The following is a 55056-nucleotide window of genomic DNA, read 5'->3' on the forward strand; positions in this document are numbered from 1 at the left end:
GCGCGTGCACAACGACGACCCGAAGCCGTTCGTGTGGACCGCCACCGCCGAATCGATCCTGGCCAAGGTCCGACGTGGACGAGTAGCCCTCCAACAAGCGACTACTCAAAACTGAGACAGAACACTACCGTCACCTCCCGGGGTCAGACTGTCACTGGTTGGCCGTCGAGCGGGGGCCACAATGGAACGTGCGCGTGATTCGTACTGTCGTGCGCGACGAGCTGTCGCGTCCATTCAGGTCGACGATGATCGGAAATTCGACTGCCTGGTCGACGACGATTAACGGTCGTTTTGGTGCCGGCTCGGTGAGCGTCTCCACCGGTGGTCCGCGGTGGTGTGGGACGGGGCCGCCCGAGGTCCGGTTTCCGGCGTCGTCGCCGACCGCCGATTTTTCTGCACCCAGGTCGGGTTACCCACCGTGACCAGCGGTGCAAGTGCGCGGTGCAAGTGGCCCGGCGGGGCCGGAACGGGGTGCCGCATCCGCCGCCGCGCATCGTGCGGTGGCACCCGGACAACGGCATGTGCCAATGCCTTGACTACCGTCGCCGGTGGGCGCATCGTGGGAATCCCAGATGTCCCGGGGATCCGGAGGTCGACACATTCCCGACGGTGAAACCGATACCGACGGAGGGCGTGTCGCCGCGCCACCGCGTGGGCCAGGAGGCGGCCATGGAACTTCGCCCGTTCGCTGGTACGTATCTCACCGATCCGGGCGCCGTCTGGCGCGACCTGCTGCACCGTGACCAGGGTGTGCACTACGCCGACGACCTCGGGATGTGGCTGATCAGCCGGCACGAGCAGGTACGGCACGCGTTCGGGGATCCGGAGAGCTTCGGCAACGCGTTGACCCTGGCGCCGGTGTACGAGATGTGCCCGGAGGCGTTGGCGGTGGTGATGCGGCTGGACGTGCCGCCGACCACGGCCGCCGCCGACTCGCCGGTGCACACCCGGACCCGGGCCGCGCTGCGGGCCACCTTCGCCAACACGGCCGGCCGGGTCTCCGTCCAGTTCGGACCGATCGTGCGCCGTCGGGTCGACGAGCTGGTCGACGGGATCGCCCGGCGACGGGGCGAGGTGGTGGACCTCGTGCCCGAGTTCACCGCCCTGCTGCCGCTGCTGGTGGTGGTGGACATCCTCGGCGTACCGGACCGGGACGTGCCCCGCATCCGTGGCTGGGCGGACGGTCAGATCGCGTTGATCTGGGGCCGGCCCGAGCCGGCCGAGCAGGTCCGGCTGGCCCAGGGGTTGCTGGACTTCTGGCACTACTGCCAGGAGTTGGTGGCCCGGCGGATCGACGAGGGCGCCACCGGTGACGACTTCGTCAGCCGGGTGCTGCGCCACCGCGACGGTGACGACGAGGTGCTCACCGAGCCCGAGGTGGCGAGCATGGCGTTCAACCTGCTCGTCGCAGGGCACGAGACCACCGCCGGCCTGCTCGCCCACGCCCTGGAGCAGGCGCTGACCACGCCGGACCGGTGGCGACGGCTGGCCGAGGAGCCGGCAAGTGTACCGGGGTTCCTCGAGGAGACGTTGCGGTTCGGGCCGGCCATCGACGGCTGGCTGCGGGTGACCCGGCGACCGGTGACGATCGGCGGGGTGACCATTCCGGCCGGCGCCCGGTGCCTCCTGTTGATCGGCGCGGCGAACCGTGATCCGGCGGTCTTCGCCGACCCGCAACGATTCGATCCGGATCGGGTTACGGCCCGCGATCATCTTTCCTTCGGCTACGGTCCACATTTCTGCATCGGCGCGGCGCTGGCCCGGCTGGAGGCACGGATCGCGCTCGGCCGACTCGCCGAGGCAATTCCGGCGCTACGGCTGGCCACCGGGTACGTGACCGCCTACAAACCGAATGTCGCGTTCCGGGCACACCAGATCCTGCCGGCGGTTGTCGATGCCGGTACGCTGCCGTCGGACCGGCCGGGCGACCCGTCCGGCACGTCGGCCCGGGCGGCCTGACCCGGCTCGGCCGGTGTCGGCCGCCTCGGGCTTTGTCGCCACGGGGCGGGGCCGGCCGCCGCGGCGGGCACGTCAGAGATCAATTCAATTCGTCAAGTAGCTTCGCGTACTAGGTTTTTCACTTACCGTCAACGACGGGTGGCCTACGCATCTTCACAGGCCGCCGCCGGAGGGCGAGAATTGGCCCCGGCAATTGCTGGATCATGATCTTCGGCGTGCCTGGCTCATGGTTCCGTCGACTGATCACATCACTGCCGTGATCAAATCGCCGACGCGCGAAGGTGAGTAAATGGATGCTGCGCCCGCCAGAGAGATCGCCGAATTGACGGCCGCTCGACAGTTTCAACGGGAGCTGCGCCGCTGGCGTACCCGCAAGGGGCTCACCCAGCGCGCGCTCGCCGACCGGGTCCGGTTCAGCCGGGAGACCGTCGCGGCGGTGGAGGCGGGGCGCCGGTTCGGTAGCCAGGAGTTGGCGATCCGCTGCGACCAGGTGCTCGGCACCGGTGGTCGGCTCGCCGAGCTGTGGCCGCGGGTGGCGGAGGAGCAGGCCGCCGCGGACGGTCGGCGCGGTCCCCGGGTCGCCGGGTCCGAACGGGCAGAGCCGGCCGGTGTTGATCCGCTCCCGGAGGACCGGGACCGGCGGGCGGTGGTGGAGGCGATCGACGAGCTGCGCGGGCTGATCGACCAGATGCTCCGGGTCCACCTGCCCTCCGACGTGGAACGGTCGTCGGTGGAGCTGGCCCTGGCCCGGGCGGGCCTGGCGACGCCCGGGGCGGCGACGCCCGGGGTTCGGGCGGAGTTGCGGGACCCGGGTGTGGACCGGGCCGACCGGTCGGGGGAGCCGGCTGCCGAGCCGGCCGTCGACCGGCGGAGGCTGACCGGGGAGGGGCGTGGGCGGGCGTCCGAGCCCCGCCGGGGTCGGGCCGGCGCCGCCCGGTGGCGCGGCTGACCGGTGATGCCGTCCGCCAGCACCGTGACAGTGACTGTCGGTCCGCTGTTGGGTACAAGTAGTGGTACGAGCTGTTTGTACCACCGAGAACCCTGGTCATCCGTCCCCGCCGTCCGGCGGAATGGGACTTGCTAATTGCAAGGTGCAGATCTCCTCGATGACGAGCCGTGGGAGTCAGTCTTGGCCACGACCACCGGATCCCACGCGGCCCGGCCCCAGCCCGTACGTCGACGCGGTTGGAAGATCGCCTCACGGATGCGCATCATCGTGGCCGCGCCGTTGGTGGCGGTCGTCGGCTTCGCCGGCCTGGCCCTCGCCGACAGCGTCCGGCAGGCGGAGCGCGCCAGTGACCTCGGCCGGCTCGCCGAACTCGGCGCGGAGGCCGGCCGGCTGGCCTACCAGTTGCAGCGGGAACGCGCCGCCGCGGCCGATCTGTTGACCTCGGCCGGCGCCCGCCAACAGGACACCTACGCGCGGCAGGCCGCCGAGACCGACGACATCGTCGCCCGCTACCACCGACAACGTGCCCGGATCCCGGCGGTGACCGCCGGCCCGGAGGCGGTTCTGCTCCGGGTCGACAAGGCGTTGGCCGCCCTCCCGCCGTTGCGGGCCCAGGTGCGGACCGCCGCACACGCGGCGGTCTCCGCCACCACGTTCAGCTACCGGATCATCGTCGCCGACCTGCTCGCCTACCGGGAGGCGATCGCCCAGGGAGTCGCCTCGGCCGAGGTGGCGGACGGCATCCGGGCCGCCGCCGCGCTGTCGAAGACCGCGGAGTCGCTCGGCCAGCAGCAGGTCGCGGTGCTGCGGGCGATCGCGGCCGGACAGCTCACCCCGGCGATGCAGCAGGACATCACGGCCGCCCGGACCGGATTCACCGAGGCCAGTCTCTCCTTCCTCGGCCTGGCCCGCAGCGAGTGGGACGTCTGGTGGGAGCAGGCCGGCAGCGGCAAGGAGGCGCTGACGTTGCAGCGTCTCCAGGACGAGGTCTCCCGCGCCGAGATCGGTGCTCCGCTCGACGTCGACATCAACGCCTGGATCGGCGCCACCCAGGGCTGGGCCGCCCGGCTCTTCGACGTACAGCAGCGGGTCGACGCGGCGGTGCTGGACGACGTCGACGCCGCCCGGGTCGAACAGCGGTGGCGGGCGATCGCCGAGGCGGCCGCGACGGCCGTCGCCCTGCTGCTCACCGTGCTGGTCACCTGGGCGGTGGCCCGGCAGATCACCCGCCGGCTGCGGCGGCTGCGCGACGCGGCCCACTCCGTCGCCTTCACCGAACTCCCCGCGATGGTCGCCGAACTGCGCCACATCGACAGCGCCGGCATCCACCCCGAGACGTTGGCCCGGCAGTCGACGTCCCACCTGGAGGCGTACAGCGGAGACGAGATCGGCGAGGTCGGCCAGGCGTTCACCGCAGTGCACCAGGCGGCCGTCCGCACCGCCGCCGAGCAGGCCGTCATGCGGGCCAACACCGCGGACATCTTCGTCCACCTCAGCCGGCGTGAGCAGCGACTGGTCGACGCCGTACTGGCCCAGGTGGACCGGGTCGAACGGGACGAGACCGACCCGGAACGGCTGCAGCAGCTCTACAAACTCGACAGCCTGGCCACCCGGATGGGCCGGATCAACGCCAGCCTCCTGGTGCTCGGGGGCGTCGGCGTCGGCCGGGTACGCCACGAGGACGTACCGATGCAGAAGGTCGTCCAGGCGGCACTGTCCCAGATCGAGCACTACACCCGGGTACGGATCGGCGTGGTCGACCCGGACGTGGCGGTCGTCGCCGACAAGGTCGACGAGGTCGTGCACCTGCTCGCCGAGCTGATGGACAACGCCACGTCGTACTCGCCGCCGGAGACCGAGGCGTGGGTGACCGCACGCAGTCTCGGCGACCGGGTCATCCTGCAGGTCAGCGATGAGGGCGTGGGGCTCTCCCCGCAGCGGTTGGGGCAGCTCAACGACCTGCTGGCCCGACCACCGGCGACCGACGTCGCGGCGGTCCGGGCGATGGGTCTGGTGGTGGTCGGGCAGCTCGCCAACCGGCTCGGCGTCACGGTCGAGCTGCGGCCCGGCCCCAAGCTGGGCACCATCGCCGAGATCTCCCTGCCGGCCGCGTTGATCCGACCCGTGCCGCCGGAGAGCCAACTGCTCGCCCCCGGACGGCTCGCGTCCATTCCGGAGTCCCGGGCCCGTGGCCCGGTCACCACCGGGCAGCCGTATCCCGGGCCGCCGGACGGCCGGAGTCCGAACCGGCAACCGCCGGCCGAACGGGCGCTGCCGGCCGGTTCGGTCTTCCAACCGGCTCCCCGGCGCGGCGACCGCAGCGACGACCAGACCCAGGAGCTGGTCATCTTCCAGCAGGTCAACCACTGGTTCCGAACCGACCGTGGAACGTCCCCGGCGGTGCCCGTGGAGCCGCCGCCGAGCTGGCCCGCGCCGGCACCGGCCACGGCGAACGGCACGGTCAGTCAACCGGTGTCGGACTGGCAGACCCGGGCCGACGAGGGATGGCGGGCCGCCACCAGCGTGGTCAACCCCGACATCGTCGCCACCACCCAGTCCGGGCTGCCGAAACGACAGCCGCAGCGGCACCTCGTACCCGGCGGCGTCACGCCGGTTCCACGTCAGCAGGGCGCGGAGCACCGGGACCCGGCCGAGGTGGCCAACGCGATGTCCGCCTACGCCCGCGGTGTGGCCGCCCGCCGTCCCAAGCTGGTCAACGCCTCGGCGACAAGCGACGCGACAGGGAGTACGACGTGAACCAACGAGACCTCGGCTGGATGCTGGACAGTTTTGTCGAACGGGCCCCGGAGGTCAGCCACGCCATCGCGATTTCCGCCGACGGCCTGATGGTGGCCTCCACCCGGAATCTGCCGCCTGACCGGGCCGACCAGTTGGCGGCGACCGGTAGCGGCCTGGTCAGCCTGCTCCGGGGGGCCGCAGGCTTCTTCGAGGCCGGCGCGGTGATCTCGAACGTCACCCAGCTCGAGGGCGGCTTCATGTTCTCGATGGCGTTCAACGACGGCGCCTCGCTGCTGGTCCTCGCCGCACCCCACTGCGACGTCGGCAAGGTCTCCTACGAGATGACCGAGTTGGCGAACCGGATCGGCGACGTGCTGACCCCGACCGCCCGGGCCGCGCTGACCCAGGGGCGGTGACCGAGGCGGTCGCGACAAGCACCGGACGGCTCGGCTCCCGGCTCCCCGGGACATCCCCACCATCCTCTTCCACCCCCTCCTGGAGAAGACCCATGCCATTTCCCACCGGTACCAGCCGGCGTCGTGCCCTGGCCGGGGCGCTGCTCGCCCTCGGGCTGACCGTCGCCGCCAGCGGCTGCAACAGCGGCGCCAACGGCGGCGGCGCACCGGACACGATCAAGATCGGTCTGCTCGCCTCGCTCTCCGGCACGTACGAGGCGGTCGGCACCGAGATCCGCGACGGTTTTGAGCTCTACCTGAAGATGCACGACAACAAGCTCGGCGGGCACAAGGTCGAGTTGGTGGTGGCGGACGAGGGCAACGGCGCGCCGACCGCCGTACCGGCCGCGACAAAACTGATCAAACAGGATCGGGTGCACGTGCTCACCGGCATCGTCGGCGGCGGTTCGGTGGCCGCCGTCTACCCGCTGCTCACCGAGGCGAAGATCCCGTTCGTCGGCTCGAACGGCCGGCCCGAACTCAAGGACGTCGCCCGGATCTGGACCACCTCCTACCTCTCCGACGAGCCGGGTGAGGCCATCGCCGAGTACGTCCGGGACAACGTCAAGGGCGAGGTCTTCGCGATCGGCCCCGACTACCAGGGTGGCTGGGACGAGTTGCGCGGCTTCACCGACACCTTCGCCAAGATCGGTGGCAGGCTGGCCAATCCGGACGGCAAGACACTGTGGACCCCGTTCCCGGCGACCACCAACTTCACCCCGTACTTCGCCCAGATCAAGGCGTCGGGTGCCGAGGCCGTCTACACGTTCTACGCCGGCGGTGCCGCGGTCGACTTCGTCAAGCAGTACGCCCAGTCGGAGATCAGCCACCTGCCGCTCTACGCGGCCGGCTTCCTCACCGAGGGCGGCGTGCTGAACGCCCAGGGCGAGGCGGCGAAGAACATCTACTCGGTACTGAACTACTCGCCCGACCTGGACAACGCGGAGAACCGGTCCTTCGTCGCGGCCTGGAAGGAGGACCACGACGGCTCGCCGACCACGTACGCGATGGCCTCGTACGACGCGGCGGCGGTCCTGGACAAGGCGATCGGCGCGGCGGGGACGAACCCCACCCCGGAGGAGATAAACAACGCGATCGCCGGACTCGGCCAGATCGACAGCCCCCGGGGGACCTGGCAGTTCTCTCCGACGACCCACTCCCCGGTGCAGAAGTGGTATCTGCGGCAGGTTCGCCAGGACGGTCGGGCACTCTCCAACACGGTCGTCGGGGACCTGGCGACCGTGGGCGGATGACCGGGTACGCGGCGCGGGTGACCGACGCGATCGACCCGTACCTGATTCCCGCCCTGGACGGGGTCGCCTACGGGTTGCTGCTCTTCGTCGCGGCGTCCGGACTGGTGCTCTGCTTCGGGGTGGCGAACATCCTCAATCTGGCGCACGGCACCCTGTACGCGGTCGGCGCGTACACCGTGGCGGCGCTGGCCGACGGCGGCTGGGCCAGCCTCCTGCTGGCCCTGGCCGTCGGGGTGGTTGCCGGGGCCGGTGCGGGCGGCCTGCTCGCCGGGCTGCTCGCACCGGTCGCCCGGCGCGACCATCTCACCCAGGCGCTGCTGACCTTCGGGGTCGCCCTGGCCGGCGGCGCGCTGCTGGTCGCCGCCTTCGGGCCGGACAGTCTGCCGGTGCGGATCCCAGCCGCGCTGGAGGGCACCGTGGAGGTGGCCGGCCACCGGTACGCCGCGTACCGGCTGGGGTTCATCGGCGTGGCGATGGTGATCGCGGTGCTGCTCGCGCTGGCGGTGACCCGGACCCGGGCCGGGATGCTGGTCCGGGCTGCGGTCGACGACCCGGAGATGGTCGCCTCCCTCGGGGTGAACCCGGCGCGGATCCGGATCGGTGTGCTCTGCACCGCCGGTGCGCTGGCCGGGGCCGCGGGGGTGCTCGGCGCGCCGATCATCGGCCCGGCCCCGACCACCGCCGACACCGTGCTGCTGCTCTCGCTCGTGGTCGTGGTGCTCGGCGGACTCGGCTCGGTCCGGGGCACTCTGCTGGCCGCGCTCGCGGTCGGGGAGATCCAGACCCTCGGCGTGGCGCTGGCCCCGACCGTGGCCCCGTTCCTGCTCTTCGCGGCGATGGCGGCGGTGCTCGCGGTCCGGGCCCGGGGGTTGCCCGGTCGGGGACTCCGACTCCGCTGGGGAGGTACGACGTGACCGGGACCCTCCGTCGCCGGCTGATCCAGGTCATCGTGGTCGGCGTACTCGCCGTCGCGGTGGCGGTGCCCTGGCTGACCGACCCGTACACCACGTCGCTGCTGGCCCGGACCCTGGTGCTCGGTCTGGTCGGGGTGAGCGTCGCGCTGCTGACCGGGGTGGCCGGGCTGCCGACGCTCGGCCAGACCGGGCCGTACGCCGCCGGCGCCTACGCCGGTGCCCTGGTCGGGTTGCACGTCTCGTCGGTCGGGGTGGTGCAGGTGCTGACCGGCGCGGCCGCGGGTGCGCTGTTCGCGGCGCTGACCGTGCCGTTGGTGGTCTACGCCCGGGGCGTGGTGGTTCTCATGATCACCTTGGCCATCGGTGAACTGACGGTGACCGCCGCCAGTCGGTGGCGTTCGGTGACCGGAGGGACGGACGGCCTCGCCGGGATGCCGGCGATCCGGCCCGTCTGGGGCATGGGCGTGCTGGACAGCGACCAGGCACGCTATCTCTACACCCTCGTTGTGGTCTCGGTGGTGGTGGCGATCGTGCTGATGGTGCTGCGGAGCCCGGCCGGCCTGCTGCTGCGGGCCAGCCGGGACGACGAGGCCCGGATGCGGGCCAGTGGGCATCCGGTCACCGGTTACCTGGCGGCCGCGTTCGTGGCCGGCGGGGCGGTGGCCGGGGTCGCCGGTTCGCTGTTGGTCACCGCGCAGCAGTACCTGTCGCCGGCCGACTTCGGCTTCGACATCTCCGCGCTGCTGCTGCTCGGGGTGGTGATCGGCGGGGCGACGTCGATCGGTGGCGCGATCGCCGGCACCGCCCTGGTGATCGCGGTCCGGGACTGGGTCTCCGGGCAGCTGCCCGGGCACGCGCCGCTGGTGCTCGGCGGTCTGTTCGTGCTGACCGCGTACCTCTTCCCGCGGGGCGTGGCCGGTTCCGCCGCCGACGTGGCCGCCCTGTTCCGGTCCCGCGCCCGGACCCGTTCCCGGCCCGGTGATCCGGGGCCCGACCGGCCGTCGGGGAGCGGGCCGGCCCGCACCGACCCGGCGCGGACCCGCTCGGAGGTGCCCGGATGAGCATCCTGTTGGCCGCCGAGGCGGTGACCCGGCGGTACGGCTCGCTGACCGCCGTGGACCGGGTGACCCTGCGGATCACCGAGGGGGAGCGGCACGCCCTGATCGGTCCGAACGGCGCCGGCAAGACCACCCTGCTGGACCTGATCGGCGGCGCGACCCGGGCCGACGCCGGCCGGATCGGTTTCGCCGGCCGGGACGTGACCCGACTCGGGCCGGCCCGACGGGCCCGGATCGGCATCGGTCGCATCCACCAGCGTCCGGCCGTCTGGCCGTCGCTGACCGCGCGGGAGAACGTCGAGGTGGCCGCCTGGCGGCGGGCCGGCGGGCTGCGTGGCGTCGTCACGCCGGGACGGTTCCGTAGCCGGCTGCGGGAACCCGCGCTCGCACTGCTCGACCGGGTCGGCCTGACCGACGTGGCGACCAGCATCGCTGCCCATCTCTCGCACGGTCAGCGGCGCCAGTTGGAGATCGCCATGGCGCTCGCCGGCCAGCCCCGGCTGCTGCTTCTCGACGAGCCCGCCGCCGGGCTCTCCAGCGTCGAGGTGCAGCGGCTGGTCACCCTGCTGTCGGAGCTGTCCCGGGAGGTGTCGGTGCTGCTGGTCGAACACCGGCTCGACCTGGTGTACGCGTTGGCCGACACGGTCACCGTGCTGCACGACGGACAGCACGTGGCGACCGGCGGGCCGGCCGAGATCCGCGACTCGTCGGCGGTCCGGCGGGCCTACGCCGAGGCGGTGCGCTGATGCTGCGGGTGAGCGGACTCCACGTCGGGTACGACGGCGGCACCGTCCTGCACGACGTGGGGGTGGAGGTGGCGGCCGGTGCCGTGCAGGCGGTGGTCGGCCGCAACGGCGCGGGCAAGAGCACCCTGGTGCACACCGTCGCCGGTCTGCTCCGGCCGTACCGTGGCGAGGTCCGGGTCGACGGGGTCGACCTGGCCGGCCGGCCCGCGCACCGGGTGGCCCGGGCCGGCGTCGGCCTGGTGCCGCAGGGGCGCCGGGTGTTTCCCCGGCTGACCGTGGCCGAGCACCTGACCCTCGCCGCCGGGGTTCGGCGTCGGGGCGTACCGCCGTCCGGTCCGCAGTGGACGGTTCCGGGGGTGCTGGAACTGCTGCCCCGGCTCGCCGAGCGGCTGCGGCACCGGGGAGACCAGCTCTCCGGCGGCGAGCAGCAGATGCTGGCGATCGCCCGGGCGCTGCTCACCCAGCCCCGGGTGCTGCTCCTCGACGAACCGGGCGAAGGGCTCGCCCCGGAGTTGGCGGCCCGGGTCCGGGAACTCATCGGCCGGCTGGCGGCGGCCGGGCTGAGCATTCTGGTGATCGAACAACAGCTGCCGCACGCGATCGAGGTCGCCGACCGGATCGCCGTGCTCGACTACGGCCGGGTGGTCTTCACCGACACGTCGGCCGCGGTACGCGCCGATCCCGCGCCGGTCGAGGCGTTGCTGAGCGTGGCCGGCGCGGCCACCGTGGACGGGAGCGTACCGGTTCCGTCCGACCCGGGGACGGCCCGCAACGGGTCCGACCCCGCCCGTCCCGGTCCCGTCGGCGGCCCGGGCGGGCCTGCTCTGCCATCCGAATCCCCGACCGCACCATCCTCCCCTTCGACAGTCACTCCCTCGTCCTCGTCCGCACCCTGACGTACGCCGTACCACGTCCTCGCGTTCCGCACCCCGGAATCCCCTCCGGTGCCGACGCGCGATGAAGCATGGGCGGGCCGTCGTCACAGATCATCAACAAGGAGGTACCGATCGTGACAACCACCCCTGTTCGCACCGGTTACGCCTTCGACAACCGTTCGCCGGAAGCCGAGGCGCAGATGCGGGCCCTGGAGACGTTCCTCGATCCGATAACGGCGGACCGGTTGGCCCCGGTGCTCGGCCCCGGTGCACGGTGCTGGGAGGTGGGCGCCGGGGGCGGCTCGATCGCCCGGCTGATGGCCCGGGCCGTCGGCCCCACCGGACTGGTCGTCGCCACCGACATCGAACCCTCGCACCTGGTCTCCGAGGGCAATCTCGTGGTACGGCAGCACGACGTACGGACCGGGGCGCCGGAGGGCGGGCCGTTCGACGTGATCCACGCCCGCCTGGTGCTGCTGCACCTGCCCGAGCGGCGCCGGGTGCTGGCCGAACTGATCAACGCGTTGGCGCCCGGCGGCTGGCTGGTCGTCGAGGAGTTCGACTGCACGGCAGGGCTGCGGGTGCTGGCCGCGCCGACCGACGACGCGGCGAAGCTCTTCCAGGAGGTGATGGAGGCGACGTTGGGCATCCTGCAGGACCGGGGTGCGGATCTGGCCTGGGCACAGGACGTGCACACCGAGATGGTGCTGGCCGGTCTCGGGGAGGTGGACACCATCACCCACTCGCAGAGCTGGCCCGGCGGCTCCACCGGCGCGTCCCTGCACGAGACGAACTCCCGTCAGCTCGAACCGCGGCTGCTCGCCACCGGTCTGTCGGCGGACCAGTTGCACGTTTTCCGGGAACTGGCCCGGGACCCCGCGTTCGCCTCGCTGTCGTACCAGTTCGTCTCCACCCGGGGGCGGCGGGCGGCCCGACCACTGTCCTGACCCGGTGGATGCTGGTGGCGGGTCCGGACCCGCCACCAGCACCGGGCCGACCGGGGCCCGCCCGACGCCCCGGGTCCCACCGAGTCCGTCACAGTTGACGGGCGTAGCAGACCGACAGCGGTTCGTCGCGGTAGGGGCCGAAGTTGTCGATGCGCCGGTAGCCCTCGCGCTCGTAGAAGCGCATCGCGTCCGGCTGGGCGGTGCCGGTCTCCAGGAGCAGCGACTCCACCCCGCGCCGGCGGGCCCGCTCCTCAAGCGCCCGGAGGATGGCCACCGCGATTCCGGTGCCACGGGCGGTCGGTACGACGTACATCCGCTTGATCTCGGCCGAGTTGTGGTCGAGGAAGCGTAGTCCGCCACAGCCGAGCGGTGTGCCGTCCGGGGCGCGGGCGATGACGAACACCGCGACGCTGCCGGCCGACGGGGGCTCGCCCGGTTCGTGGTCGCTGTTGCCGTACCGCGCGTCCAGTTCCGCCCGCTGTGCCGCGCGCAGCCGGGCGCCGTCCGGGGAGTCCCAGTCGGCGAGCTCGACCAGCACCGTCCCGGCCATCCGCCGCTCCTCTCGTTGGTAACGGACGTTACCGTAACATGCGTTACGGTAACGGATTCGGTGGAAGGGGTGCGGTGAGCAGACAACGTGACCTGCCGGAGCAGCAGGCCCGGCTCTCCGCGGCGACCTGGGCGGTCCTGGCCGAGCAGGGCCTGTCGGGGCTCACCCTGCGGGCGGTCGCCGAGCGGGCCGGGTGCACGACCGGTCTGGTGCTGCACACCTTCCCGGACAAGCGGGCACTCCTCGTCCACGCCCGTGAGCTGCTGCACCAGCGCACCGCCGAACGGGCGGACGCGGCCGAGGCGGCCGGTGGACCACCGTCGGAGGTGCTGCGCGCGGTCCTCCTCCAAGCCGCCTGCCTGACTCCGGAAAAGCGGGAGGAGGCCCGGGTCTGGCTGGGTTTCCTGGCCGCCGCGTTGGCCGATCCCCGGCTCGCGGAGCTGCACGCCGCCAACAACCGGTCCTTCTGTCGCCGGATCGCCCGGCTGGTCGCCGCCAGCCATCCGGACTGGCCGCTGGACCACCGGGACCGGGTGGCGAAACACCTGGTCGCGCTCGTCGAAGGGCTCAACACCCTGGCGGCGGTCGACCCGGAGACCTATCCGGCACAGCTGCAGCAGGCGGCCGTCGACGCCGCGGTCGGATCGCTGTCGCGGCTGTAGGACGATGGCCACGGCGACTCCGTCGTCGTCGCGAGGAAACGATGGCACGGGAACCGTACGGTGCGGTGATCCGTCAGACCGGTCATGAACAACTGGCGGACTCTCCCGGCGATCGCGGCCGGTTCCCTGCTCCTACTGGTCACGGCCTGCGCCCAGGGCGCCGACGGAACCGGTGCCGGTGCCCCCGGCCTGCCCGTGGCCGACGCTGCCGACCCGTCCGGGGTCGTGTTGCGGGTGGAGCACACCGGCGGCTACGTCACCCCGGCCATCCTGCTCGGCCGGCTGCCGATGGTGACGGTGTACGCCGACGGACGGGTGATCACCGAAGGGCCCCAGACCCTCGCCTTTCCCGGCCCGGCGCTGCCGAACGTCCAGGTCCAGCGGATCGCCGGGGAGGACGTCGACCGGTTGATCGAGCGGGCCCGGGCCGCCGGTGTCGAGGCCGGGACCGACCTTGGCCGGCCCTCCATCACGGACGTCCCCTCGACCCGCTTCACCGTCAGGTTCGCCACCGGTACCGAGGTCCTGGAGGTGTACGCCCTGGACACGGGCTTCCAGCAGCCGGACGGGTCGGCCGAGGGCGGGGCGCCTTCGGACGGGCTGACCGAAGCTCAGCGGGCCGGTCGGGCGAAACTGCGGGAACTGGTGGCGGCACTCACCGATCTCGCCGGCACCCTGGGCGCCGACCGGGTCGGCCCGGCCGAGCCGTACCAGCCCAGCGCGGTGGCGGCACTGGCCACCGCCTGGCCCGGGGACCCGGAGGGCCTCCCGGCGCAGCCCGCGCTGGCCTGGCCCGGCCCGGCGTTGCCGGGCCCGTCGCTGGGGCCCGGCCCGGATCCGGGCTGCGTCGAACTGCGCGGTGCCGCCCTGTCCGAACTGTTGACCATGGCCACCAAGGCGAACGCCCAGACCCCGTGGACGTCCGGCGACGACCGTTGGACGGTCGCGCTGCGTCCGCTGCTACCTGACGAGACGGAGTGTGCCGACCTTGCAACCGATTAGCTCCCCGGTGTTCCAGCCGATCAGCCTGCCCGGTTTCCAGCCGATCAGTTCGCCGGACGGCTCCGCTGAACCGACCCGTGCCCGGACCCAACGGCGCAGAATGGGAGGCGCGGCGGCCTCGACGCGGACCGGCCCGTCCCCGATCCGGTACGACGACGGTGGACGGGCCGGGAACGGCCCGGCGTCACCCTCGGGTGCGGCCGGCCGCCTCCCACCCACCCGGTAGGGCCCGGGCGGCGCCCGCGGCCGGCCGGTCGAGAAAGGTGAGTCGATGGAGCAGCAGAGGCGCTTCGCGGTGGATCCACCACAGACGAGTGCGAGTGCGACGCCCGGCCCGCAGCTGCTCGGCTGGCGCTACCAGCCGGACGCGCGGGACTGGGACATCCCCCGACTGCTGGAGATCGCCGAGCCGCCGGAGTCGATCCGGCAGATGACCGTCGAGCAGATCCTCACCGACACGCCGTACTTCTCGGACTGGCGGGCGTACCTGGTCTTCTGGCGCTGGCTGCGGACCCAGCGGGAGCCGGTCGCGAAACGGGACGCCGCCCCGGCCTGGGAGTTGACCGTCCAGCTGGACCAGGGCCAGACCGGGCACTGCGTGGGATTCGGCTGGGCCGGCTGGGTGGACGCGATGCCGGTCGCCGGCACCTACCAGAACGCCGACGGCCACGCCCTCTACTACGAGTGCAAGGTGATCGACGGGGAGCCGGGCAAGGAGAACGGTTCGACCGTACGGTCCGGGGCGCTGGCGGTCCGGGAGCGGGGACGGCTGGCCGCCTTCGCCTTCGCGCGTACCACCGCGGAGATCGACGAGTGGATCGACAGCCAGGGGTCGATCGTGGTGGGTACCGCCTGGACGAGTGACATGTTCAACCCGGACGCGGACGGGTTCGTCAAGCCGACCGGGGCGGCCAGCGGTGGCCACTGCTATCTGATGCTCGACCGGATCGAGGACGAGGACGCCTACCTGTTCCAGAACTCCTGGGGCGCGGACTGGGGGCAGGGCGGCCGGTTCAAGATGAGGCGCGGCGACTTCGACGGTCTGCTCCAGGATCGCGGGGAGGCGTGCTGCGCGGTGGAGCTGCCACACTGAACCGGGACGTGGTCCGACCCCGGGCCGCGGATCGGAGGTTCGCCGGTGGCCCGCCATGAGCTGACCGAGCGCGACGCGGGGCGGTCGTACGCGGCCGTCCCCGGTGACCTGGTTGTCGTCGAACTCGGTGAGACGCCGAGTTCCGGCTACCGGTGGCACCTCGAGGCGTTCGACGACCGGGTGGTCGCCCCCGCCGGGGACGTCTTCCGGCCCGGGTCGGGCGGATTGGGCGCCGGGGGGAGCCGGCAGCTCCGGTTCAGCGTGGTCGGCGAGGGCCGGACGACGCTGCGGCTGGCGCTGCGGCGCGGCTGGGAGCCGGCCGGGCCGGTGGCTCGACGGTTCGAGGTGAGCATCGCCGTGCGGTGACGCCGGTCAATCCGCCAGCGGCGGTCGACGCGGTGGGGTGACGATGGGTATGGCGGCGTCATGCATGCGGAGCAGCAACTATTGACAGTCTTCGATGCATTTGGTTACCGTGACTTCGCCGTGGGACCCGACCGTTACTTCCTGTCAGCCGCAAGGAGTGTCCCATGACCAACGTCCGCGTCAGCGAGACCGTCACCACCCTGTTCCGGGTCGTGCTCGGCCTGATGTTCGCCCTGCACGGCGCCGCGTCCCTGTTCGGGGTCTTCGGCGGCAACCGGGGCAGCGGCGAGGCCATCCCGCTCGGCACCTGGCCCGGGTGGTACGCCGCGCTGATCCAGCTCGTCGGCGGCGTACTCGTGCTGGTCGGCCTCAGCACCCGCGTCGCGGCCGTCATCTGCTCCGGCTCGATGGCGTACGCGTACTTCGTGGTGCACCAGCCCGAAGCCCTGCTGCCGCTGAACAACGGCGGTGAACTCGCCGCGATGTTCTGCTGGTCCTTCCTGCTGGTCGCCGCGCTCGGCGGCGGGCGGTGGTCACTGGACGCCGCGCTCGCCCGACGCCGCACCCGGAGCGTGGTGGAGAGCCCCGAGCCGGTGGCCGCGCCCGCCCGCTGACCGAGCGGCCGTCAGCCACCCGTCGCGCCCGTTCTCCGTACCCCGGCCCCGGCCGGACGCGGGAACGGGCGCGACGCCGTGTTCCACCGATGTTGGTCAACTGCCGTCGCGCAGGTCCGCGAGCCGGCCCACCGCGAAGCCGAGCCGGTCGAACTCCACCGTGCAGCCGGACCCCGTCGGGGACTGCGCCTCCAGGCCCACCCGCAGCGGCTCGTCCGGTGCCTCCAGCCGGAAGTAGCGGACGAAGTGCCACCAGGACCCGTCGGTGCTGGCGTGGAAGGCCCAGGCCGCCCCCACCCGGCTCACCCGTAACCAGAGGGGCGCACCGTCCGGTACCACAAAGCCGTTGGCGTCGTCCGACACGTCGCGCGTGATCACCGAGACCGCCATGGCGGTGTTCTGCGGCGACCGCTCGTAGGCGAGTTTCGCCCAGTTCCGTGGCCCGCCGTAGAGCAGCAGGCAGCCCGCGTCGTAGGTGGCGGCGAAGTCGACCCGGACCCGGGCCGAGAGCCGGAAGTCGCCGGAGGGGGCCGGGCCGAGCAGCCGGGGCGCGCTGAGTACCGGCTCACCGCCCGCGGGATCCACGAACATGTCCGTTCCGGCCGGTGCGGTCACGGTGAGCCCCGTCTCGCGATTGTGGTGCCACTCGGCGGGTTCGACCTCCCAGGCCAATGGTGTCGGGATTGGAGCGAGGCTGATTCCCATCCGGGCAGGATGCCAGAAGGGACCCGGCCGCGGGGACCCGGTCGAGACGGGCCGAAGCTTCGCCGGCGCCGCGGGTTTACCGCCCGGATGAGCGGCGATTCGGGGGTTACCGGCGGTCCACACCTGAACGCGCCGCGTGGGTCGCCGACGGACGCGCCGGAATGCGATCTGGAGAGCAGGAGGGAAATGGGGTGGGTGGAGCATGATGTTGAGGCGTCGAGGTGTGTTGTTGCTGATGATGCTGTTGACCGCCGTGCCGTTGGTGCTGGCCGGCTGCACCGGTGGGCCCATCAGACGGGCGTCCCGGCCGGCGCCGGCACCACCCACGCTGGCGATCACCCCGGCGCCGGAGAGTCGAAATCTGCCGACCAGTGCGGAGATCGGTACCACGGTGGGCAACGGAAAGATCTCCGAGGTCGTGGTGACTGATGACAAGGGCGTACGGGTCGACGGGGCGATGCGTGCCGACGGCTCGGGGTGGATGCCGAGCCGGGCGCTGGGCCACAAACGGACATACACCGCCCAGGTGACGGCGAAGAACGACGCCGGTAAGACGGTCACCCAGCAGACCACCTTCACCACGATGGACAAGCCGGCCAGACGTACCGTCACCAACCTGAACGTGCAGGACAAGCAGACGTACGGCGTGGCGATGCCGGTGACGGTCTCGTTCGACTCGGAGATCCCGAAGGACAAGCGTGCGGGCATCCAACGACGCCTGCTGGTCAGCAGCGATCCGCCGCAGCCGGGCGTCTGGGCCTGGGAGGCGAACGGACGGCAGGTCTCCTACCGGCCGCCGGACTTCTGGCAGCCGGGCACCCGGCTGAGTGTCCGGGCGGCACTCGACGGGGTGCCGATGGGCGGCGGCAGCTACGGCGACACCGACCGGACCGGGAAGGCCCGGATCGGCGACCACCGACTGTTCCTGGAGATCGACAACGCCACCAAGCAGATGTCGGTGTTCAAGGACGACCGGCTGATCCGCAAGATCCCGGTGAGCCTCGGCAAGAGCAGCACGCCGACGTCCAGCGGCAAGATGGTGATCATGGAGAAGCACGAGTCGACCATCTTCGACACCACGGGCTCCCCTGACCCGTACGTGGTCCAGGTCGAGGACGCCCAGCGGTTGACCTGGGGCGGCGAGTTCATCCACGCGGCGCCGTGGTCCGTCGGTGAGCAGGGGAGCCGCAACGTGTCACACGGCTGCACCAACGTCTCGAACGCCAACGCGGACTGGCTGATGGAGACCACCCGGATCGGTGACCTGGTCACGATCAAGGGCACCGAGGTCAAGCTGGACCAGGGCAACGGGTGGACGGCCTGGAACGTGAGCTGGGACGAGTTCGTCAAGGGAAGTGCGCTGCCGGTGCCGGCCGACCTCAAGCCGGCTCCTCCGGCGCCGGCCGGCCCGGGGAACGGTGGCCCGCCCGCCGCCGACAAGGCGCCGACACCGACACCTTCCAGCGGTGGGCGGTAGTGGTTGGGTAGCTCGGTCGGAACGTACGCGTACCGGTGCCACCGACGGAAGTCGTCGGTGGCACCCCGCGGTCCGGGACGGCGCGGTGCCGACGGCTGGGTCGGATCCCGCCACCCGGTCCCGGTCGCGACGGGAAGCCGGCGGCAGGGCGCCCGTACGGGCCGGTCACGCCCTTACCGCTGGCTGTTGAACGCCTGCACCACCGACGACGGAATGCGTCCACGCTCGGAAACGTCGTAGCCGTTCTGAACCGCCCATTCGCGGATCGCTCGGTTCAGTTCCCGGTCGCTCCGAGTCGGGCTCGTCGAACCGCCACGCCGGCCGGTGCGACGGGTTTCCACCGGACCCCGCCCCACCCGGTTGCCCGCGTGGATGTAGACATCCAGCGCCTTCCGGAGCTTGCCGGCGTTCTTATCCGACAGGTCAATCGTGTAGTTGACGCCATCGATACCGAACTCGACGGTGCGGTCCGCCTCGCCGCCGTCGAGGTCGTCGGTCAGCAGTGTGATTACCTGCTTCGCCATGGTCGATTACTCCTCGTGAACAAATCTATTTCCAGGGGTTGAGTTTGACTGATCGGCGGGCAATTCTGCAAGACATCGGGCAATTCTCGTTCCACTCCGCCCACCACCCCCACCTTTCCGCCCGCCCCGGGCGACCCGGTATGCGCCGGCCGGAACTGTTCCGGCCCGGGCCGGTGGCGTCGGTGTGCCACTTTCCGTGGCGGTCTGGATCATTGCATGGTGGTCCGGATCGGAGCGCGACCCCGGCCCGGAAGCGGCCGGCGCGCCCCGGCGTTCGGCTCAACCGCTCTGGCCGCCGGGCCGACGGGCTGGCATGCTCGCGGATAGGTCGGCCCCGGTCCCGGTGCCGACGCCGGATCCGCGACCGTTGGTGGTGCCCGTTGAGCCGAGCAGATCGTTCATCCGGCGAGTCGTCCGGCCCGCCGACACCCGGTCCGGCCGGGTCGGTGGAGTCGGTACCGGTGGAATTGGCGCCGCCGACGACCGACGAGTGCCAGGTGTGGCGACTGCCGATCGGCGTGGAGTACTGGCGCGACTTCGACGTACTCGACGAGGGGGAGCGGATTCGGCACGCGCGCTTCCGGCAGGCCGCCGACCGGGACCGCTACCAGGCAGCACATGTCGGCGTACGGCTGCTGCTCGGTCACTATCTCCGAGTTCCCCCGGCGGAACTGCGTTTCTCCCGGCATTGTCGGCACTGCGGAGCCGGACACGGAAAACCGGTGGTGGCGTATCCGGCGACGAAGCTGGAGTTCTCGGTCACCCATTCCGGGGGCTGGGTCGCGGTCGCGGTGGCGTCGGTGCCGGTCGGTCTCGACGTGCAGGAGACGACGGACGGGACGGACGTGGCCGCACTGAGCGCGGCGGTACTCTCGCCAGCGGAACTGCGGTGGTGGCGCGACCTGTCGACGCCCGACGCCCGACGGGCGTTCTTCGGATACTGGGCCCGCAAGGAGGCGTTGCTGAAGGCGACCGGGCACGGTCTCGCCGTACCGATGAACACGGTCACCGTGAGCCCGCCCGAGGAACCGGCCCGGCTGGTCGACTGGGCCGCCGAGCGGCCGTTGGACGCGCCGGCGCAGCTGCACGACCTCGACGCGGGACCGGGTTACACCGCCGCCGTCGCGCTCCTCACCCCGCTGCCGGTACGGATCACCCAGGCCACGCTGCCGCTCGGGGCCGTCGCCACGGCGTACCGTCCCGCCGGATAATCTTCCCCGTCGTGGTGGAGGTACGTCCCGCGGTCGTCGCCGACACGCCCGAACTGGTCCGACTGCGCGCGGTGATGCTGGCCGGCATGCGCGGCGTCGTCCCGGAGCCCGGTCCCTGGCAGCAGCTCGCGGCGCGGACCCTCCGGCGGCGACTCGGCGACGGTTCGCTGGCCGCGTTCGTGGTGGACCGGCCGGATCCCGCCGCGGGCCCGGTGCCGGGGCGACTCGTGGCGTGTGCGGTCGGTGTTGTCGAGTCCAGGCTGGGTGACCCGGAAAACCCGACCGGGGAGTCGGGGTACGTGTTCAACGTCGCCACCGAGCCCGGCTACCGCAGGCGGGGATATGCCCGGGCCTGCGTGCAACGGTTGCTGGAGTGGTACCGGGAACGCGGGATCGCGGTCGTCGACCTGCGGCCCAGCCCGGAGGGGGAGGCGCTCTACCGGTCGCTCGGCTTCGCGCCGTCGTCCACCCCGGTGCTGCGGCTCGACAACCGGAACCACTGAGCGGCGAGCACCGGGGTCAGAGACCGAAGACGCTCTCCTCGGCGCCGTCCCGGGCGCCGTCGACAAAGCCCCGGAACGCCGGATCGTCCCGGTCGGCGGTCACACTGGTCACCTGTTCCCCGGTGGCCTCGGCCACCGCGTCCACCAGCGGCGCGTACGTCAGGTCCACCTCGCCGAGTTCGTCCTCGTCGAGCTCGGCGAGGTTCAGCACGTCCTGCAACTCGTCGGCCGGGGTGTCCGGATCGGCGGCCCAGGACTCGCCCAGGTCGTAGCACTCGTCGTAGAGGGCCCGCTGGTCCTCGGTCCAGTCGTCGTCGTAGTCCTTCACGCCGTACCCCCTTCACCAGCCGCCGCCTACCCCTCTGAGCATGCCCCGAGCCGGCCCGAACTGCTCGGGGTCGCGGAAACGTGTTCGGGTGGCGTCCGGCACCCGGCGGGGCGGGCGGCGTCCGGGTGGCTCAGAGTCCGGTCCAGACCGCCTTCGCGCCGGAGTCACCGGTGCGCATCACGTAGTAGAGGCTGGCCCCGGCCGCGAGCAGCGTCAACACCGCCAGCACCTGGGGCAGGACCCGACGGGCCCGGGTGGTGCCGGCGGGATCCGTCCCGGGCTGCGGGGCCACCAGGTAGACCAGCGCCAGGGTCAGCAGACCGAGCAGCACCGCCGCGGTGAGCGTCAGGTTGCCCAGCTGCTGGTGGGACTCCAGCTTCGGGTAGAACTCCGGACTGATCCGGTCGCCGGACTCGAGCCGGGCGAAGAAGGCGTCCCCGGAGAGCTTCGCCAGCAGCGCGGCGACCGGCGTCGCGACCGCCAGCAGGCCCAGCACCCAGCGCAGATGCGGCCGGACGAGCGGCACGAAGGCGTACGCGACCGCCGAGACGGCGAGCAGCGGCACGAACACCACCGCGGCGTGGACCAGGAGGGGATGGGTGGGCACCCCCATGAACTCCTCGAGCACCGATGTCTCCTCGGGGCGGACTGGTCAGTGGCGGCCGTGCCGCTCGACCGGGTACCGGAGTCGTACCGGCTCCCAGCGACGACTGTGCATGGCCCAGGCAAGCGTACGGATCCGGCACGCCGAAGCACAGAGGCGTCAGCCCGCCGGTGTGCCGACAGGGTCATCCGTCCACCTCGTACCTCGGCGTGTCGTCGGCCGATCCGCCTCACCGTCCCGGGGCGCCGTCGGGGAACCAGACCCGGGCGGCCACCGGCAGGTGGTCACTTCCGGTCGCCGGCAGCGCCCAGAGGTCGGCGATCGTCGCACCACGGGCCAGCACGTGGTCGATCCGGGCCACCGGCAGCGCCACCGGCCAACTGAACGGGAAGCGTGGCCCGGTCGAGGTCATCCGCGATGTCACCGGCGCCAGCCCCCGGTCGTCGACGGTGCCGTTGAGGTCACCGAGCAGCAGTACCCGGTCCACCGGTTCGGTGGCGACCGCGTCGCCGAGCAGGGTGACGCTCTCGTCGCGCGAGCCGGACCGGAAGCCGTGCCGGAGGCCGAGCCGCAGCGAGGGCAGGTGGGCCACGTGGACGGCGACGTCACCGCGGGGCGTCCGGGCGGTGGCCCGCAGACCCCGGTTCCAGTCCGGGCCGAACCCGGCCGGCCGGATGTCCAGGGGGCGCACGTCGGTCAACGGGAACCTCGACCAGAGGCCGACGGTGCCGTGCACCGCCCGATGGGGAAGCTCGGCGGCCATCGTCGTCCCGTACGCCGGCAGCGCGGCCGGGGTCAGTTCCTGCACCGCGACGAGGTCGGGCCGGATGTCGAGCAGCGTCCGCGCGGTGCCCGCCGGATCCGGGTTCTCGTCGCTGACGTTGTGCTGCACGACGGTGAGGTCGTACCGCGCGGCGTCGACCGGGAACAGGTCGGCACCGAAGAGACCGAGCCATGCCGTACCCGGCAGCAGGAGTACGAGCAGCGCGACGACCGGGCGGCGCAGCAGCGCGACCCCCACCAGGACCGGCACACCCAGACCGAGCCAGGGCAGGAACGTCTCCAGCAGGCTGCCCAGCCGGCCGGGGGTGTTCGGCAGGTGACCGTGGCCGAGCAGGAGGGCGGCGAGCAGGACGGCCAGCGCCGCCGGCAGGCGCCCGCGTCGTGACGCGGGGCCCCGCCCGGGGCACGCGCCGGCACCGGTACGCCGTCCGACCGTCAGGTCCCCGCGCCAGGGCAGCCGGCGGAGCAGCGCGTTCCGGGCCCCGCCGGCGCGGCCAGGTCGGGGTTCCCCGGATGTCATCGTCGGTGCTCCGTCCGAAGGGTGACCCGCCGCCGGTTCCGTCGCCGAGAGGCGGGGTGTGCCATGCCATGATGACGGTCGACATGATCTCTCGCGACCACCCTTCCTCCCGGGACCACCGTCCTCATCACGACCTCTGTCGGGACAGCCTCGACGGCCTCTCTGTCGGCGACGCGCTCGGTGCCCAGTTCTTCGTACCCGGCACGTCGGTCGCGGACCTGCGGAGCGGACGGTTGCCCGAACCGGTCTGGCCGTGGACCGACGACACCGAGATGGCCTGCGTGCTCGTCGCCGAACTCGACCCCGGCGGGCGGGTCGACCAGGACCGGCTCGCCGCCGCCTTCGCCGCCCGCTTCGACCCCTACCGGGGCTACGGCGGTGGCGCCGTGGTCATCCTGCGGCAGATCAGCGACGGTGGCGACTGGCGGGACGTTTCCCGGGCGGCCTTCGACGGACAGGGCTCGATGGGCAACGGTGCGGCGATGCGGGTCGCCCCGCTCGGCGCCTGGCATGCCGGGGACTCCCGCTCGGCGGCGCTGGAGGCGATGCGGTCGGCGGAGGTGACGCACGCCCACCCGGAGGGCATCCTCGGCGCGGTGGCCGTGGCGGTCGCCGCCGCCGAGGCCGGCTGGGCCCGGCGGGTCCGGGACCGTCCGGAGCCCGGCGAGTTGCTCGACGTGGTGCTCGGCCACCTCGTCGACAGCCAGGTACGCGCCGGCGTCGAACGGGCCCGCCGGCTGCTCGGCGCGGGCGTCCCGGAGGCCGCCTACGAGCTCGGTAACGGGTCGCGGGTGCTGGCGCAGGACACGGTGCCGTTCGCGCTCTGGGCGGCGGCGACCCACCTGGACGACTATCCGTCGGCGGTCCTCGCCTGTGTCGAGGCGGGCGGGGACGTCGACACCACGGCCGCGATCGTCGGCGGCATCGTCGCGACGTACACCGGTCGGGGACCGAACGGGATACCGGCGACCTGGCTGGCGCGTCGCGAACCGCTGCCGGAGCTGCCGACCGCGCCCGGTCCGCCCCGGCCCGGCACCGGCGACCCGGCCGGACCGGTCAACGGTCGCCGTCCCGGATGACCGGGCGCGCGACCCGCTCCGCGCTTTCCGCCGGCGCCGTCCACCCTGGCCGGTCCAGGTCAGCCGGGGGCCGCCACCCCGCCCCCCACCGGTTGAGCTGATTGGTTACCTTGAACCCGGTCATCATGACCCGACCATCCGCGTACGGCTGGAGTCGCGGGGTTCCGTGGTCGGGATGGGGAGGTTACGGGTGGGTTCACACGGGCCGGCGGTCGCTGTTCCCCGCGGCCGGACGGCCGCGCCGCCGCAGCCGCCGGTGCCGGCACAGCCCACCCCGTCCGCACCGAAACCGCCCGGCGCGCTGCAGAGGATCACCGCCCCGCTGCGGCAGACCCCCGGCCGGCTCACCGCGATCCTGGCCGCCGTGCTGGTGCTGGGCCTGCTCACCGGCATGGCCGCCCTGGTCGGCGTCCGGCAGCGGGCCGATCTGGTCCGTGGTGTCACCGCCCGCAGCGGTGAGTTGCTCGTCGCCGCGCAGAACCTCTACCGGGCCCTCTCCGACGCGGACGCGACCGCGGCGAGCGCGTTCCTCTCCAACGGCCTCGAACCGCCGGTCCTGCGCGACCGGTACCAGCGGGACCTGGCGGACGCCGCCGCCGCGCTGACCGTGGTCTCGGCCGCCACCGACGGGCGGAGTGTCTCGGCGATCGCCCGGATCACCGCCCGACTCCCGGTCTACAGCGGTCTGGTGGAGACCGCCCGGAGCTACAACCGGCAGGGCCTGCCGCTCGGCGTCGCCTACCTGCAGCAGGCCTCCGGTCTGATGCGCGGCGAGTTGCTGCCGGCGGCGCAGGAGCTGTACGGCGCGGCCTCCGACGAACTGGACGCGGCCCGGGACCGGGCCGCCGGCTTCCCGTGGATCGCGACCCTGCTCGGGCTGGCCACCCTGGGCGGTCTTGTGCTGGCCCAGCTCTACCTGACGCGGCGGACCAACCGGTTGCTCAACGTCGGACTGGTGGTCAGCACCGGTGCTCTGGTGCTGCTGGTGGGCTGGCTCGCCGTGTCGGCGGTCGCGGCCGGCAGTTACCTGCGGGCGAGCCGCGACGACGGGTCCGCGCAGATGAACCTGCTCGCCGAGGCCCGGATCGCCGGTCTGCAGGCCCGGGCCGACGAGGCGCTGACCCTGGTCGCCCGGGGCAACGGCGCCGCGTTCGAGGAGGACTTCGGCGTGGTCATGGCCCGGCTGGTGGGCCCGGACGGCACCGGCGGTCTGCTCGGCCGGGCGCAGGCGGCGGCGTCGGACCAGACCACCCGCGAGGCGGTGGGCACGGCGGTCCTGAAGGCCCAGGCGTGGACCATCACGCACCGCCAGGTGCGCCAGCACGACGACGCCGGCGACTACGAGAAGGCGGTGCAGACGACCGTGGGTAGCGAGGGGTGGACCACGGCGGCGATCTTCACCGAGCTCGACGAGGTCCTCGCCCAGGCCATCACCCACAACGGGGAGCGGTTCGAGCGTGAGGCGGCCAGCGCCGGCCGGGCCTTGACCGGCGCCGACGTCGGCATGGTCGGGCTGACCCTGCTCATGTTGATCGGGGCCGTGTTCGGAGTTCAGCGTCGGATAGCGGAGTATCGATGAGAGTCCGGCTGCGCGCCGGCCGGCTGCTCGCCGGCGTCCTTGTCCTGCTGGTCACCGCCGGCTGTGGTGTCGACAACCAGGCGCTGCCCGACAACCGGGTGCCGACAGATCCGCCCCGACCGGTCGGCATGCAGGATCCGGCGGTGATCCCGAGTGGACCGGCGGGTTCGTCCGGATCGTGCAACCCCCGGCTCAGCCTGCGCCCCACCGGGGCGTTGCCGGCTCCGCAGCAGATGCCGTCCGGTTCGGCGATGGCCGAGATCGTGAAGCGCAAGCGGCTGATCGTCGGTGTCGACCAGAACAGTTACCAGTTCGGCTTCCGGGACCCGCTCACCGGACAGTTGACCGGCTTCGACATCGACATCGCCAGGGAGGTCGCCCGGGCGCTCTTCGGTGATCCCGGCAAGATCCAGTTCCGGGCCATCAGTTCCGCCGACCGGATCAAGGTGATCCAGGACCGCAGCGTCGATCTGGTCGTCCGGACCATGACGATGAACTGCGAACGTTGGCAGCAGGTCTCCTTCTCCACCGAGTACTTCACCGCCGGCCAGCGGATCCTGGTGCACCGGGGTTCGGGGATCCGGTCGATCAGGGACCTGCGCGACAAGAAGGTCTGCGCGGCGGCCGGCAGCACCTCGATCCGTAACATCGCGGAACAGGGGACCGTACCGGTCTCGGTGGTCAACTGGACGGACTGTCTGGTCCTGCTGCAGCAGAACCAGGTGGTGGCGGTGTCGACCGACGACAGCATCCTGGCCGGGCTCGCCGCCCAGGATCCGAACACCGAGGTCGTCGGGCCGAGGTTCAGTGACGAGCCGTACGGGGTGGCGATCTCCAAGGACTCTCCCGAACTGGTCCGGTTCGTGAACGGCGTACTGGCGAAGATCCGGGCCAACGGCACCTGGACCCAGCTCTACAACCGCTGGCTTCGGTCGCTGGGGCCGGCGCCGTCGCCACCCACCGCCCGGTACCGGGACTGACCGTGCGCGAGAGAGTCCGGTCCAGGGTGGTGCCGGCCGGCGGGCCGTCGTCCGGCACCGTCGCGCGTCCCCGGTGCTGTCGGAGCAGCCTGAGCGGGCGTCCCGCGCCGGGCCGAAGGGAGCCGTACCTATGAGCGTCCGTTGTCTGCGGCCCGGTTGCCCGGGTTCGTACCGTCCGGACGGTCACTGTGACCGCTGTGGCGACCGGGCGCCGACCACCGGGCCGACGTCGGCCCGCCCGTCCGGGGTCACCGGTCGCAGTACCGGCCGCGCCGCGGTCCCGACCGCCGGTGCCGGCAGACCGCCCGGCCCGGCCCCGGTTCCGGGTCCGCCGTCCCATGCGCCGGTCCCGGGTCCGCCGTCGTCGCACGGCGCGGCCCCGGTCTCCGGCGCCGGGGCGGCGGGCGGGTCCGGCAACACCGGTCCGGGTGCGGCAGCCAGTGTCGGTGGGCGGACGCCGAGCGTCTCCGGCAGTGTGCCGAGCGGCCTCGGGACGATGCCCAGCCGGGGCACGGTGGGTTCCGGACCGCGCGGCTCCAGCCGGTCGCGGAGTGCCGCCCGGGGCGGACTCGGGGCCGGACTGGTGGACATCGCCCGGGTCCCGTTGCGTGATCCGGCCACCGCGGTGATGGCCGACCCGCAGGTCGCCGAGGCGCGACGGTTCTGCGCCCGCTGCGAGAAGCCGGTGGGCCGGGGCCGGGACGGCCGGCCGGGCCGGGCCGAGGGCTTCTGCCCGCACTGCGGCACCGCGTTCTCGTTCCTGCCCAGGCTCGGCCCGGGCGACGTGATCAACGGTCGCTACGAGATCCTCGGCGCCCTCGCGTACGGCGGGCTGGGCTGGATCTATCTGGCCCGGGACCGGAACGTCAGCGACACGGTCAGCGACCGTTGGGTGGTCCTCAAGGGACTGATCAACACCTCCGACGCCGACGCGATGGCCTCGGCGGTCGCGGAACGTAGGTTCCTGGTCGAGCTCGACCACCCCAACATCGTCAAGATCCACGACTTCGTCGAGCACCCCGACCCGCGTACCGGCACCCCGGTCGGCTACATCGTGATGGAGTACGTCGGCGGCCACTCGCTGCGCGACATGCTGCTCGCCCGTCGACGCGACCGGGGCGAGCGGACGCTGCCCCTGCCGGAGGTGCTCGCCTACGGCATCGAGATCCTGCCCGCGTTGGACTACCTGCACGACCGGAACCTGTTGTTCTGCGACTTCAAACCCGACAACGTCATCCACGCCGAGGAACAGCTGAAGCTGATCGACCTCGGTGCCGTCCGACACGTCGACGACCTCACCAGCGCGATCTTCGGCACTCCCGGCTACCAGGCACCGGAGGTCGGCACCGTCGGCCCGTCGGTGGCCTCGGACATCTACACCGTCGGCCGGGCCCTCGCCGTGTTGAGCCTGGACTTCCGCGGCTTCTCCAGCGCCTACGCCAACCGTCTACCGGACCCGGCCGAGGCGCCGCTGTTCGCCGCCGAGATGTCGTACCACCGCCTGCTGCGCCGGGCCACCCATTCGGATCCGGAACGGCGGTTCTCCAGCGCCGGCGAGATGAGCGAACAACTGCTCGGCGTCCTGCGGGAGGTGCTCTCGGCCGCCGACGGGCTGCCCCGGCCGGTGGTGTCCCGGCAGTTCACCCCGGAGCGGCGGGCCTTCGGCACCGACGCCGGCGAGGTGACGATGGGGCCGGCCGGCCGGTCCGGGGGAGCCGGCGGCGGGATCCCGTCCGGTGCCATCGCACCCGCCCCACCCGCGGTGGCCGCCGCGCTTCCGGTGCCCCAGGTGGACGTGCTCGACCCCGGGGCGGGATTCCTCGCCTCGCTCGGCACCACCGACCCGGGGGAGCTGGTCCACCACCTGAACAACGCCCCGGTCCGTAGCGTCGAGGTGGCGTTGCGGTTGGCCCGGGCCCGGATCGAGCGCGGCGACCTGGCCGGGGCCGCCGCCGACCTGGACCGGCTCGGCGCGGCGGACCCGTACGACTGGCGGGTCGACTGGTACCGGGGTCTGTTGGCCCTCACCGCACACCGGCCGGCCGAGGCGCGGGTGGCGTTCGACGCCGTGTACGACGTCCTGCCCGGCGAGCCGGCGGCCCGACTGGCACTGGCGGCGAGCGCGGAGTGCAGCGGAGACCGGGCGCTGGCCGCCAGGCTGTACGACCGGGTGTGGCGGGTCGACCGCGGCTACCTGAGCGCCGCGTTCGGGCTGGCCCGGATCCGGTTCCTGACCGGTGACCGGGCCGGCGCGCTGGCCGTGCTCGACCAGGTGCCCGACAGTTCGAGCCAGCACATCGCCGCACAGGTGGCGGCGGTACGGGCCAGCCTGCCCGGCCTCGCCGGGGCGACCGGACCGGACGACCTGCTCCGGGCGTCCGCGCGGCTGGAACGACTCGAACTCGATGTCGAGCGGCAGACCCGACTCACCATCGAGGTGCTGGAGGTCGCGCTCGCCTGGCTCAGGAACCGGTCGGCACCGGCGTCCGGTACGCGGATCCTCGGTCACGAACTCACCGAGCGGGGCCTCCGCTTCGGTCTGGAGCGGGCGTACCGGACGTTGGCGCAACTGGCCCGCGAACCACAGCTCCGCATCGCGCTGGTGGACCACGCGAACGCGGTCCGACCGAGGACGTTGGTATGACAGCCCCTGGTGCCGGTACCGCCGGCAGTGTGCCGAAGCCCTGTCCGGAGCACGGGCCCCCGGACGCGCCGGAGCACCGGTTCTGCGAGGAGTGTGGCCGGGAACTGGACCGGGTACCGGTGACGGAGGTCGGTACCGCGGCGACGGCCTGGTCGGGGGTTCCGGCCGGTGACGGCGGAGCGGGGACGCCCACCACCGCCGGTACGGGATCGGGCTCGTTCGGATCTTCCGGGCCGGTCGGCCGGGCCGGGTCGGCGGACCAGACGACGGGCTGGAGTCGGCCGTCCGCCCCGGTCACCGCCCGTTGGCCACAGGCGGAGCGGCAAGCGGGGCCCGCCGGCCCGGGTGGCCCGTCCGGTCCGGTTCCGGCGGCGGCCGGTGTCGCGGCAGGCGTTCCCACCGGCCAGGGCGGTTCCGGGGCACTGCCGGATCCGGTCGTACCAGGCGACCTCGAGGCGCTCGCCGGACCGTCCCGAGCCCTCGGGGCAGTGCCGGATCCGGTCGTGCCGGGCGGCCTCGACGCGCTCGCCGGGCCTTCCCGCCCGGTCGGCCGGTCCACCCCCGTCACCTCCGCCACCCCGGTCCGACCTGCCGCGGGCTATCCCGCCGCGCCCGCGTCCGTCGGTCATCCCCCGTCGTCCGGTTATCCCGCGCCGGTCGGTCCGGCCACGCCCTGGCTCTCCTCGAGGGCGGCCGGCCAGCCCTGTCCGGGCTGCGGTGCCGTGCCGTCGGGCAACCCCGGAGTCTGTCCGCGCTGTGGACACCGGTGGAACGTCGGCCGGGACCGGTCGGACCTGGACCTCGGCACGGTGGCGGCGGTCACCGACCGGGCCCGGCGGCGTCGCAACGAGGACGCGATCGCGGTCGGGCGACTCGGGTCGGCGACCGTCGCGGTCGTCTGCGACGGAGTGTCGACGTCGCTGCGGGCCGACATCGCCGCGCACGCGGCGGCGGAGGGCGGCCTGACGGCGATGCTGTCGGCGTTGGCGGGTGGACTTGGTGCCGCCGAGACCATGGTCGCCGGTGGTCGGGCGGCGGCCGCGGCGGCCCGGGCCACCGCGGCCGTCGACGACGGGCAGGTGCCGCCGAGCTGCACCTACGTCGCCGCCGTGGTCACCGTCGATTCCGTGACGGTCGGCTGGATCGGGGACAGCCGCGCCTACTGGCTCGGCCCGGACGGGGCGGTCGAGGACGCGGTCTGCCTGACGATCGACGACTCGGTGGTCGCGCAGATCCAGGCCGGTCGTCCGGTGCCGCCCGGCGCGGAACAGGACCCCACCTCCCGGGCCCTCATCCGGTGGCTGGGCGCGGACTCGAGGGACGCCGATCCGCAGGTGGTGACGTTCCAGCCCAGCCGGCAGGGTCGGCTGGTGCTCTGTTCCGACGGCCTCTCGCACTACCTGAGCGATCCGAAGGCGCTGGCGGTACGGGTTCCCGGCCCGGGCGGCGGCGCACCCATCGCGGTCGCCCGCGACCTGACCCGGTTCGCCGTCGAGTCGGGTGGGCACGACAACGTCGCGGTCGCCGTACTGCCCTTCCCGCCGACCGCCCGGCCGGACGGCCCGAACACCTGAGCGGCGTGGCCGACCGGGTGGCCGACCGGCCGAACCGCGGGGGACGGCGGGCGAGCGGCGTCGGTTACCCGGAGGGGGGGAACGGCGGGGTCCGGAGCGTCGTGCGGACACCCCGACCCCGCCGTCGGGTGACCTACTTGATGCCGACGAGGTCGACCACAAAAACGAGCGTGGCGCCCGGCTTGATCACGCCTGCCACACCCTGGTTGCCGTATCCGAGATGTGGCGGGACGACCAGCCTGCGCCGGCCGCCGACGCGCATGCCGAGCACGCCCCGGTCCCAGCCCTCGATGACCCGGCCACGGCCGGCCTGGAAGCCGAACGGCTTGCCCCGGCTCCACGACGAGTCGAACTCGTCGCCGGTGTCGAACGAGACGCCGACGTAGTGCACCTCGGCCCATCGGCCCGGCTCGACCTCCTGGCCGGTGCCGACGGTGATGTCCTCAATGACAAGGTCGGTCGGGGGTGGGCCCTCGACCTTCCCCACGGTGGGCTTTTCCATCCGAAGACCATACGACGGGTCGCGGTCAAGATCGCGTACGTCGGTCGGCGCGCCAGGGTGGCCACCTGGCGAACCCATGGTGGCGTGTCTCGATGTAAGACGTATCGACGGCGGTACGCTGTCGGCTCGGGAATCCCGGTGCCGACCCGGACTCCGCCGGTGCGGCGTGCCGTGGCAGTTCCCGGAGCCGAGTGTCGAGCTGGTGGGGTGAGGCCGTGGCAAGACCGGATTGGGCGCCTGACGACATCGACATCGATCGGCCCAGCGCGTCCCGGATATACGACGTCTGGCTCGGTGGATCTCACAACTTCGAGGTCGACCGGGAGATCGCCCGACAGACCGAGTCGGCCTGGCCCGACGCCGTCCGGTACGCCCGTGCGAACCGGGCCTTCCTGTCCCGGGCGGTCCGGTTCCTCACCGAGCGGGGGATCGACCAGTTCCTCGACATCGGTTCCGGGATCCCGACCGCGAACAACGTGCACGAGGTGGCCCGCCGGAGCAACCCGGACGCCCGGGTGGTCTACGTGGACATCGATCCGGTGGCGGTGGCGCACAGTCGGGCGATCCTGGCCGGTGACGACCGGACCGCGGTGCTGCAGGCGGACCTGCGGCGCCCCGGGGAGATCCTCGACCAGATCCGCGACCAGGCGCTGCTCGACCTGGACCGGCCGGTCGCCCTGTTGCTGGTCGCGTTGCTGCACTTCATCCCCGACTCCGCCGACCCACACTCGGCGATCGCCCGCCTCGCCGAGGGGGTGCCGGCCGGCAGCTATCTGGTGCTGAGCCAGGGCGCGCACGGGGCGAGCGAGGAGTCCGACGAGCGGATCAGGGAACTCTACCGACGTACACCGACGCCGTTGACCGCGCGTGACCGGGCGGAGACCGAACGGTTCTTCGCCGGCTTCGAACTGGTCGAGCCGGGACTGGTGAACCTGCCGGACTGGCGTCCCGACCCGACCCTGGAGGTCGACGACCGGTTCGCCGGCGCTCTCATCTACGCCGGGGTGGGCCGCAAACTGTGACGGACGGCGATGCCGGGCCGGCCTCGGCCGACGAGCCCGATCCGACCTCCGCGGCGCTCGACGAGTTCGCCCGACACTGGGCCCGGTCGTTGACACGGGTCAGTTACGTGCCGGTACGCCCCGACGACCTGCGGGAGAGGCTGCGCGGGTACGCGGAGCGGCTGACCGGGCCGGAGGACGGCACCGTCGTGGCCCGGGAGATCGGGATGGCGTTGGTCGCCGAGGGGTTCACCCACGTGGCCGCGGTCTCGGTCACCCTGGCCACTCTGGTCGACCTCCTGCCCGTTCCGCCGGGGGAGCACGCCGTCGTGCCGCCCGTCGCCGATCCGCCGTCCGGTTCCGCCGTCGCGGCCGGTCCCGCCGTCGCGTCCCATGCCGCCGTCCCGTCCGACTCCGCCCTGCCGCCCGGTGCCGCCGTGGCGCACCGTCCTGACCCCGGGCCAGGTGCGGCCGAGGTGGCCGATCCCAGCCCCCGGGCGGCGCTGCTCGGCGCGCTCGCCGCCGGCTACGCCCGGGGGCTGCGGGAGCGGACCCAGGGGGAACTCGAATCGATCATCCGGGCGGTGTTGACCGCCCGCCGGTCCGCCGAACGGGCCCGGGTGGCCAGCGAGGCGCGCTTCGAGGCGCTCTTCGTCTCCTCCGCCAGCGGCATCTGCGTCATCGATCTCGAGGACCGGATCGTGCAGGCGAACCCCGCCCTCGCCAGGATGCTCGCCTGCCCGGTCGTCGACCTCCAGCGGCGACGGCTGACCGGCCTGGCCCGTCGGGAGCACCGGGTCGCCGTCGGGCAGGCGATCCGCGAACTGACCTCCGGCGAGCGGACGCATGCCGAACTGGAGGCGGCCTTCGGCCGGGCGGACGGCGGTACGGTGTGGCTCCGCCTCTCGCTGGCACCGGTCCTCGACGACGGGGGCGAGTACCTCGTCGTCACGGCGCAGGACGACACCGAACGGCACCACCTGCAGTCGGCGTTGTCGCACCAGGCCCTGCACGATCCGTTGACCAACCTGCCGAACCGTACGCTGGTGCTGCGACACCTGCACGAGCTGCTGGGCCGGCGTACCGGCACCGGCCAGGTCGGGATCTGCTACCTGGACCTGGACGGCTTCAAGACCGTCAACGACTCGTTCGGGCACGCGGCCGGGGACGACGTACTCCGGGCGGTGGCGGACCGGCTGGCGACCTGCGCCGCCCGGCCGGGCTGGTTGGCCGGTCGGCTCGGCGGCGACGAGTTCGTCATCGTCGCGGGCGACGGTGCGGACCTCGACCAACTCGTCCGGGTCGCGGAGCGGCTGGTGGACATCGTTCGACGCCCGATCCCGGCCGCGGGGCACCAGCTCTCGGTGTCGGCCAGCGTCGGGGTGACCGACGACCGCATCCCGCACCACCAGCCGGCGGACCTGCTGCGCGCCGCCGACGTCGCGTTGTACTGGGCGAAGGCGGCCGGTGGTGACCGGTACGAGGTCTACGACGCCGGCCGGCACGACGCCCAGGCGCTGCGCTCGACGCTCGGTTCCGGGTTGCGGGTGGCGTTGCACCAGGACGATTTCGTGATCCGCTACCAGCCGATCGTCCGGCTCCGCGACGGCGTACCGGTCGGTGCCGAGGCGCTGCTGCGCTGGACCCATCCGGAGTACGGCCCGGTGGCTCCGGAGATCTTCATCGAACTCGCCGAGGAACTGGGGCTGATCGGACAGCTCGGCAAATGGGTGCTGACCCGCGGTTGCCGGCAGGCGGCGTCCTGGTACCGGGAGTTCGGCGACCGGGCGCCGTTTGTCAGCATCAACCTCTCCGCCCGGCAGCTGCACGACGTCGGTCTGGCGGACGAGCTGCTGGCGACCCTCGACGAGGTCGGCCTGCCGGCTGGTCAGCTGCAGCTCGAACTGACCGAGAGCGCGCTGCTCGGTCCCGCCCAGGGGCCCGCCGACGCGCTCGAGGTGCTGGCCCGGCACGGGGTACGGGTGGCGGTCGACGACTTCGGCACCGGCTACTCCAATCTGGCCTATCTCCGCCGGCTACCGGTCCGCGAACTGAAGATCGCCGGGGCGTTTGTCGAGGGGCTCACCCCGGAACTGTCCGGCACCCCGGCGGACCGGCAGATCGTGGCGAGCGTGGTCGGGCTGGCCCACGGTCTCAACCTGACCGTCACCGCCGAGGGGGTGGAGACCCGGGAGCAGGCCCAGCTGCTGCGGTCGATGGGCTGTGACCATGCCCAGGGCTGGTGGTTCGCCCGTCCCGGCGAGCCGGAACTGCTCAGCCGGATGGTGGCGGGTCGGCAGGCCCATCCGGTCGCGTCCGCGCCCGCCCGTTGAGTTACCGCGGCGCCATGTCCGGCCTGACATGAGAAACGTCATGGCGGCGGCCGGGTGGAACGCATCAGAACCGGTGAGTGGGCGCACTGCCGACGGTCCCCGCCGGAGCAAACAATCGAGTCCATGAGTCAGACGACAACGGCGGCCGGTCCGGTGCTGGCCCCGCCCGACCGGGAAACCGTCGTCCAGGTCAGCTACCTACGGCGACGGTACGGCGGCGGCACCGGCTTCGTACCGGCGGGCATCGCCCGCCGGTACGGCTGGATCTGACGCCACCCCGGTCAGTCGGTCGCGACGGCGGGTTGTGGACGAGCGGCGCGCCGGGTGTGGGCGGACGCTGGGGTCAGCGGGCCCAGGGCAGCTCGCGTCGCTCCGGTTCTCCCGGCACGGTGGCGGTGCCGCCGGCCGGCATGCAGACGAGTGCCTCGGCGTGCTCGGCGCCGGACCGGATCTGCCGGACCACGTCGGCCGGAAGGATCGCGGCCTGGCCGGCGCCCACTGTCCGCGTCGCGCCGTCGACGGTGATGGCGAACGATCCGGTCAGTGGCATCCACACCTGCTCCCGGTCGATGGCGTGGAGCGGTCCGGCCGTGTCGGGATTCATCCGGACTCGCCAGGTGGCGAGTTCCCGACCGCCCTGGCTCGGTGCGGCCAGCCCGAACGCGGCGCCACTGTCTGACCGGATGGTGCGTTCGTCGGTTTCGGTCACCACGATCATGTTGCCTCCTGAGTAAAAGTGCTTTACTTGTGTTGCGAGTCAAGCAGCTTGACTCAGGGCGTGTCAAGATGAGGCGTGACCACAGAGGATCCGCTGGCCCGCACCGACCTCACCTTCCTGCTCGGCATGGGCTTCCAGCTCGTGCTCGCGGAGTTCGTCCGCCGAGTGGCCGCCGCCGGCTATCCGGACCTGCGTCCGGTGCACGGGATGGTGTTCCAGGTATTGCAGGGCCCCGGAGCGACCGCCACCGAGTTGGCCGAGCGACTCGGCGTCACCAAACAGGCCGCCGGACAGCTCGTCGACGACCTGGAGCGGCGCGGCTACCTGCGGCGTGAGGCCCATCCCGACGGCGGGCGGCGCCGGCTGGTCGTCCTCACCGACCAGGCGACCGCACACCTGGCCGTCGCCGGTGGGGTGCTGCGGGACCTGGAGGCCGAACTCGCCTCCGGGGCCGGTTCCGGCGACCTGGTCGCCCTGCGGGCCGATCTGGCCCGACTGATCCGACACCTGGCCGGCGACTCCCCGCCACCGCTGCGCCCGATCTGGTAAGCCGCCTCCGCGGACCGGCTGACCACACCGGTCGGCTCGCGACGGTGCGGCGTTTCGTGAGGGTGCGGCGTTCGCGACCACGCACCCGGTCGAGCCTGTCTGACGTCGTCGTGGCCCGTCGGCTCCGGGTCTGAGTCAGCGGACCCGGGCCGGCCCGGTGCGGTCGATCCGCGCGGTGACCTCCAGCCGGCTGGGCTCCAGCCCGGAGGTGTCCCGGAACCGTCCGACGGCGGCGGTGACGTGCTCCCGGACGGCGGCCAGACCGGCCCGGGAACTGAGTCGCAGGTCGATCCAGAGCTCCGGCCGCGGTGTCGTACCGGCCAGGGTGACGGACGCCTTGCGGACCTGTGGGTCCCGGGCCAGATCCCGTTCGAGGCCCCGGACCAGCCGGGCACCGCGTACCCGGGTGACGCCGGGGGGCAGGTCGGTCTCGGCGGCCGTCGGTCCGGTTGTCGTCCGCAGGTCGAGGTCGCCCATCACGGGATAACGCTGTGGCCGGAGTTGCCGGCCGAGCAGGTGGAAGCCGAGCCAGGCGAAGAACGCCCCGAGTACGCCGAGGATGACCAGCCCCCACGGGTCGATGTCCCGCCAGAGGTCGAGCAGGCCGGACCAGAGCAGTGGCGCGTCCTCGTCGACGCCGGCCAGGTGACCGAGGCTGGCGATCAGGCCGACCACCCCGATCGCGGTCAGCACCAGACCGACCACGGTCCAGAGCACCCGCAGCCGACTGTTCGTCATGGTGTCACCCCGAGTTCCCCGATCACCGTCGGAGCCTGATCCCGGTCCGTCGGGCCGGTCCGGGCCTGACCATGTCCACCCCGACCGGGTCGTCCGCCGAGGCGCCGAGGCGTTCCAGTTCCCGCCGGACCGCCGTCTCCACCGCCGGGGCGAGCGACGCCTCGCCGACCGCCCGGACCCGGGTCCGCCAGCCGGCTCCGTGCCGGCGGACCACCACGGCGGCGGAGGCGACCCCGGCCACCCCGTCCGCCGTACCGGCCAGGTGCTGTTCGACCGAGCGGCGCTGCAGGTGCCAGCCGTCGGCGAGCCGGGCTGGCAGCCGGTCGGGCTTCCAGCGCACCAGCTGCCCGAAGAGGACCAGCAGGCCGAGTACCCCGGCCGCGATGATCCCGGTCCGGACCCAGGGATCCCGTAGTCGGGTGCTGGTGAGGGTCCGGTACCACCCGTCGTGGTCGGCGACCAGCCCCGGGCGGTTCAGCGCGACCGTGACCACCTCGGCCACCAGCAGCAGGCCGCCGAGCAGCAGGCCCAGCGTGAGCAGCAGTGCGGCGACCCGGTTGACCAGACGCACGGTCAGCTCCGTCCGTCGTCGGTGGACGGGACGACCAGACCGATGTCCTCCACGACGACGTCGACCGAGGGGTGTTGGCCGAACGTGGCGAGTACGGTCCGCACCGCGTCCCGGACCTGCTCGGCGAGCGGCCCGATCGGCACCGGGTCGATCCTGACGTGCACCTCGACCGGGTCACCGAGCCGGATCCCGCTGATCTTCCCACCGGCGAACTGGGTCGCCACCTCCACACCTCCGGTGCCCGGGTGCAGCCCGGCCACCCCGGCCACCCCGAGCACCGCCGTCCGGACCTGTTCCGCGACCGTCGCCGGATCCGGTCCGGCGCCCTCCCCGTTGGTCGGTGTCCCGGCCGCGACTGTCGTACCTGTTGCCATCGCCCATCACCGCCGGTCCGTCAGTGCGCCCGCGGCGCGCCGTCGTCGCCGTCCTGGTCACCCTCGACGTACACGTCGTCGACGTTGATGTTCACCTCGACGACCTCCAGGCCGGTCATGCTCTGCACCCGCTCCACGACGTTGCGGCGTATCGCGTCGGAGACGTCGACGATGCTCTGGCCGTACCACGTGACGACGTCGAGGTCGATGGCCGCCTCCCGTTCGCCGACCTCGACCGAGACGCCCTGCCGGACCGTCTCGGCGCCGCCGGGGACGAGGTTGCGCAACTGTCCTACCCGCCGGGCCATCCCGGAACCCATCGAGTGCACGCCCGGGATCTCCCGGGCCGCGAAGCCGGCGATCTTGGCGACCACGCCCTCCGCGATCCTGGTCCGGCCCCGGTCGGTGGTGATCTGGGCCCGGGCCGGTTCGCCTCCCGGCAGGGAGAACCTGTCGGACGACGTCTTCTCCCGGTGGTCGTTCCTGGTGGCGGTGTTCGTGTCGGCCATCTCCTGCCCCCAATTCCTGCCGGCGGCGGTGACTCCGCCCCGGCGCCGGTGGTCCCGTGCCGGCCCGTACGGCTACTGCCAGCGGTCCGGCGCTGGCCGTGCCGGCCCGTACGGCTACTGCCGACGGGACGCGGACGCCCGGTCGGCCAGGCCACCGACCGTGATGTCACCGTCGATCACCCGTACGACGAGCCAGCCGACCAGCCCGGCGAGCAGTGCGCCGGCCGCCGCACCGAAACCGGCGACGGCCCACACCGCCGCGATGAGGAAACCGGCGACAAAACCGAACTGTTGACGGGACATGTGTTCCTCCCGGTGGCGCGGCGGCAGGTCCGCAGTGGCATACACGTTGTCGGCCGAGTCGAACCCCTGACGACCAGAATATTTTGTGATCCAGGTCACATCTGGTTGCCGGATCGGTCGGGCGGCGCTCCCGCACCCGAACCGCCGCCCGACGCGCCGAGCCGTTCGGTCCGACTGTCCACGATCGCGGCGACCAGGGCGACCGCGACGAAGCCGATGGTGACCAGGAGCGCGTCCCGGAACGCCCGGGACCAGCCGCCGTGCGTGGCGGCCAGGACGCTGAAGAAGATCGCGCCGACCCCGGCGATGCCGGCGGCGGCCCCGATCCGCTGGCCGGTCTGCAACATGCCGGCCGCGCTGCCGGCCTGGGCGACCGGCACCTCGGAGAGGGTGAGCGTCTGGTTGGGGGTGATGACCAGGCCGCTACCCAGGCCGGCGAGCAGCAGCGGTACGGCGGTGGCCAGCGGGGCCCCACGACCGGGCACGACGTGCAGCGCGGCCACCACCCCGCCGAGGCTCACCACGACCGTGGCCAGTCCGATCGCCACCAGGGGTCGGCCGAAACGGTTGACGACCCGGCCACCGAGGGCCGCGGTGACCGCCGAACCGGCGGCGAACGGGGTGACGGCCAGTCCTGCCTCCAGCGCGGTGTATCGGAGCCCGATCTGCAGGTAGAGCGTGAACAGGAAGAAGACCGCGACGAAGCCGGCGAAGTAGAGCAGCCCGATCAGGACACCCAGGGTGTACGACCTGAGCCGGAACAGCGCCAGGTCGAACAGCGGCTCGGCGCGGCGGCGGTACCGGAGTTCCCAGCCGACGAAGCCGCCCAGTACCGCGAGACCGGCGGGAACCAGCAGCCACTTGAGCGGGCCCTGCCACTGTCGCTCCTGGACCAGCGGCAGGAGCAGCAGCACCACCCCGACTCCCAGCAGCAGCACGCCGAACGGGTCGAGGTTCTGCCGTCGTCGGGCCCGTCCACCGGCGGTCCCGGTCGGAAGCAGACGCCAGCCGAAGACGATCGTCACGATGCCGACCGGGATGTTGACGAAGAACACCCACCGCCAGCCCTCGTGCGGGCCGCCGAGTTCGATCAGGGCGCCGCCGAGCAGCGGACCGACCGCCGTCGAGATGCCGATGGTCGCGCCGAGCAACCCGAACGGACGCCCCCGGTCCGCCCCCTGGTACAGCTGTTGGATCAGTCCGACCACCTGTGGGTTGACCAGGCCGGCCGCCGCACCCTGGAGCAGCCGGGCGCCGATCAGCCAGGCCGGTGACCCGGCCAGGCCGGCCGCCGCGCTGGCGGCGGTGAAGAGCGCGAGACCGATGATGAACACCGTACGGCGGCCCCGGGCGTCACCGAACCGTCCGGCCGGCACCAGCATCAGCCCGAAGGTCAGCGCGTACCCGGAGAGAATCCACTGCAGGTCGCTGGAGTCCGCCCGGATGGCCCGCTGGATCGACGGGATCGCGACGTTCACGATGCTCACGTCGAGCAGCGTCATGAACGCGGCGACCAGTCCGATCGTGAGGACCTGGCGGCGCTGGCGGTCGCCGGCCCGGCTGCCCGGGAGCCCCCCGGAGCCCGGTGGGGACCGGTCCCGGTCCGGCACGTCGCCCATGGTCAGGCGAGCTGCTGGGAGCACCAGCGTGGACCGAAGTCCAGGCCCTCCAGCGGTGAGTCCTCGCGGTGCAGCAGGTTCTTCTCGCCGAGTACGTGCAGCGGCGTCGCCAACTGCTCCTCCGGCAGGCCGACCTCCGCGGCGATGGCCTCGGGAAACGGCACCTGGCCCCGGGCTTCCAGCGCGGTGACCGCGACGTACACCCGCTGTTCGAGGTCGGTGAGATTCAGCTGTCGCATGATGACCTCCTCGCCCGTGCACGATGCGTCGGGCAGTTCGCGAGGCCGCGATTACCCGCCGTGACGCGGAAGATTCCACCGGATCCCCGACCCGCCGACCGGCGCGGGCCCGGCGACGACCGGGGCCGGCTGGCCGCGCCCCTGACCGGTGCCGCCGCCGGCGTCCCCTACGCTGCTACCCGTGATGTGGGACGTGGCCGTGATCGGCGCCGGGCCGGCGGGACTTTCCGCCGGGTACGCCGCTGCCCGGGCCGGGGCGCGGACGGTCGTACTGGAGAAGGCCGAGCACCCCCGCTACAAGACCTGCGGTGGTGGGCTGATCGGCACCTCGTTGGCGGCGGCCGCGGCCCGGATCGACGTACCGGCGGACGACCGGGTCGACCAGGTCACCTTCACCGCCGACGGGCGACGCGGATTCACCCGCCGCCACCCGGAGCAGTTGCTCACCATGGTGCGCCGGGAGGAGTTCGACGACCGGCTGCGGGTCGCGGCGGTCGAGGCGGGCGCGGAGATCCGGCAACGGGTCGCGGTCCGGGGGCTCGACCAGGAGCCCGACCACGTACGGGTCCGGCTCGCCGACGGCTCGGAGTTGCGGGCCGGGGTGGCGGTCGGCGCGGACGGCTCGGCCGGCGTCACGGCGCGGCACGTCGGGGTGGAGTACCGCCAGGTCGACCTGGGGCTGGAGTTGGAGATCCCGGTTCCCGAGCCGGTCCGCCGACAGTGGCGGGGACGGCTGCTGCTGGACTGGGGGCCGCTGCCCGGCTCGTACGCCTGGGTCTTCCCCAAGGGCGACCGGCTCACCGTCGGCGTCATCGCGGGCCGGGGCGAGGGCGAGCGGACCCGGCGCTACCTGCGTGGCTTCGTCGACCGGCTCGGCCTCGACGGTCTGGAGCCGGCGCACGACTCCGGGCACCTCACCCGCTGCCGGGCCGAGCAGTCCCCGCTGCGCCGGGGCCGGGTACTGGTCGCCGGGGACGCGGCCGGGCTGCTCGAACCGTGGACCCGGGAGGGGATCAGCTTCGCGCTCCGCTCGGGCACGCTCGCCGGCACCGCCGCCGCCGGTGGCGACCTCGACGGGTACGTCCGCGCGGTGCACGACCAGCTCGTCCCGTCGATGCGGGCCGGACACCGGATCCTCACCGCGTTCTCCCGGCATCCCGGGATCTTCCACACGATGCTGGCCACTCCGGCGGGCTGGCGGATGTTCACCGCCTTCTGCCGGGGCGAGGCGACCTTCGACCAGACCCTGACCCGTCGGCCGGTACGCGCGGCGTTGGCCCTGCTGGGCTGACCGCCGCGCGGTACCGACCGGCGGTGCCGGTCAGCTCTGCGTGGTGGCGCGCCGACCGGCGGGGTACGGCGTGAAGCGGCGTAGCCGCAGCGAGTTGCCGACGACAAAAACCGAGGAGAAGGCCATCGCCGCTCCGGCGATCATCGGGTTGAGCATTCCGGCGGCGGCCAGGGGCAGCGCGGCGACGTTGTAGGCGAATGCCCAGAACAGGTTTCCCCTGATGATTCGCAGGGTGGCCCGGGAGAGCCGGATCGCGTCGACGGCGGCGGTCAGGTCGCCGCGTACCAGGGTCAGGTCGGAGGCCTCGATGGCGACGTCCGTACCGGTGCCCATGGCCAGTCCGAGGTCGGCCTGGGCGAGGGCGGCGGCGTCGTTGACCCCGTCCCCGACCATCGCCACCACCCGGTCCTCGGCCTGCAGACGCCGTACCACGTCGACCTTGTCCGCCGGCAGTACCTCGGCGATCACCTCGTCGATGCCGACCTGGCCGGCGACCGACCGGGCCACCGTCTGGTTGTCCCCGGTCAGCAGCACCGGACGGAGGCCGAGCCGGCGCAGCCCGGCGACCGCTTCCCGACTGGTCGGCCGGACCGTGTCGGCGACGGAGACGGCTCCCCGGGCCCGGCCGTCCCAGCCGACCAGGACCACGGTGTGACCCGCCGCCTCCGCCGTGACGGCGGCCCGGTCCAGGTCGGCCGGGAGCGTGAGGCCCTGCTCGGCGAGGAGCCGGGCCCGGCCGACCACCACCGCGCGCCCGTCGACCAGGCCGGTCACCCCGAGCCCGGCCCGGTTGGCGAAGTCGGTCACCTCGGGATGCTCGCCGGTGGCCCGGGCGGCCGTGGCGACCGCCCGGGCCACCGGGTGTTCCGAGGCGGCCTCGACCGCCCCGGCCAGCCGGAGCACCTCGTCGGCGTGGTCGCCGTCGGCCGCGACGACCTCGACGAGGGAGAGCTGACCGCTGGTCACGGTGCCGGTCTTGTCCAGCAGCACGGTGTCGACCCGACGGGTGGACTCGAGCATCTCGGGACCCTTGATCAGGATGCCCAGCTGGGCGCCCCGACCGGTGCCGACCAGCAGGGCGGTCGGGGTGGCCAACCCGAGGGCGCACGGGCAGGCGATGATGAGTACGGCCACGGCGGCGGTGAACGCGGTGGCGCCGTCGGCCCCGGTGCCGAGCCAGAAGCCGAGGGCGGCGACCGCGAGGGCGATCACGACCGGGACGAAGACCGCGGAGATCCGGTCCGCCAACCGCTGCACCGGTGCCTTCCCGGACTGGGCCTGCTCGACCAGGGTGGCCATCTGGGCGAGCTGGGTGTCCGCGCCGATCCGGGTGGCCCGGACGACCAGCCGGCCTCCGGCGTTGACGGTCGCGCCCACCACCTCGTCACCCGGGCCGACCTCGACCGGTACCGACTCTCCGGTGAGCAGGCTGAGGTCGACCGCGGACGAGCCGTCCGCCACGACGCCGTCGGTGGCGATCTTCTCCCCGGGCCGTACGACAAACCGCTCACCGACCGCGAGCTGGTCGACCGGAATCCGGCTCTCGACCCCGCCGCGCAGCACGGTGACCTCCTTGGCGCCCAGCTCGAGCAGCGCCCGCAGCGCGGCGCCGGCCCGTCGCTTGGCCCGGGCCTCGAAGTAGCGCCCGGCGAGGATGAACAGGGTGACCGCGGCCGCCGTCTCCAGGTAGATGGTGCCGGCGCCGTCGGTCGGGGCGATGTCGAAACTGAACGGGTGGGTCATCCCGGGGACACCGGCGGTGCCGAGGAACAGTGCCCACACCGACCAGCCGAGCGCGGCGAGCGTACCGAGCGAGATCAGGGTGTCCATGGTGGCCGCCCCGTGCCGCAGGTTGATCCAGGCGGCCCGGTGGAAGGGCAGCCCACCGTAGGCGACGACCGGTGCGGCGAGGGTGAGCGAGAGCCACTGCCAGTAGGTGAACTGCCAGGCCGGCACCATCGCGAGCACCACCACCGGTACGGTCAGCACCAACGACACCCACAACCGGGTGCGTAGGGTCCGCAGCTCGTCGACCGGGGAGCCCGGTTCGGGGGTGGCGTCGCCGGCCGGTCGAGGCGGTGGCGGCAGGCTGGCCGTGTAGCCGGTCTTCTCGACAACGGCGATCAGGTCGTCGGGGGTGTGGCCGTTGTCGTAGTCGACGGTGGCCTTCTCGGTGGCGTAGTTTACCGTGGCCGTGACACCGTCGAGCCGGTTGAGTTTCTTCTCGATCCGGGACGCGCACGAGGCGCAGGTCATCCCGCCGATCGCGAGTTCGATCCGGTTCGGCGCCGTGGGTAGCCGCTTGGCGGCGGGTGCCATCATCGCCTCCTGTTCGGGGATCTCGGTGGCCGGTTCAGCCATGGCCGTGGCCCGGTGTGCCGGTGGTACCGGAGTGTGTCTCCTCCGGTGCCGGGGTGGTGGGCGTCGGCGTCGGTGGGGGACCGGCGGGCCCGGCGGCGGTCAGGGTGAACTCGGCGGTACGGACCGTGCCGGCGTGCCGGAAGTCGAGGTAGAGCCGGTACGAACCGGCCGACGGCACCTCGACGGAGAACGTGATCGTCGGGCCGGCCGGCGTCCGTCCGTCGCCCGGCGTGCCCTCCGGGTGTACGTGCAGGTAGGCCAGGTCGCCGTCGCGGAGCGCGACCAGGTGGCCGTACGCGCCGAGGTAGGGCTGCAGGTCGGTGACCGGGCGACCGTCGCGGCTCACCGTCAAACCGAGGCTGCTGGTCCGTCCCGGGGTCAGGGTGCCGTCGAGCCGGACGGTGTAGCCGTCGACCTGCGCGGCCGGTGCGGGTGGCGGCAGGGGCTCGGGCCGGTAGTCACCCGGCACGGAGAGGTCGACCCCGAGGGTCAACGGCTCCGCCGCGCGGGGCACGAAGTCGGCGAACGCCCGCCAACTGCCGGGCGCGGTCAGCGGGCTGTCGGTCCGCCAGGTGCCGTCGGGGTCCATGACGGGGTGGACGTGCCGGTAGCCTGACAGGTCACGCCGGGCCACGATCAGGTGCATCCGCTGGTCGTGCGTGACGTCGTAGTCGGTCACCGGCCGCCCGTCCGGGCCGTTGATCCGGAAGGCGAACTCTCCGGCGGCGGCCGGTGCCGGGGTGAGGGTGTAGCCACGGTCGGAGACGAGCAGTCCGCCCGGTGGCCGGGAGTTGACGGGGTCGGACTGGTGCGGGGAGTCGGACTGGTGGGTGGCGGCGGTGCCGCGTACCGGGCCGGACAGCTGTCCCACCCCGTACGCGGCACCGAACACGGTCGCGAGTCCGAGCACGAAGCCGCCCAGCCTGATCGCGGTGTTCACGGGTGCATCCTTCGTTTCCGGCAGCGGCTCAGGCGTCGACGAGTTCGTAGCCGGCCTCGTCGACGGCCGCGCGTACGGCGGCCACGTCGACCGGCTCGGTGCTCTGCACGGTGACCTCGCCGGAGGCGAGGTCGACGGTCACCCCGGTCACGCCGGGGATGGCGCTGACCTCGGTGCTGACGGCGTTGACGCAGTGGCCGCAGGTCATGCCCGTGACCCGGTACTTCTCGGTGATCATCTCGCTTCTCCCTTCCGCCCCTGCCAGCCTATACCCGTGGGGGGTATCCGGCGGGCAGGTGGGTGCCGAATCGCCGTGGTGATACAGGTACCCCGTAGGGGTAGTGGTGTGACCGTAGCATACCCCCGGGGGGTTAGCTATGCTTGGTTGCATGACGTCAGCAGCCGACACCCCGACCCGTGGCTACACCGCCAGCAAGGAGCAGTTGCTCGCGCGGCTTCGACGCGTCGAGGGCCAGGTCCGGGGCATCGAACGGATGGTCGAGGACGACCGCTACTGCATCGACATCCTCACCCAGATCTCCGCCATCCAGGCCGCCCTGGACAAGGTGGCACTCGGACTGCTCGACGGACACGCCCGGCACTGCATGCACGAGGGCGCCGCCGAGGGCCGGGCCGACGAGATGGCCACCGAGATGATGGCCGCCGTGGGGCGGTTGATGAAGCGCGGATAGTTCCCCGTAGTGCGGGTGACGCCGACCCGCGGGTGCCGGTGGTCGGCAAGCGGGTGGCGGTCGGCCGACCGCGGGACCGGCGGTTACCGCGCCCGGGAACGGGGCGTGCCGCTCCAGGGCGCGGGCGCCGGCGGTCAGCGGGCGAACTCGACAACCGCCCGGGTGAACAACTCCGGCTCCTCGACGTGGCCGAAGTGCCCGCTCCGGGCCAGTACGGTCAGCCGGGAGCCGGGAATCGCCTCGTGCAGCATCCGCGCCCAGGGTTCACCACAGATGAAGTCGTGTGTGCCGACGATGACCAGGACCGGGGCGGTGACCGAGCCCAACTCCTCCCGTAGGTCGAACGGCGGCTGCTCGCCCCGCTGCGGATCGGCCCAGGACCGTACCGAGGCGACCAGGGGCGCGAGTCGTTCCTCGTCGGCCCAGTAGTCGGCGAAGTACAGCGGCATGATCGACCGCAGGCTCCGGGTCATCGACTCGTCGTCGGTGGCGGTCACCGCCCGCTGGAACGCCGTCGGGATCGCGGCGGCCTCCGGCCGGTCCGGGTGCCGCGCCGGGTAACTGGCGATGTTGGCCATCGCGGCAGCCCAGAATTCCGGTCCGGTCACCGGGGAGGTGTCGTAGAGCACCAGACCGGCGACCCGGTCCGGGTGCGCCAGGGCGTAGCGCTGTACCACGAACCCGCCGTGCGAGTGGCCGAGCAGGAACACCTTCGGCGTCCCGAGTGCCTCGACCACACCGTGGACAAACCGCGCGTACGTCTCCAGCCGGTACTCCCGGGGGTCGGCGAGCCGGCCGGACGCGCCGGTGCCGACCGGCTCCAGGTACACCATCGTCAGATGCTCCTCGAGCGCCGGCATCCGCAGGTAACGCCACTCGATGCCGGGGCCACCGGAGTGCACCACGCAGACCGGCCCGCGCCCGGCGACGTGGTAGACCTGCCGTACTCCGTCGATCTCCACGCTGTGCGTACCCGGCGCGAGGGGGCTGTCGGTGGTGAGGGTGGAACTCATCGTCTCTCCCGCGGTCCTGCCAGGCGGAGTGCCTGGTCGAGAACCAGATGACGCGGGGTCGGGAAAAGTTCGACCGGGACGCGGATCTTCTGGTTCAGCCGGTCGATCGGGCCGGTTCGGGATGGAAGATGCGTAGTTGGGTGATCCGTCCCTCGCGCAGCCGGTGCAGCCAGACCAGCCCGGGTGGGCAGTGCTCCGGGTTGTCCGGCGGGCTGATCAGGTCGGCCTCCCAGACCATCACGTCGCCGCTGGCCGTCACCTGCCGGAGCCGCTGTCGTACGCCGTGCGAGAGGTCCTGCTCCATGCCACGGATCATGAAGTCCAGGCCGGGCGCGCGCTGCCCGTTCGGAATGATGAACTCGGCGTCGGGCCACCAGTACTCCCGCACCGCCCGGGCGAACTCGCCGCGCCGCGCCGCGCCGAGAATCTCCTCGGCCTCGTGGCGCCACCTTGTGTTCGTCCCGGCCGCGTCGTCGTACGCCCGGTCGGTGGTCTGCCGCAGCGCCGTGGTGAGCTTGCCGCGGGCCTGGCTCAACCGACTGCGCACGGTACCCACCGGCACGCCGCAGAGGCGGGCGATCTGCTCGTACGACGTCACGCCGGTGAAGTACCGGAGCAGTGTGACGAGGCGGAGTGGTTCGGACAGTTCGCCCACCGCGTGCCAGACCCAGTCCCGCAGCGCGGTCGCCTCCAGGAGGTCCTCCGGCGTCGGTTCGCGGCTCGGCAGCGCCGGGGTGGCGTCGCCGAGCAGCACCGGCCCCGGCGTCCGCAGCCGTGCCCGACAGTTGTTGCGGACGATCGTCCGGAGCCACGGGCCGGCGGCGTGTGGGTCCCGTAGTTCACCGATGTGCCGGACCGCCGTCAGCATCGCGTCCTGTACGGCGTCCTCGGCATCCGGCCCGTAACCGAGCAGGCTCAGCGCGACCGCCCTCATGCCCGCCTCGTGCCTGGCCAGCAGCGCGCCCAGCCCGGACGCATCCCCGGACTGGACGCTGCGGACCAGGTCCGCGTCCGGGCTGTCGAGGTACGGCACAGCAGCTTCCCTTCCGGTGATCCGCGCCCCGCCACCAGGTGCGGTGGTGGACGGACAGTTCGCCCGCGGAGCGTGGATTTCCGCAGTGGTCCCGCGGTTCGCGATTCCCCGGGGGCGGCCCCCGATAAAGTTACCGGAGCCGGCGAAACACATAAGCAGCCGATATCGGGCATGTGTTGATCGCGTCACATCCGTCGCCGAACCGTAGAGGATCGGAATGGTGCCGGCAGAGCGGGGGTTCAGGGCAGATATGACAACCATTGGACTGATCGGCAGCGGCAACATCGGTGGCACGCTCGCCCGCCTGGCGGTCGCCGCCGGCTACGACGTCGTCCTGAGCAACTCCCGCGGCCCAGAGACCCTCAGTGACCTGGTGTCCGAACTCGGGTCACGGGCCCGGGCCGCCACTGTGGAGGAGGCGGCCCAGGCCGGAGAGCTGGTGGTGGTGTCGATCCCGTTGAAGGCGTACGCCAGCGTTCCCGTCGAACCACTGGCCGGGAAGGTCGTCGTGGACACCAACAACTACTACCCGGAGCGTGACGGGCAGATCCCGGAGCTGGACGACGATTCCACCACCAGTAGTGAACTGCTGCAACGGCACCTGCCGACGGCGAAGGTCGTGAAGGGCTTCAACAACATCTTCTACCGGCACCTCGCGGAGCTGCCCCGGCCGGCGGGGGCAGCCGACCGCACCGCGCTGCCGATCGCGGGTGACGACACCGGGGCGAAGGCGGCGCTGGTCGACTTCCTCGACACGATCGGCTACGACAGCGTTGACGCTGGTCCGCTCGCCGAGGGCCGACGCTTCCAGCCGGGCACCCCGGTCTACGGCGCCTATGCCGACGGGCCGAACTTCTGGGAGCGGCCGGGCAAGCCGTCCGGCGTGGACCAGGTCCGGACCCTGCTCGCCCGCGGACGCTGATCCCGCCACCGACCGTCCCCGGACCTGTGCCACCGGTTCCGGCTGGTCGGTCCGGTTTTCCTCGCCGGTCCGGATGCGTCCCCCGCCGATAAGGGTCGGTCGTGCCCCCGGCGCTAACGGTCCAGGTCCGGTCGGACGGTCGGCGGGTGCCGGCCGTCCGACCGGCCCGCCCCGAAAAGGTCCACCTGTTCGACCGCCCCGACCTCGGGCACGGTGTGCGCGGGTGCCGGCCGTTGTGGTGCCGGGACCCTCGAGTACAGCCGGCCGGTGCGACCGGGCCCGGATCGGGACGACACCTGGACGGGCACCATCGTGACGGGGGCCGGAGGTGGACTGAACGGACGTTCGCCCCAGCGCACCCAGATCGGGATGCGACCGGCCGCCGCCTCCATCCGGAGTTTGTCGAGAGTCCGGCGCCGGTCGGAGTGATCCACCTCGACCACCACCGGATGGCCGGTTTCTCGGGCCAAGCCGAGGTCGACGATGGAGTGCCGGTGGGCGTACGGCGGAGGCAGCGGCATTACACTCGCCGCGCGGCGGTACACCCGCCAGCCCTGAGCCATCGCCCAGGCCGCCACCGAATCGATCAGTAACTCGGTGACCTCGTCGGTGGTCTGGTCGGTGAAGGTCACCCGTGCCAACCATCCGCCCAGTCCGGCACCGATCCGCGCACCCTCCCCGCCCTCGTCCACGTGGCGACGCTATCGTGCCGTCGACGAGCGCCGCGATCCCTGGCCGGTTTGTCGGAGACCCACGGGTGAGCCCGGGTGGTTGTCGGCCGGTCGTTTCCGGTGTCCGGTTCCGGTTGATGATCAACTCGATCCGGTGGAATGTTGGCGGGCTGGGGGTCGTTACATTACGCGTACGGCTGAGTAGCACGGCTGGTGAGCTGGGCTGATGGGTTCGGGTCCGGGAATGATCCGGGGCTGCCGGTCGTTACATATGGCGTTCGCTTGAGTGCCAGCCCTCTTGGTGCGTGGCGTTCTTCTGGTCCCCGGAAGAGTGTTGGTTCTTCTGGTGTGGGCCGTTCTCTTTCTCTGGCACGTGCGTGCGCCCCCCTTGCGTGTGTGGGTGTTCATCCCCGATTGGAAGGAACGACGATCATGAACAGGATGCTGTTCGGTCGGTGGATTCCGGCCATCACTGAGACTTCTCTGGTTCGTAGGACGGCGCTGGGTCTGACTGGTCTGGTGTTTGTTGGTGGCGCTGTCGCTGGTCCGGCGGTTGCCGCGCAGGCCGCCCCTGAGCATCACGGGGTGAACCTGGTGGCGCAGTCGGTGACTGTGGACAAGGGTGGCCACAAGAACGATCACAAGCCGTCGCGGGACAAGTTGGTTCCGCATGGTGTGCAGGGTGCGCAGGCGTCGATTCCGATCTCGCCTGAGCAGGCGGACAACGTGAAGGCGATTGTGAAGGCGACGAAGAAGGCTGGTCTGGACGAGCGGGCCGCGGTGATCGCGGTGGGCACCAGCCTTCAGGAGTCGAAGTTGGAGAATCTGGGTCATCTGGGTGCCAGCAACGATCATGACTCGTTGGGTCTGTTCCAGCAGCGTCCGTCGTCGGGTTGGGGTTCGCCGGATCAGATTACTGATCCGCAGTACTCGACGACCGCGTTCCTGAAGGGTCTTCGTGAGGTTGATGGTTGGCATGATCTGCCGCTGACTGTTGCCGCGCAGAAGGTGCAGGTGTCGGCGTTCCCGGACGCGTACGCGAAGTGGGAGAACCAGGCTGCTGACCTGGTCGCCAACGCCTGGAACAACAGCTGACGCTGGAACAAGATGTAGGACCGACCGCTGGCCGGGTCCCCACCACGGGGACCCGGCCAGCGGCGTATCCGGATCCGGTGGGGGCGTGCTCAGCGTTCGAGGACCACGGCCAGGCCCTGACCGACGCCGATGCAGATGGCCGCGACGCCGACCCCGCCGCCGCGTCGGGCCAGTTCGTGTGCGACGTGGCCGACGATCCGGGCACCGGACGCGCCCAGCGGGTGCCCGATCGCGATCGCCCCGCCGTGAATGTTGACCTTGCTCGGGTCAAGATCTGGCCAGAGGCCGAGGCAGGCGAGACTCTGCGCGGCGAAGGCCTCGTTGAGCTCCACAACGTCCACGTCGTCCCAGCTCCGGCCGGCTCGGGCCAGGGCCCGGTTGGCTGCCTCGACCGGGGCGATGCCGAAGATGTCGGGATCATTGGCCGCCACGCCACGTGCGACGATCCGGGCGAGTGGCTCGGCGCAGAAGGGCGCCCGCTCCGACCCGACCAGGATCGCACCGGCGCCGTCGTTCAACGGCGACGAGTTGCCGGCGGTCACCGTGCCCTGCGGCCGGAACGCCGGGGGCAGCGCGGCGAGAGCCTCGAGGGAGGTGTCCCGCCGCACGCCCTCGTCGCGGACCAGGTCGACGCCGGGCACCGCGACGACCTCACGCGCGAACACACCGGCGTCCCAGGCCGCGGCGGCGTGCCGGTGACTCGCGAGCGCGAACTCGTCCTGGCGTTCCCGCGATATGTCGTACCGGTCGGCGAGGATCTCCGCCGTCTCGCCGAGCGGGATGGTCCACCGCTCGGGCATCCGGGGGTTGACCATGCGCCAGCCGAGGGTCGTCGAGTGCAGCGTCGCGTGGGCGCTCGGGAAGGCGCGGTCGGGTTTCGGCAGCACCCACGGCGCCCGGCTCATCGACTCGACCCCACCCGCCAGGACCAGGTCGGCGTCGCCGGTCTCGACCGCTCGGCTCGCCTGGATGACCGCCTCGACGCCCGAGCCGCAGAGCCGGTTGAGGGTCGCCCCCGGCACAGCGGTGGGCAGCCCGGCCAGCAGTGCGGCCATCCGGGCCACGTTCCTGTTGTCCTCGCCCGCCGCGTTCGCGTCGCCGAGTAGGACGTCGTCGATCGTGGCCGGGTCGAGATCGGGGTGCCGGGCGAGCAGAGCCCCGATCACGTGGGCGGCCAGATCGTCGGGACGTACGACGGCGAGGGCCTTGCCGTAACGTCCGAAGGGGGTACGGACGGCGTCGTAGACGAAACTCGCGGGCATGATGTGCCTTCCCGGAGGTGGTGGGTGGTGGTCATCCTGACAGGCGGCGCGGGTACGAGGCTGCTGGGGTGGCCTCGTACCCGCGCCGGGCTCGCCGGCTCCCGCCGGTTGCTACCTCGGCGTCCGCCAGGCCGTCGCTCACCTGGCTTCGGCGGCGGCCTTCTGGATCGCGGCGGCGTCGAAGTTGTTGTAGTCGGGGACATCGGCGTTGGTGTACACGTCCGAGGTCTTCAGCGGTGACTTCGTGATGCCGTTCTGGTGGGCGAAGTCGAGCCAGTGCTGGACGGCCGACTCGTCGTACTGCCCCCAGATCTTTTTCGTCGTCACGTCGTCGACGTTCACCGCGCTGTCCATCCGGGCTTTGAAGATGGCGAGCGCGTTCTGCATCGCCTTGTCACCGTCACCGGTCTTGCTCGCCGGGTAGAGCTTCCACATGATCCGGATGGCCGCCTCCGGGTTGGCGAGCGCCCAGACCGACGCCTTGCTCCAGGCCCGGCCGAACCCCTTGACCGCCGCGCTGTCGCTGGTGAGGAAGGCCGAACTCGAGACGAACGTGGTGGCGAAGAGGTCCTCGACGCCTTCCGGGCTGATCAGCCGAAGCTTGGCGCCGGCACTGATCTGGGCCGAGGACTGGGCGTCGTACTGCACGACGCTGTCGACCCGGCCGCGCTGCAGGGCGTCGAGCGCGGGGGCTCCGAGTCCGACCTCGACGAAGGTGACCGTATTGACGTCCACGCCGGCCTGGGTGAGCGACGCCTTCGCCAGGGTTGTCGTACCGGCGGAGAGGGACTGGACGCCGATCTTCTTACCGGTGAGGTCCCGGACCGCGGTGATCGGGCTGCTGTCGAGTACGGAGAACGCGGCCACCGGGCGACGGGCCCAGTTGTAGATCAGCTTGACGTCCTGCCCCTGGTCGATCGCGGCGAAGGCCACGTCCGGGGTCGGTGTGCCGATGTCCACCTTCCCGCCGGCCATCGCCTGGAGCACGGTGCCGCTGTCCTTGAGGAACACGTCGTCGACCGTGAGTCCCGCCTCGGCGAAGAACCCCTCCTCCTTGCCGACCGCCAGGGCGACGAAGTTCGCGGTCATGGTCGGGGTGGAGATGCCGAACGTGATCGTCTCGCCCTTGCCGCCCGCGCCGGCCGGGCCGCCGCCCGGACCGCATCCGGTCGCGGCTGCGGCGAGGAGGCCGGCGAGCGCGGCGAGGGTGACGGCGGTGAACCGTCGCCGTGGCCGTCGCGGGGTGACTGTGTCGGTCATAGTTCGGCTCCTTCGGAGGTGCTCCACGAGAGGGCGGTGCGGCGGACCAGGCGGATCGCGAGGTTCATGAGCAGTCCGATGACGGACAGGATGATGAGGACGGCGAAGACGCCGGCGGTGTCGTACGTGTTCTGCTGCTGTTGCAGGACGACGCCGAGGCCCTCGCGTGCCGAGACGAACTCGCCGACGATCGCGCCGAGCAGGGCGAGCACCGCCGCGACCTCGAGCCCGGCGAAGATCCCGGGCAGGCTCCACGGGAAGAGCAGGTGGCGCCAGAGCTGCCAGCGGGTCGCCACGTTGGAGCGGAACAGGTCGACCTTGTCCTGGTCGATGCTCATCACCCCGCTCATCGTGTTGACCAGGACCGGGAAGAACGCGAGCAGGACGACGACCAGCACCTTCGGGGTCAGGTCGAAGCCGAACCAGACGACGAACAGCGGCGCGACGGCGACCTTGGGCAGGGCCTGCAGTGCGACGAGGAAGGGGTAGACCGCGCGTCGGGCGCCGGAGAAGGTGCCGAGGAGGAATCCGGTGAGCACGCCGAGGACGAGGCCGATCGCGAGCCCGATGAGCGCCTCGTACGTGGTCACCCACGCGTTGGAGAGGTAGAGGTGGAGCGTTTCGGGGGTGGTGAGCCGGTCGAGTACCGCCGACAGGGGCGGGAAGATGAACTCCTCGGTTTCGGTCAGCCCGGGCACGAACTGCCAGGCGACGAGGAGCAGGGCGAGCAGCAGGAGGCTGGGTGTCCACCGGCGGGCCGCCCGCGCCCAGGTCCGGCGCGGCGTGCTGGTGGGGAGATCAGCCGACCGGGGTGGTCCGGTCGGATCTGCGGTGGGGACGGAAGTGGTCATCCTCAGTGCCTCGCGAAGTGGGAGCGGATCCGAGCGGCGGTCTCGGCGAACTGGGGGGAGTCGATGAGTTCCCCGTGACGTTCGGCCGGCAGCGGTACGTCGACGACGTCGACGATCCGGCCGGGGCGGGGCGACATCACCACCACCCGCTGCGACAGCATGACCGCCTCGGAGATGCTGTGCGTGATCAGTACGGTGGTGAGCGACGTGGAGGCCCACAGCCGGTGCAGGTCGAGGTTCATCTGGTCGCGGGTCATCGCGTCCAGCGCGCCGAACGGCTCGTCGAGCAGCAGCACGGTCGGTGCGGCGATGAGCGCCCGACAGAGCGCGACCCGCTGCTGCATGCCGCCGGAGAGTTCGCGGGGTAGCCGGTCACCGAAGTCGCCGAGGCCGACCTGGTTGAGCAGTTGACCGGCCCGTTCCCGCTCGTCGGCGCCGATCCGGCCGCGCAGTTTGAGCGGGAGCAGGATGTTGTCGACGACGCGCAGCCAGGGCAGCAGGGTCGGCGACTGGAACATCAGGGAGACCGAGCGGTCCGGCGCGGTTACCACCCGGTCGCCGATCCGGACCTCGCCACTCGACGGTGCGGTCAGGCCGGCGAGCACCCGCAGCAGCGTGGTCTTGCCGCAGCCGCTGGCGCCGACGATGGAGACGAACTCGCCGGCGCCGACGGTCAGCTCCACGCTCTCCAGCGCGGTTGTCTCGGGTCGTCCGGGGGTGCTGAACGTCTTGCGTACGCCCTGGATGGCGATGGGAACAGCCGCCGTCATGGCGTCATCTCTCCTCTCGACGAGGTGGGAACACGCCGGAACGGGGAGGGCTGTGGAGTCCGCCGTCTCGGCTGCCGCCTACCATCAGCCTGTTACCGCCCTATAAACTGGACTTATGATCTTTGCGGCAAGTTACCGGAGGCCACCAGTGCTGTCAACGGGTCCGCGCGCTGCGGAATCGGCCCGTCCGACGGGTCCGGGAGCGCCCCTGGTGCCGTCCGGGTCGGATGCCGCGCGGTGGGTCGACTCCGGCGCGGTCATCGAACACGGCAACTACGGGAGTGGGCTTGGTATCGTGCAGCTTGCCCGGCGGCGCCCGGACGCGGGTAGTCGGGATTCGGCCGTTACCGTAGCCGGGCGAGGAGCACGATAATGGGGCGCACGATCAAGGGATCCCGGGTTGATTTCAGCCGCAGTGCCGTCGCGCGGTACATCCAGCTGAGCACCCTGTTCCGTCGGCGCATCGACTCCGGCGAGTGGGCGGTCGGCGCACAGATCCCCACCATCGACCAGCTCGCGACCGAGTTCTCGGTCGCCCGGGCGACCGTACGGCAGGCGCTCGACGTCCTCGAGGCCGACGGGGTCATCGAACGCTTCCGGGCGAAGGGCACCTTTGTCACGGGGCGGAGCCGACAGACGCTCTGGCACGAGATCCCGACGGACTGGTCCGGTCTGCTGCTGGCTCCGGAGGGAGTGAGCATCGAGATCCTGGGCGTCAGCCACGGCACGCTGCCGCCGCTGGTGCC

General features: G+C 72.2%; 59 protein-coding genes and 1 pseudogene (1 of these 60 only partly in view). 33 read left to right on the forward strand and 27 right to left on the reverse strand.

Annotated elements, in window-relative coordinates; all coding sequences use genetic code 11:
• Window positions 1-115 (forward strand): annotated as a pseudogene (locus ABGB21_RS33095) (IS630 family transposase); the annotation flags it as partial.
• 36 nt (window positions 116-151) lie between these two features.
• On the opposite strand, the gene ABGB21_RS33100 reads toward ABGB21_RS33095, so the two are convergent.
• Complete coding sequence (locus tag ABGB21_RS33100; RefSeq protein WP_347681168.1) at window positions 152-319, reverse strand: hypothetical protein; 168 nt, start codon at window positions 317-319, stop codon at window positions 152-154.
• Between the two features lie 350 nt (window positions 320-669).
• Here ABGB21_RS33100 and ABGB21_RS33105 point away from each other — a divergent pair, with 350 nt between their 5' ends.
• The 10 genes from ABGB21_RS33105 (at window position 670) to ABGB21_RS33150 (ending at window position 11895) form a co-directional block, all read left to right on the forward strand.
• Window positions 670-1959: a cytochrome P450 gene (locus ABGB21_RS33105; RefSeq protein WP_347681170.1), complete on the forward strand. Its 1290-nt coding sequence runs from the start codon at window positions 670-672 to the stop codon at window positions 1957-1959.
• A 289-nt stretch (window positions 1960-2248) separates the two neighbouring features.
• Window positions 2249-2908: a helix-turn-helix transcriptional regulator gene (locus ABGB21_RS33110; RefSeq protein ID WP_347654960.1), complete on the forward strand. Its 660-nt coding sequence runs from the start codon at window positions 2249-2251 to the stop codon at window positions 2906-2908.
• Between the two features lie 255 nt (window positions 2909-3163).
• The gene (locus tag ABGB21_RS33115; RefSeq protein WP_347654959.1) at window positions 3164-5665 is read left to right on the forward strand and encodes a nitrate- and nitrite sensing domain-containing protein; all 2502 of its coding nucleotides are present in this window, start codon (window positions 3164-3166) and stop codon (window positions 5663-5665) included.
• A gap of 20 nt (window positions 5666-5685) precedes the next feature.
• The gene (locus tag ABGB21_RS33120; protein ID WP_347655028.1) at window positions 5686-6063 is read left to right on the forward strand and encodes a roadblock/LC7 domain-containing protein; all 378 of its coding nucleotides are present in this window, start codon (window positions 5686-5688) and stop codon (window positions 6061-6063) included.
• 92 nt (window positions 6064-6155) lie between these two features.
• Window positions 6156-7355 (forward strand): ABC transporter substrate-binding protein, encoded by a 1200-nt coding sequence (locus tag ABGB21_RS33125; protein ID WP_347654958.1) that lies wholly within the window; start codon window positions 6156-6158, stop codon window positions 7353-7355.
• Entirely contained in the window at window positions 7352-8269 is a 918-nt protein-coding gene (locus ABGB21_RS33130) for a branched-chain amino acid ABC transporter permease (RefSeq protein WP_347654957.1), read from the forward strand. Before ABGB21_RS33125 ends, ABGB21_RS33130 begins: the two co-directional genes overlap by 4 nt.
• Complete coding sequence (locus ABGB21_RS33135) at window positions 8266-9330, forward strand: branched-chain amino acid ABC transporter permease (protein ID WP_347654956.1); 1065 nt, start codon at window positions 8266-8268, stop codon at window positions 9328-9330. Before ABGB21_RS33130 ends, ABGB21_RS33135 begins: the two co-directional genes overlap by 4 nt.
• The gene (locus ABGB21_RS33140; RefSeq protein WP_347654955.1) at window positions 9327-10073 is read left to right on the forward strand and encodes an ABC transporter ATP-binding protein; all 747 of its coding nucleotides are present in this window, start codon (window positions 9327-9329) and stop codon (window positions 10071-10073) included. The genes ABGB21_RS33135 and ABGB21_RS33140 overlap by 4 nt, the downstream gene beginning before the upstream one ends.
• Window positions 10073-10969 carry an ABC transporter ATP-binding protein gene (locus tag ABGB21_RS33145; RefSeq protein ID WP_347654954.1) on the forward strand — a complete coding sequence of 299 codons (897 nt, stop codon included), beginning with the start codon at window positions 10073-10075 and terminating at the stop codon, window positions 10967-10969. Before ABGB21_RS33140 ends, ABGB21_RS33145 begins: the two co-directional genes overlap by 1 nt.
• Window positions 10970-11082: 113 nt before the next feature.
• Complete coding sequence (locus tag ABGB21_RS33150) at window positions 11083-11895, forward strand: class I SAM-dependent methyltransferase (protein ID WP_347654953.1); 813 nt, start codon at window positions 11083-11085, stop codon at window positions 11893-11895.
• Window positions 11896-11983: 88 nt separating this feature from the next.
• Here ABGB21_RS33150 and ABGB21_RS33155 read toward each other — a convergent pair whose 3' ends face one another.
• A complete protein-coding gene (locus ABGB21_RS33155; RefSeq protein ID WP_347654952.1) occupies window positions 11984-12445 on the reverse strand; it encodes a GNAT family N-acetyltransferase in 462 nt (153 codons plus the stop codon).
• 74 nt (window positions 12446-12519) lie between these two features.
• On the opposite strand from ABGB21_RS33155, the gene ABGB21_RS33160 reads away from it, so the two are divergent.
• From ABGB21_RS33160 to ABGB21_RS33180, 5 genes are all read left to right on the forward strand, one after another.
• Complete coding sequence (locus ABGB21_RS33160; RefSeq protein WP_347654951.1) at window positions 12520-13107, forward strand: TetR/AcrR family transcriptional regulator; 588 nt, start codon at window positions 12520-12522, stop codon at window positions 13105-13107.
• Between the two features lie 84 nt (window positions 13108-13191).
• Window positions 13192-14109 (forward strand): hypothetical protein, encoded by a 918-nt coding sequence (locus ABGB21_RS33165; protein WP_347654950.1) that lies wholly within the window; start codon window positions 13192-13194, stop codon window positions 14107-14109.
• Between the two features lie 271 nt (window positions 14110-14380).
• Entirely contained in the window at window positions 14381-15202 is an 822-nt protein-coding gene (locus ABGB21_RS33170; protein WP_347654949.1) for a C1 family peptidase, read from the forward strand.
• A 45-nt stretch (window positions 15203-15247) separates the two neighbouring features.
• Window positions 15248-15568 carry a protease inhibitor I42 family protein gene (locus tag ABGB21_RS33175; RefSeq protein ID WP_347654948.1) on the forward strand — a complete coding sequence of 107 codons (321 nt, stop codon included), beginning with the start codon at window positions 15248-15250 and terminating at the stop codon, window positions 15566-15568.
• Between the two features lie 164 nt (window positions 15569-15732).
• Entirely contained in the window at window positions 15733-16182 is a 450-nt protein-coding gene (locus ABGB21_RS33180) for a DoxX family protein (protein WP_347654947.1), read from the forward strand.
• A 96-nt stretch (window positions 16183-16278) separates the two neighbouring features.
• Here ABGB21_RS33180 and ABGB21_RS33185 read toward each other — a convergent pair whose 3' ends face one another.
• Complete coding sequence (locus ABGB21_RS33185; RefSeq protein WP_347654946.1) at window positions 16279-16887, reverse strand: DUF1349 domain-containing protein; 609 nt, start codon at window positions 16885-16887, stop codon at window positions 16279-16281.
• A 205-nt stretch (window positions 16888-17092) separates the two neighbouring features.
• Between ABGB21_RS33185 and ABGB21_RS33190 the strand changes: the two genes are divergently transcribed.
• Complete coding sequence (locus ABGB21_RS33190; RefSeq protein ID WP_347655026.1) at window positions 17093-18364, forward strand: Ig-like domain-containing protein; 1272 nt, start codon at window positions 17093-17095, stop codon at window positions 18362-18364.
• A gap of 173 nt (window positions 18365-18537) precedes the next feature.
• On the opposite strand, the gene ABGB21_RS33195 is transcribed toward ABGB21_RS33190, so the two are convergent.
• The gene (locus ABGB21_RS33195) at window positions 18538-18888 is read right to left on the reverse strand and encodes an Lsr2 family protein (RefSeq protein ID WP_347654945.1); all 351 of its coding nucleotides are present in this window, start codon (window positions 18886-18888) and stop codon (window positions 18538-18540) included.
• Between the two features lie 461 nt (window positions 18889-19349).
• Here ABGB21_RS33195 and ABGB21_RS33200 point away from each other — a divergent pair, with 461 nt between their 5' ends.
• Together ABGB21_RS33200 and ABGB21_RS33205 are read left to right on the forward strand one after the other, a co-directional pair.
• Entirely contained in the window at window positions 19350-20099 is a 750-nt protein-coding gene (locus ABGB21_RS33200) for a 4'-phosphopantetheinyl transferase superfamily protein (protein WP_347681173.1), read from the forward strand.
• Window positions 20100-20110: 11 nt separating this feature from the next.
• Entirely contained in the window at window positions 20111-20602 is a 492-nt protein-coding gene (locus ABGB21_RS33205) for an N-acetyltransferase (protein WP_347654943.1), read from the forward strand.
• A 16-nt stretch (window positions 20603-20618) separates the two neighbouring features.
• Here ABGB21_RS33205 and ABGB21_RS33210 read toward each other — a convergent pair whose 3' ends face one another.
• The 3 genes from ABGB21_RS33210 to ABGB21_RS33220 all read right to left on the reverse strand — a co-directional run bounded on the left by ABGB21_RS33210 (window position 20619) and on the right by ABGB21_RS33220 (window position 22837).
• Window positions 20619-20930, reverse strand: a complete 312-nt coding sequence (locus tag ABGB21_RS33210; protein ID WP_347654942.1) for a hypothetical protein — start codon at window positions 20928-20930, stop codon at window positions 20619-20621.
• 130 nt (window positions 20931-21060) lie between these two features.
• Complete coding sequence (locus ABGB21_RS33215; protein ID WP_347654941.1) at window positions 21061-21558, reverse strand: DUF2231 domain-containing protein; 498 nt, start codon at window positions 21556-21558, stop codon at window positions 21061-21063.
• 205 nt (window positions 21559-21763) lie between these two features.
• Entirely contained in the window at window positions 21764-22837 is a 1074-nt protein-coding gene (locus ABGB21_RS33220; protein WP_347654940.1) for an endonuclease/exonuclease/phosphatase family protein, read from the reverse strand.
• Window positions 22838-22920: 83 nt separating this feature from the next.
• Here ABGB21_RS33220 and ABGB21_RS33225 point away from each other — a divergent pair, with 83 nt between their 5' ends.
• The 3 genes from ABGB21_RS33225 to ABGB21_RS33235 all read left to right on the forward strand — a co-directional run bounded on the left by ABGB21_RS33225 (window position 22921) and on the right by ABGB21_RS33235 (window position 26475).
• Entirely contained in the window at window positions 22921-23916 is a 996-nt protein-coding gene (locus tag ABGB21_RS33225) for an ADP-ribosylglycohydrolase family protein (protein ID WP_347654939.1), read from the forward strand.
• Window positions 23917-24106: 190 nt separating this feature from the next.
• Complete coding sequence (locus tag ABGB21_RS33230) at window positions 24107-25495, forward strand: hypothetical protein (protein WP_347654938.1); 1389 nt, start codon at window positions 24107-24109, stop codon at window positions 25493-25495.
• Window positions 25492-26475: a glutamate ABC transporter substrate-binding protein gene (locus ABGB21_RS33235; protein ID WP_347654937.1), complete on the forward strand. Its 984-nt coding sequence runs from the start codon at window positions 25492-25494 to the stop codon at window positions 26473-26475. The genes ABGB21_RS33230 and ABGB21_RS33235 overlap by 4 nt, the downstream gene beginning before the upstream one ends.
• A gap of 183 nt (window positions 26476-26658) precedes the next feature.
• Here ABGB21_RS33235 and ABGB21_RS33240 read toward each other — a convergent pair whose 3' ends face one another.
• Window positions 26659-27066 (reverse strand): hypothetical protein, encoded by a 408-nt coding sequence (locus tag ABGB21_RS33240; protein ID WP_347681175.1) that lies wholly within the window; start codon window positions 27064-27066, stop codon window positions 26659-26661.
• Between ABGB21_RS33240 and ABGB21_RS33245 the strand changes: the two genes are divergently transcribed.
• Window positions 27059-29119 (forward strand): tetratricopeptide repeat protein, encoded by a 2061-nt coding sequence (locus tag ABGB21_RS33245; RefSeq protein ID WP_347654935.1) that lies wholly within the window; start codon window positions 27059-27061, stop codon window positions 29117-29119. The genes ABGB21_RS33240 and ABGB21_RS33245 overlap by 8 nt on opposite strands.
• A complete protein-coding gene (locus ABGB21_RS33250; protein ID WP_347681177.1) occupies window positions 29116-30693 on the forward strand; it encodes a protein phosphatase 2C domain-containing protein in 1578 nt (525 codons plus the stop codon). Before ABGB21_RS33245 ends, ABGB21_RS33250 begins: the two co-directional genes overlap by 4 nt.
• Before the next feature lie 133 nt (window positions 30694-30826).
• Here ABGB21_RS33250 and ABGB21_RS33255 read toward each other — a convergent pair whose 3' ends face one another.
• A complete protein-coding gene (locus tag ABGB21_RS33255; RefSeq protein ID WP_347654933.1) occupies window positions 30827-31195 on the reverse strand; it encodes an FKBP-type peptidyl-prolyl cis-trans isomerase in 369 nt (122 codons plus the stop codon).
• A gap of 215 nt (window positions 31196-31410) precedes the next feature.
• Between ABGB21_RS33255 and ABGB21_RS33260 the strand changes: the two genes are divergently transcribed.
• From ABGB21_RS33260 to ABGB21_RS33270, 3 genes are all read left to right on the forward strand, one after another.
• Entirely contained in the window at window positions 31411-32217 is an 807-nt protein-coding gene (locus ABGB21_RS33260) for an SAM-dependent methyltransferase (RefSeq protein ID WP_347654932.1), read from the forward strand.
• Complete coding sequence (locus ABGB21_RS33265) at window positions 32214-34529, forward strand: EAL domain-containing protein (RefSeq protein WP_347681179.1); 2316 nt, start codon at window positions 32214-32216, stop codon at window positions 34527-34529. The genes ABGB21_RS33260 and ABGB21_RS33265 overlap by 4 nt, the downstream gene beginning before the upstream one ends.
• A 123-nt stretch (window positions 34530-34652) precedes the next feature.
• Window positions 34653-34799 (forward strand): hypothetical protein, encoded by a 147-nt coding sequence (locus ABGB21_RS33270; RefSeq protein ID WP_347681181.1) that lies wholly within the window; start codon window positions 34653-34655, stop codon window positions 34797-34799.
• A gap of 73 nt (window positions 34800-34872) precedes the next feature.
• Here ABGB21_RS33270 and ABGB21_RS33275 read toward each other — a convergent pair whose 3' ends face one another.
• Window positions 34873-35247: a cupin gene (locus ABGB21_RS33275; protein ID WP_347654929.1), complete on the reverse strand. Its 375-nt coding sequence runs from the start codon at window positions 35245-35247 to the stop codon at window positions 34873-34875.
• A gap of 75 nt (window positions 35248-35322) precedes the next feature.
• Here ABGB21_RS33275 and ABGB21_RS33280 point away from each other — a divergent pair, with 75 nt between their 5' ends.
• A complete protein-coding gene (locus tag ABGB21_RS33280) occupies window positions 35323-35796 on the forward strand; it encodes a MarR family winged helix-turn-helix transcriptional regulator (RefSeq protein WP_347681183.1) in 474 nt (157 codons plus the stop codon).
• A gap of 135 nt (window positions 35797-35931) precedes the next feature.
• Here ABGB21_RS33280 and ABGB21_RS33285 read toward each other — a convergent pair whose 3' ends face one another.
• The 7 genes from ABGB21_RS33285 to ABGB21_RS33315 all read right to left on the reverse strand — a co-directional run bounded on the left by ABGB21_RS33285 (window position 35932) and on the right by ABGB21_RS33315 (window position 40149).
• Window positions 35932-36534 carry a hypothetical protein gene (locus ABGB21_RS33285; RefSeq protein ID WP_347654927.1) on the reverse strand — a complete coding sequence of 201 codons (603 nt, stop codon included), beginning with the start codon at window positions 36532-36534 and terminating at the stop codon, window positions 35932-35934.
• Between the two features lie 22 nt (window positions 36535-36556).
• Window positions 36557-37105: a hypothetical protein gene (locus ABGB21_RS33290; RefSeq protein WP_347654926.1), complete on the reverse strand. Its 549-nt coding sequence runs from the start codon at window positions 37103-37105 to the stop codon at window positions 36557-36559.
• Window positions 37106-37107: 2 nt separating this feature from the next.
• On the reverse strand, window positions 37108-37479 hold the full coding sequence (locus tag ABGB21_RS33295; protein ID WP_347681185.1) for a hypothetical protein: 372 nt from the start codon (window positions 37477-37479) through the stop codon (window positions 37108-37110).
• A gap of 20 nt (window positions 37480-37499) precedes the next feature.
• On the reverse strand, window positions 37500-37988 hold the full coding sequence (locus ABGB21_RS33300) for an Asp23/Gls24 family envelope stress response protein (protein WP_347654924.1): 489 nt from the start codon (window positions 37986-37988) through the stop codon (window positions 37500-37502).
• A gap of 114 nt (window positions 37989-38102) precedes the next feature.
• Complete coding sequence (locus ABGB21_RS33305; RefSeq protein ID WP_347654923.1) at window positions 38103-38291, reverse strand: hypothetical protein; 189 nt, start codon at window positions 38289-38291, stop codon at window positions 38103-38105.
• Window positions 38292-38386: 95 nt separating this feature from the next.
• Window positions 38387-39910 carry an MFS transporter gene (locus tag ABGB21_RS33310; protein ID WP_347655025.1) on the reverse strand — a complete coding sequence of 508 codons (1524 nt, stop codon included), beginning with the start codon at window positions 39908-39910 and terminating at the stop codon, window positions 38387-38389.
• 2 nt (window positions 39911-39912) lie between these two features.
• The gene (locus ABGB21_RS33315; RefSeq protein ID WP_347654922.1) at window positions 39913-40149 is read right to left on the reverse strand and encodes a hypothetical protein; all 237 of its coding nucleotides are present in this window, start codon (window positions 40147-40149) and stop codon (window positions 39913-39915) included.
• A 184-nt stretch (window positions 40150-40333) separates the two neighbouring features.
• Between ABGB21_RS33315 and ABGB21_RS33320 the strand changes: the two genes are divergently transcribed.
• Window positions 40334-41440, forward strand: coding sequence for a geranylgeranyl reductase family protein (locus tag ABGB21_RS33320; protein ID WP_347655024.1), 1107 nt, complete (start codon window positions 40334-40336; stop codon window positions 41438-41440).
• A gap of 30 nt (window positions 41441-41470) precedes the next feature.
• Here the strand turns inward: ABGB21_RS33320 and ABGB21_RS33325 are convergent, their stop codons facing one another.
• Genes ABGB21_RS33325 through ABGB21_RS33335 form a run of 3 tightly spaced genes read right to left on the reverse strand, consistent with a single transcriptional unit; the run spans window position 41471 to window position 44979 of the window.
• A complete protein-coding gene (locus ABGB21_RS33325; protein WP_347681195.1) occupies window positions 41471-43759 on the reverse strand; it encodes a heavy metal translocating P-type ATPase in 2289 nt (762 codons plus the stop codon).
• A 34-nt stretch (window positions 43760-43793) separates the two neighbouring features.
• The gene (locus ABGB21_RS33330) at window positions 43794-44741 is read right to left on the reverse strand and encodes a hypothetical protein (protein WP_347681187.1); all 948 of its coding nucleotides are present in this window, start codon (window positions 44739-44741) and stop codon (window positions 43794-43796) included.
• A 28-nt stretch (window positions 44742-44769) separates the two neighbouring features.
• Window positions 44770-44979, reverse strand: a complete 210-nt coding sequence (locus ABGB21_RS33335; RefSeq protein WP_347654920.1) for a cation transporter — start codon at window positions 44977-44979, stop codon at window positions 44770-44772.
• A gap of 151 nt (window positions 44980-45130) precedes the next feature.
• Between ABGB21_RS33335 and ABGB21_RS33340 the strand changes: the two genes are divergently transcribed.
• A complete protein-coding gene (locus ABGB21_RS33340; protein ID WP_347654919.1) occupies window positions 45131-45433 on the forward strand; it encodes a metal-sensitive transcriptional regulator in 303 nt (100 codons plus the stop codon).
• Window positions 45434-45567: 134 nt separating this feature from the next.
• Here the strand turns inward: ABGB21_RS33340 and ABGB21_RS33345 are convergent, their stop codons facing one another.
• Together ABGB21_RS33345 and ABGB21_RS33350 are read right to left on the reverse strand one after the other, a co-directional pair.
• The gene (locus tag ABGB21_RS33345) at window positions 45568-46446 is read right to left on the reverse strand and encodes an alpha/beta hydrolase (protein WP_347654918.1); all 879 of its coding nucleotides are present in this window, start codon (window positions 46444-46446) and stop codon (window positions 45568-45570) included.
• Window positions 46447-46540: 94 nt separating this feature from the next.
• On the reverse strand, window positions 46541-47479 hold the full coding sequence (locus ABGB21_RS33350) for a sigma-70 family RNA polymerase sigma factor (protein ID WP_347681189.1): 939 nt from the start codon (window positions 47477-47479) through the stop codon (window positions 46541-46543).
• 250 nt (window positions 47480-47729) lie between these two features.
• Between ABGB21_RS33350 and ABGB21_RS33355 the strand changes: the two genes are divergently transcribed.
• On the forward strand, window positions 47730-48401 hold the full coding sequence (locus ABGB21_RS33355; protein WP_347654916.1) for an NADPH-dependent F420 reductase: 672 nt from the start codon (window positions 47730-47732) through the stop codon (window positions 48399-48401).
• Window positions 48402-48514: 113 nt separating this feature from the next.
• Here the strand turns inward: ABGB21_RS33355 and ABGB21_RS33360 are convergent, their stop codons facing one another.
• On the reverse strand, window positions 48515-49093 hold the full coding sequence (locus ABGB21_RS33360; protein ID WP_347654915.1) for a hypothetical protein: 579 nt from the start codon (window positions 49091-49093) through the stop codon (window positions 48515-48517).
• A gap of 411 nt (window positions 49094-49504) precedes the next feature.
• Between ABGB21_RS33360 and ABGB21_RS33365 the strand changes: the two genes are divergently transcribed.
• A complete protein-coding gene (locus ABGB21_RS33365; RefSeq protein WP_347681191.1) occupies window positions 49505-50167 on the forward strand; it encodes a hypothetical protein in 663 nt (220 codons plus the stop codon).
• Between the two features lie 89 nt (window positions 50168-50256).
• On the opposite strand, the gene ABGB21_RS33370 is transcribed toward ABGB21_RS33365, so the two are convergent.
• From ABGB21_RS33370 to ABGB21_RS33385, 4 genes are all read right to left on the reverse strand, one after another.
• A complete protein-coding gene (locus tag ABGB21_RS33370) occupies window positions 50257-51429 on the reverse strand; it encodes a thiolase family protein (RefSeq protein WP_347654912.1) in 1173 nt (390 codons plus the stop codon).
• Window positions 51430-51567: 138 nt separating this feature from the next.
• The gene (locus ABGB21_RS33375) at window positions 51568-52689 is read right to left on the reverse strand and encodes an ABC transporter substrate-binding protein (RefSeq protein ID WP_347654911.1); all 1122 of its coding nucleotides are present in this window, start codon (window positions 52687-52689) and stop codon (window positions 51568-51570) included.
• Complete coding sequence (locus ABGB21_RS33380) at window positions 52686-53540, reverse strand: ABC transporter permease (protein ID WP_347654910.1); 855 nt, start codon at window positions 53538-53540, stop codon at window positions 52686-52688. The genes ABGB21_RS33375 and ABGB21_RS33380 overlap by 4 nt, the downstream gene beginning before the upstream one ends.
• Before the next feature lie 2 nt (window positions 53541-53542).
• Complete coding sequence (locus tag ABGB21_RS33385; RefSeq protein WP_347658616.1) at window positions 53543-54310, reverse strand: ABC transporter ATP-binding protein; 768 nt, start codon at window positions 54308-54310, stop codon at window positions 53543-53545.
• A gap of 372 nt (window positions 54311-54682) precedes the next feature.
• Between ABGB21_RS33385 and ABGB21_RS33390 the strand changes: the two genes are divergently transcribed.
• A protein-coding gene (locus tag ABGB21_RS33390; RefSeq protein ID WP_347658617.1) for a GntR family transcriptional regulator crosses the window boundary here: on the forward strand, window positions 54683-55056 show its 5' portion. 373 nt of this gene lie beyond the right edge of the window; 374 of the gene's 747 nt are visible here — the first part of the coding sequence; its start codon is at window positions 54683-54685; its stop codon lies off the right edge, out of view.

Origin of the sequence: Plantactinospora sp. B24E8 (assembly GCF_039871735.1) — a bacterium.
GTDB lineage: Bacteria > Actinomycetota > Actinomycetes > Mycobacteriales > Micromonosporaceae > Plantactinospora.

Coding starts and splice junctions, on each gene's coding strand:
- ABGB21_RS33105 (WP_347681170.1), top strand. CDS start 670: ATGGAACTTCGCCCGTTCGCTGGTACGTATCTCACCGATCCGGGCGCC.
- ABGB21_RS33110 (WP_347654960.1), top strand. CDS start 2,249: ATGGATGCTGCGCCCGCCAGAGAGATCGCCGAATTGACGGCCGCTCGA.
- ABGB21_RS33115 (WP_347654959.1), top strand. CDS start 3,164: ATGCGCATCATCGTGGCCGCGCCGTTGGTGGCGGTCGTCGGCTTCGCC.
- ABGB21_RS33120 (WP_347655028.1), top strand. CDS start 5,686: ATGCTGGACAGTTTTGTCGAACGGGCCCCGGAGGTCAGCCACGCCATC.
- ABGB21_RS33125 (WP_347654958.1), top strand. CDS start 6,156: ATGCCATTTCCCACCGGTACCAGCCGGCGTCGTGCCCTGGCCGGGGCG.
- ABGB21_RS33130 (WP_347654957.1), top strand. CDS start 7,352: ATGACCGGGTACGCGGCGCGGGTGACCGACGCGATCGACCCGTACCTG.
- ABGB21_RS33140 (WP_347654955.1), top strand. CDS start 9,327: ATGAGCATCCTGTTGGCCGCCGAGGCGGTGACCCGGCGGTACGGCTCG.
- ABGB21_RS33145 (WP_347654954.1), top strand. CDS start 10,073: ATGCTGCGGGTGAGCGGACTCCACGTCGGGTACGACGGCGGCACCGTC.
- ABGB21_RS33155 (WP_347654952.1), bottom strand. CDS start 12,445: ATGGCCGGGACGGTGCTGGTCGAGCTCGCCGACTGGGACTCCCCGGAC.
- ABGB21_RS33165 (WP_347654950.1), top strand. CDS start 13,192: ATGAACAACTGGCGGACTCTCCCGGCGATCGCGGCCGGTTCCCTGCTC.
- ABGB21_RS33170 (WP_347654949.1), top strand. CDS start 14,381: ATGGAGCAGCAGAGGCGCTTCGCGGTGGATCCACCACAGACGAGTGCG.
- ABGB21_RS33180 (WP_347654947.1), top strand. CDS start 15,733: ATGACCAACGTCCGCGTCAGCGAGACCGTCACCACCCTGTTCCGGGTC.
- ABGB21_RS33185 (WP_347654946.1), bottom strand. CDS start 16,887: ATGGGAATCAGCCTCGCTCCAATCCCGACACCATTGGCCTGGGAGGTC.
- ABGB21_RS33190 (WP_347655026.1), top strand. CDS start 17,093: ATGTTGAGGCGTCGAGGTGTGTTGTTGCTGATGATGCTGTTGACCGCC.
- ABGB21_RS33195 (WP_347654945.1), bottom strand. CDS start 18,888: ATGGCGAAGCAGGTAATCACACTGCTGACCGACGACCTCGACGGCGGC.
- ABGB21_RS33220 (WP_347654940.1), bottom strand. CDS start 22,837: ATGACATCCGGGGAACCCCGACCTGGCCGCGCCGGCGGGGCCCGGAAC.
- ABGB21_RS33225 (WP_347654939.1), top strand. CDS start 22,921: ATGATCTCTCGCGACCACCCTTCCTCCCGGGACCACCGTCCTCATCAC.
- ABGB21_RS33235 (WP_347654937.1), top strand. CDS start 25,492: ATGAGAGTCCGGCTGCGCGCCGGCCGGCTGCTCGCCGGCGTCCTTGTC.
- ABGB21_RS33240 (WP_347681175.1), bottom strand. CDS start 27,066: ATGTCCACCAGTCCGGCCCCGAGTCCGCCCCGGGCGGCACTCCGCGAC.
- ABGB21_RS33250 (WP_347681177.1), top strand. CDS start 29,116: ATGACAGCCCCTGGTGCCGGTACCGCCGGCAGTGTGCCGAAGCCCTGT.
- ABGB21_RS33255 (WP_347654933.1), bottom strand. CDS start 31,195: ATGGAAAAGCCCACCGTGGGGAAGGTCGAGGGCCCACCCCCGACCGAC.
- ABGB21_RS33270 (WP_347681181.1), top strand. CDS start 34,653: ATGAGTCAGACGACAACGGCGGCCGGTCCGGTGCTGGCCCCGCCCGAC.
- ABGB21_RS33275 (WP_347654929.1), bottom strand. CDS start 35,247: ATGATCGTGGTGACCGAAACCGACGAACGCACCATCCGGTCAGACAGT.
- ABGB21_RS33285 (WP_347654927.1), bottom strand. CDS start 36,534: ATGACGAACAGTCGGCTGCGGGTGCTCTGGACCGTGGTCGGTCTGGTG.
- ABGB21_RS33295 (WP_347681185.1), bottom strand. CDS start 37,479: ATGGCAACAGGTACGACAGTCGCGGCCGGGACACCGACCAACGGGGAG.
- ABGB21_RS33300 (WP_347654924.1), bottom strand. CDS start 37,988: ATGGCCGACACGAACACCGCCACCAGGAACGACCACCGGGAGAAGACG.
- ABGB21_RS33305 (WP_347654923.1), bottom strand. CDS start 38,291: ATGTCCCGTCAACAGTTCGGTTTTGTCGCCGGTTTCCTCATCGCGGCG.
- ABGB21_RS33310 (WP_347655025.1), bottom strand. CDS start 39,910: ATGGGCGACGTGCCGGACCGGGACCGGTCCCCACCGGGCTCCGGGGGG.
- ABGB21_RS33315 (WP_347654922.1), bottom strand. CDS start 40,149: ATGCGACAGCTGAATCTCACCGACCTCGAACAGCGGGTGTACGTCGCG.
- ABGB21_RS33320 (WP_347655024.1), top strand. CDS start 40,334: ATGTGGGACGTGGCCGTGATCGGCGCCGGGCCGGCGGGACTTTCCGCC.
- ABGB21_RS33325 (WP_347681195.1), bottom strand. CDS start 43,759: ATGGCACCCGCCGCCAAGCGGCTACCCACGGCGCCGAACCGGATCGAA.
- ABGB21_RS33335 (WP_347654920.1), bottom strand. CDS start 44,979: ATGATCACCGAGAAGTACCGGGTCACGGGCATGACCTGCGGCCACTGC.
- ABGB21_RS33340 (WP_347654919.1), top strand. CDS start 45,131: ATGACGTCAGCAGCCGACACCCCGACCCGTGGCTACACCGCCAGCAAG.
- ABGB21_RS33345 (WP_347654918.1), bottom strand. CDS start 46,446: ATGAGTTCCACCCTCACCACCGACAGCCCCCTCGCGCCGGGTACGCAC.
- ABGB21_RS33355 (WP_347654916.1), top strand. CDS start 47,730: ATGACAACCATTGGACTGATCGGCAGCGGCAACATCGGTGGCACGCTC.
- ABGB21_RS33365 (WP_347681191.1), top strand. CDS start 49,505: ATGAACAGGATGCTGTTCGGTCGGTGGATTCCGGCCATCACTGAGACT.
- ABGB21_RS33370 (WP_347654912.1), bottom strand. CDS start 51,429: ATGCCCGCGAGTTTCGTCTACGACGCCGTCCGTACCCCCTTCGGACGT.
- ABGB21_RS33375 (WP_347654911.1), bottom strand. CDS start 52,689: ATGACCGACACAGTCACCCCGCGACGGCCACGGCGACGGTTCACCGCC.
- ABGB21_RS33380 (WP_347654910.1), bottom strand. CDS start 53,540: ATGACCACTTCCGTCCCCACCGCAGATCCGACCGGACCACCCCGGTCG.
- ABGB21_RS33385 (WP_347658616.1), bottom strand. CDS start 54,310: ATGACGGCGGCTGTTCCCATCGCCATCCAGGGCGTACGCAAGACGTTC.